The following is a 55,670-nucleotide window of genomic DNA, read 5'->3' as shown; positions in this document are numbered from 1 at the left end:
ACCCTGGCAGCGGGCACCTCGCCTCGCTGCTCGCCTTCACCAACGTGCAATCAACCAACGCCTACCTGTATCGTGTCACCATACCCGGCCATCCCGAGCTCAACACCATGCAGACGGCGCTGAACATGGGGGCACACGACATCGATAGTGCGAACAACGTCAACGCTACAACCGTCAACGCTACCAACGTCAATGCTCAAGGCGTCAACGTGCAAAACGGTAACGGCACGCCCACCGTCACCGTCGGCAATGCGTCGATCGTCAACCAGAGCGGGCTTCAGCAGATCTACCTGCAAAGCGACAACGGCACGGTCGTGACCAATGCCAATGCCAGTAACTACTCAATGCTTTATGCCTCATATCTTCAGCCCTATGGTCACGCTGTGGCCGGCACCACCTGTCCGTCAGACGGGCTGATCGGCAATTCAGGCAACGGTCCGTTGTTCTGCCAATCGGGCGTATGGCAATCTGCCGGCTCGGTGACCACTCTTACCGTCTCGTCGGGTGACTGGCAGCCGTCGGGCGTGGCCACGTGCCCGGCTTCGTACACATTGACTGGAGGAAGTTGCGACATGAGCCGCGGCGGGGACGGACGCGAGATCGGGCCACGCACCTGCGCCCCGACGAGCAACGGATACTTCTGCGACGAAGGTAACACCGGCACCTGCATTGCCCACGCCGTTTGTGCCAAGTGATGTGCGCCGCGGACAAGAACAAGATCGAATGCCCGCCTGGATGACGCATCGCTGGCGATGCTGACGAAGACACTTCCTGCTCAAACTCCTCCCTGCCTCGACGATCCTGCTTTGGTCGATGTCCTGAAGTAATCCTGATCGATGCCTCAATGCATCGTCCGCATCGATCAGGACAGTCACCCCTCCTTTCCCGAGCACGCCGCCGCGTGCACTCCCCGCTCTCCCCATAGGTCACGTGCGCGCAGGTGCACGGCATGACGGAACAATTCAGACACTTCCGTATATTTTCCGTATCAATGCAACGATACATTCAAATGAATCTGTGAATACGCGTCTCTTCAGGAGATGTCGTTGTCGCAGATTCCCCCTCAACCAAAGGAGAAAACAATGGATGCAATTCTTGGGTACATCGTGGCACTCACGCTATCGATGCTCGGCGTAGCAGGCTTCACCACCTGGGCCAGGCTTGGCGTAGCGAACGTGCAAACGGCGGCTACCGCCGGCCAGATGCTCACGTTCGATAAAGCCGCTCAGCAATACGTGCAGGACAACGGCTCGACCATCGCCGCGCTCGCGACAGCCACCGCTCCCGTCACCATCACTCCCGCCATGCTGATCGCTGCCGGGTATCTGCCCAATGGCTTCTCGCCCACCAACGTCTTCGGCCAGACTTGGCAACTGCAAGTGCTACAGCCTTCAGCAGGGCAATTGCAGTCGCTCGTCACCTCGCAAGGCGGCACGCCGATCTCGAACACCCGACAACTCGTGCAGATCGCCGCACAGGCTGGGGCCCAAGGCGGCTTCGTGCCTTACGCCAATCAAGCCGGCGATGCGTCGATGAGCCCCACCACCGCGAACGGCGCTTACGGCGGATGGAAACTGCCGCTCGCCAACTACACGAACCCTGGCAGCGGGCACTTGGCCTCGTTGCTCGCCTTCACGAACATGCAGTCGAGCAACGCCTATCTATACCGTGTCGCCGTACCGGGCCATCCCGAACTCAATACCATGCAAACCGCGTTGAACATGGGCACCCACGACGTTGATAACGCAGCCAACGTGAATGCCACAGGTGTCGACGTTCAAAACCCCAATGGCACGCCTACTGTCATGGTCGGCAACACCAAACTGACAAGCGTGGGCTCGCAAGCCATCCTGCAAGCGGACGGCGGCACCGTCCTGACTACCTCCGCGGGAAGCTCCGCGCCCCTCAGCGCGGGCGATATCAGCTCCGATGGCACGGTCGCCGGGAATTACATCCAGCCCAATGGCATTGTCGCCGCTGGCCAAGCATGCGCCCCGAACGGCACGATGGCCAAGTCGGGTACCGGTCCAATCTTTTGCAAATCCGGCGTGTGGCAACCAGCGCTATTCAACACCATTCCGGACACGCAGGTGCTTCAATGGCTCGAAACGTGGGGCGTTGAGACAACGCGATACTGCCCGCCCGGATACGCGGCGATGTCGGCAACGTCTATCGTGGTACCAAGTGGTACATATTCGTGCCTTAGTACGGTCTTCAACAACCCCGCGTCTCAGCAATCCGGTGACGTATTTGCCGGCTGCACGTCTCACATGTCCGGGGATACGGGATATATGAATCAATTGGTTTGTGCGCGATTCCAATGAGAAGAACCGGGTAGCGGCTTAGCACAGATCTGAAGTAATCCTGATCGATGCCTCAATGCATCGTCCGCATCGATCAGGACAGTCACCCCTCCTTTCTTGAGTACGCCGTCGCGCGCACTCCCCGCTCTCGCCGTAGGTCACGTGCGCAGGTGAACGGCATGACCGAGCGCACTATACAATTCTGTACATTTTTCGTATCAATATAACGATACATTCTAAAGAGTCGGTGAGTACGTGTCTCTTCAGGATATGCCGCCGTCGCAGATCCCCTCAATTAAAGGAAAAACAATGGATGCAATCCTTGGGTACATCGTGGCGCTCACGCTGTCGATGATCGGCGTAGCAGGCTTCACCACCTGGGCCAGGCTCGGCGTAGCGAACGTGCAAACGGCGGCTACCGCCGGCCAGATGCTGACGTTCGATAAAGCCGCTCAGCAGTACGTGCAGGACAACGGCTCGACCATCGCCGCGCTCGCGACGGCCACTGCTCCCGTCACCGTCACACCCGCGATGCTGATCGCTGCCGGGTATCTGCCCAACGGCTTCTCCCCCAGCAACGTCTTCGGCCAGATTTGGCAATTGCAGGTGCTACAGCCTTCGGCAGGACAACTGCAATCGCTCGTCACCTCACAAGGCGGCACACCGATCACCAACACTCGGCAGCTCGTGCAGATCGCCGCGCAAGCCGGTGCACAAGGCGGCTTCGTGCCTTACACCAATCAAGCCGGCGATGCGTCGATGAGCCCCACCAACGCGAACGGCGCTTACGGCGGATGGAAACTGCCGCTCGCCAACTACACGAACCCTGGCAGCGGGCACTTGGCCTCGTTGCTCGCCTTCACGAACGTGCAGTCGAGCAACGCCTATCTGTACCGTGTCGCCGTACCGGGCCACCCTGAACTCAATACCATGCAAACCGCGTTGAACATGGGCTCGCACGACATCAATAGTGCAAACAACGTCAACGCTGCGACCGTCAACGCCACCAACGTCAATGCCCAAGGCGTCAACGTTCAGAACCCCGGTGGCACGCCCACCGTCGTGGTCGGCAACGGCAAGCTCATCAGTGGTCCCGGCTCGCCAGGTGTGGGCCAACTGTTTCGACACGCCGGACGCGGGGACGTAAGCCGGCAGGCTTCGTTCTTTAATACGACTTGATTCACCGGCGTCGAGATCATCGCGCCGGCTCTCCGATTGGGAATGAATCGATAGCAGCCAATGTCTGAGCTGTTATGCGAACTCATGCGCCACTAGCCAGAGGTCCACCGCCTTTCCTTTTTGAATGACCGTGCAATCACCCGCACGCATGACAACGATCATGTCGTTCAACTACAAGGAAAGAAAACAATGGACGCAATTCTTGGATACATCGTGGCGCTCACGCTTTCGATGATCGGGGTAGCAGGCTTCACCACTTGGGCCAAGCTCGGTGTGACGAACGTGCAAACCGCCGCCACGGCCAGTCAGATGATGACGTTCGATAAGGCTGCCCAGCAGTACGTGCAGGACAACGGCACGACCATCGCCGCGCTCGCGACAGCCACCGCGCCCGTTACCATCACTCCCGCCATGCTGATCGCTGCCGGGTATCTGCCCAATGGCTTCTCCCCCAGCAACGTCTTCGGACAAACGTGGCAACTGCAAGTGCTGCAGCCTTTGGCAGGACAACTGCAGTCGCTCGTCACCTCGCAAGGTGGCACGTCGATCTCCAACACCCGACAACTCGTGCAGATCGCCGCACAAGCCGGCGCACAAGGGGGCTTCGTGCCTTACGCCAATCAAGCCGGCGATGCATCGATGAGCCCGGCCAACGCCAACGGTGCTTACGGTGGATGGAAACTGCCGCTCGCCAACTACACGAACCCCGGTAGCGGACACCTCGCCTCGTTGCTCGCCTTCACGAACGTGCAGTCGAACAATGCCTATCTGTATCGGGTCGCCGTCGCAGGCCACCCTGAGCTCAATACCATGCAGACCGCGCTGAACATGGGTTCACACGACATCGATAGCGCGAACAACGTCAACGCGACCACCGTCAACGCCACCAACGTGAATGCTCAAGGCGTCGACGTTCAGAACCCTGGCGGCACGCCTACGGTCACGGTTGGCAACAGCAGGCTCATCGGCGTCGGTTCGCAAGCCGTGCTGCAAGCAGACGGCGGCACTGTGCTGACCAACTCAGTAGGCTCTGCCTATGCTCCACTGACCGCCGGCAACGTCGCCGCGAACGGCGATGTTTCTTCATCCGGCAATGTCACGGCCTCAGGCAACGTCACAGCGTCCGGTAACGTCACCGCTTCTGGAAACGTCACAGCGCTCGGCAACGTCAACGCAAGCTACGTCGAACCGAACGGTAGCGCAACGGAGGGCCAGCCGTGCCAGCCATCTGGTGCGATCGGCAACTCAGGCACAGGCCCGCTGTTTTGCCAATCAGGTGTGTGGACGGCAGCGAACAGCTTCTCCTCACTCATAAACGGTTCGTTTAATCCGCCTGAGAATGGATGTCTCACCGAGCAGATCGCCGACTCCAGCTGGAAGACCTGCTCTATCAGCGGCATCAACGGGATGGGGCAGGACGAGTGGAACTACATTTACCGGTCGGGCGGAGGCTGGTTTATGACCGGTTGCCGGCTGACTTGGCCCGGTATCGCCTATTGGCATTGCCAGAAGTAGACGCGGCCTAGATTGCGAACCCTCTCCGTACTCGATACAGAGAGGGTTCGGGTACAGCCAGAAACGATCAAGCCCTCATCAAGCCATCTTCGGCGCCACGCGCGCCCGGGGCTCATAGCCGCGATCCTCGAGCCAGCGTTCGACATACGCCGAGTGCTGGGCATCGCCGCCCCCCGCCAAATCGGGACTCATGCTGCCGTTCCCATCAAAGCCGTACACATTGTGACCATCGTGCTGGTGCTGTTCGTGGTCCGCTTCATGATGATGTGCTTCGTGATCCGAATCACCGTGGCCATGCTCATGCGCTTGCTCCTGCGAATGCGCTTGTTCATGCTCGTGCTGATGTGCATGGCCGTGATGGTGGTGCTGCTGATGGTGATGATGCTCTTCATGCTCGGCAGCATGCGTGCGCGCACTTTCATGAGCACCTGCCGCCTTATGCTGCTCCGTAGCCGTATGCGACGCCTCGTGCTTCGTTGCCGCGGCTTCGTGAGCCGTCGCGTTCGTCACGACGCTGGCATGCGGTTGAGCCTGAGCTTGCGCAGCAGCAGGAGCCGCTGCCGCAGGCGCCACGCAGGCAGGCGCAACGGGCTCAGGCGCCTGCACACGCGGCTGCTTCATCATCGCCTGCACCTGATCCTTCGGTACACGCCCGAGATCGACCACGATCTGATCGGACAAGGCAGTCTTGTTGACGAAGTCCATCACCATCTTGCTCGAGTGCGCCTGCAACTCGTTTTGGACGCCCTTCTTGATGAGCCCCGCACCGGCCGATGCACCAGCGCCATCGGTCGCCACTGTTACCGCCACTCCGGCCCCCACCAGGCCCGCCGTCGAGGCCACGGTCGGGCCGACAGGCACGGTGAACTCTTGCGTGCCCTTCAGGTGACTTCCGCCGGCCAGATGCACGCCGTCGGCCTGAGCCGAAAGGTTGTAGCTCGAATAACGTGAACTGTCGCCCTTGTCAGCCAGCCGTGCAATACCGGGTGCATCGATCGACAGATTAACGAGCTTCACGTCGGCCGGTAAAAGCGGCTTCCCTGCTTCATCCTTGGCAGTACTCAGCATGACGGTTTGCCCTTGCGACTCGTAGCCACCGAGCGAATGCCCCGTCACATAGACGGCACTGGGCTTCACGCCTCTCGTGGCAAGCTTCTCCTCGGCCGCCTTCAAGCTCAGTCGAGCAAACTCGTCGGCCAATGGCTGTGCGTTCGTGGACAGGTGAAGCGCGAGCTGAGCATCGGTGTACAAATTTTTCGCATTGGCGGTACCGCGATCGGCAATGATGATCTCGCCGGTATTCATGTTGACGTTGACTTGTCCATGAAAACCGACTCGGTCGAATTTCTTCTCCAAAGAAGGGTTGTCTTTCAGAATCTTGTTAAGTGGAATCTGCTCCCACTGAGCGCCCATCACGGCGCGATCCTCAGGTTTCTCGTAGGATGCGACGGCTGCCGTGATCAAGTCTCTAGTCGTCGCCGAAGGCGCGGCCTGTGTCATGAAATGGCTCCAACGTTGTTATTGGTTATCGGAGGCGGTAGATGAGCACCGAGTGCTCGCTGCCGATTGCCAGCGTCTTGCCGTCGGGGCTCGCGTCGAGATCCGCGACCCCGTCCAGTGCTCCCGAAAACTGCACAAGCGGCTTGCCCGAAGCCGTATCGACTATGGTGTTGTCGATCGTCTTGCGCTTTTCGACGAAGGTCGAACCCTTCAGATAGATCCGCTTACCGTCCGGGCTGAACGCGTACCCGAACGATCCCGGCGCGTCGTCAGTCGGATCGAACGAGTGGTAGCGGCGAATCGCCAGCGTGGCCGCATCGACGATTTCGCCAGACTCCAGGACGACTTCGTTGGTGGCAAAGTTGGTCTTCGTCCGCGCACCAATGGGGAACGAGTGGGCCAAGTCCTGATCGCTCATCTTCGTCGGCGGGAACCACACCGCCTTGGTCGGCGACTTGCCGCTCGGATCGATCAAGCGGACCGCCGAGTCGTACCAGTCGATGACGCGACCATCGATCGTCTTGCCATGCGATGCCGGCACGACGCTCACGCTCACGAGAATCTTGTCGTCGGCTGTCCACGACGCGACCGACGATTCGAGGCCGTCGAGTTCGATCTTCTGCAATGCCCACGTCCTCGTGTCGTACACGTGGATCGTCGTGGGCTCGCCGATCGCGCCCACGATCGTCAGCATCTTCGTGCGATCCTTGTTCAAGCGCGCACTGCGGCCGATCGCGGGGTTATCGTGCAATGCTTCGCCCGTCATCGGATTCCATTGCTTCTTCGCGCCGAACGTGATCACCTTGCCGTCATGTATCCAGAGCAGATCGTCGTCGAGCGAATCGGCGTAATTGAAGGGGCAATGGATGTGCGCTTGCTCCTTGTGCTGCTCGAGGTCCCACACCGAAATATCGGTTTCGAGCCAGCTCGGACTCTCGACGATTGCCAGATAGCGACTGTCGGGACTAAAGCTGACCTTCTTGATCGTCGGCCCGGTGAGCCCCATCACACCGCGCCTGATCGTCCAATCGAGCTTTGGCGCGTCCGCATGCGCAGACACCTGGGAACTGCTCGCTTCGGCGCGAGGCGCCGCTACCGCACTAGCTGTCATGCTCATCACTCCCATAGCAAATAACGACAAGGCAATTGCACGTACTTTCATGAAGCCTCTTCAATCCCGTTGATTGAAATTTAGATAGGTATCCGAATAGTCAGAGCCGGTCATGGAAAGCACATCCGGCAAGACACAGATATCGAGCGGACTGGCCGTGACGGGCCAGGTATCGGAGAATGTCGGCAGGCCGCTCCACATTTGCGCGGCGCGCACCTCTTCGCTCCAGGCCGCGGCCGGCGAGCAGCCATCGAGATAGGCTTCGATCCACGAATCGCCGGGCCTGTTCGCACCCGACTTCGCCGTATAGTGCGGCTCGCCCCATTGCTCGCGGGCGAGCCGATCGACTTCGTCGAGCCACGCCCGGTATGGCTGGAGCCGCTCGATGCGTACCACGTGCGTGACCGCACAGCGCAGGACGAGGCCGTCCTCGCGATCGCCACCGAGCTCGACGATGTCGCCCACGGAAAATGTGGTTGTCGAAAGGCGGCGCTGTTCCCAAACGAGCCGCTGAATGAGCCCGCTATAGACGATCACGCCGTCGATCACGTAAAGCGTGGTGAGGCGCTGTCCTTGGTCTTCGAGTTCGAGCCGGAACACCACGTTCTTCTGACGCCGCTGTGCGACGTCCCCGTCATTGCGCTGACCGCTCATGACGTGTTCTCCCGAATGTCCGCGCGACGATGCGGCAGACGCAATTCGAAAAAAAGGCCGAATGCGCGAGCCGAGAACCCGGCCAGCACATTCGGCGCAACGAGGGCGAAAACCGCTGGCGGAAGGCGCCAATGGGGGCGGCGCCTAAATCGCCAACGCGATACGGAACCGCCCGGTTACGCGCTTTCGATTCCGTATGATATATACGATACATTATCGTTCGAACAGAGTCAAACGCAATGTCCACACGTCTCAATGTGCATTGGTGGCGTGCACGCGCTGCAGTTGAGCTTCGAGTGCGGGACGCTCTCCGGTACGCTCGAGCACGGCAAGGATCTGACTCATCAAGACCTCGATGTGCTGCGAACGCTGGAGGTTCTGATACGCCATGTCTGCCATGAACGCCGTCGTATAGAGCTGCTCACGCGCCAGCTTGGTCGGATCGGCGACAGCGCCCATCTCGATCTGCCAATACGGGTTACGCCAACGTCGGCCGGCTTCGAAGTCTTCGAGCTCCGCCAGACTCATCTTGCCGGAGCTCTTTGCCGCAGGCGACGCATTCGCATTGAAGTACTGCGCTGCCGAGTCGGACGACGAATTGATGTCGCGGATCAGCTGATCGCTGCCCGGGAATGGCGCACGTGACGCAATCATGTTGTTCAGCGTGCTCTGCGCCGACGAAATGTTGGCCTGATACGCTTTCTGCATCGCGATGTAGAGCTTTCCGACTTCCGTATTGGCCTCGGCCTTCGTGACATACTGCGGCGGTTCGGGGTCGATCGACATGCGTGCGTAGGCACGCGCGGCCTCGATTTCCTGCGTCGTGAACGTCAGGTCGACGTCCTTGCCCGGCTGACCCGCTCCGCTATACAGCGAATCGGCGTTGGCGTCGCCATCGGGCATCGACGAACTCGAGCATCCCGGGTAGCCGAGCAGGACTTCATTGGCATTGCAATAGTTGGCCTCATGGATCGTCGTCGATGCTCGCCGCGACGCCTCCGCCGAAGGCGCCACGTTATTGAGCGCAGTCGACAACGGCTTGCTCGACACCGGCGCGTTGCCGCCCGGCCGATAGTTCGATGCGGTGGTGTTCACGCTATGTACGGCCTGCAACGCGTAGTTGCTTCCCGAAGTCGCACACGGATCGAGCGGCAGCTCCGTGTCCTGCATCGTCGTGTCGATTTCGTGTTGCTGTTGCGTCTGGGCCGTCATTTCGCGCTGGGTGTTGGCCGCCATCACGCTACTGCCCGATTGCTTCGCGCCGATCGCGCCGATGTCGCTGTCGATCTCCATCAACGCCGTCTGCAGCGTGGTCCCGAGCGCGGTGATCGCCCCTGTGATTTCGAGCGCGGCGGCTTGCACGGCGGCCACCACGCAACCGTCACATAGCGCGTACGCACTCGTACTGGCCGACATCCCCAATGCCATGACGAGCATGGCCAACCATGAAACGGTCTTCTTCATTGGAACAACCCCGTCCACTTGTTCACGATCTTCGACCACGCACCGTCACCGCTGCCGCCCGTGCTCTGCGCGACATTCCCGGACAGCATGCCCGTGCTCCCCGTCGACTTGGTGATGCCCTGCACGATGCCGTCGATCTGCTGCTGAACCTGGGCTTGCGCGGCCGTGAGCGCCGATTGCGCCGTGTTGCGCGCCTGGTTCGCCAGGGACTGGCACGCGGCCTCCTCGATCTTGTTCAGCGCAGCCATCGCAATCGTGCTGTTGCCGATGTACTGCGTCGGGATCGCTTGAAAGCCCTGCAGGCAGGTAGTCTCGAGCTGGTTCAGCATCGACAGTGTCTGCATGCGCAGGTTGATGTTGTTGAGCCGACGCGACTGCTCCGCCTGCTGAGCGTTCTGCATCTGCGCCTCCATCGTGCAGGCTGCCATCACAGGTTGTGCAACCGTCGCGGCAAGCGCGGATACACACAGCCACCACTTAACGTTGTGCATCGTCATCGAATGCTCTCTCCGTAGAAACGGGCAGGACGCGTGAAGCGCCGTCATCCCTTGAAACTGGGCCGCGAGGGCTGCGACACCCTGTTGGCTTCCGCTTCCTTCAAGATCGGCTCGAGCCTGTCGGATGCCGACACGAGCCATTGCTGCGCGTTTGCCATGTTTTCGCGGCTCGGCACTACGCCGATGCTCATATAACCGAGCAAGCGAGCCACGTGGTTGCCTGAGTTCTGCAAGTCGCGGACTGCCTCGATGTTCTCGTCCAATGCCATGTCTAAGCCTCTGTGTGTAATGCGCGTCAATCCGCCCGCTTGCGCGTCGTCGCCTCGCGTGCGCTTCGCCACGACACGACGGCCAGCGCAGACAGGCCACCGATCGCTCCGACGATCCATACGAAGCGACGCTCGATGAGCAAGCGGTGCCACGTGCGTTGCTGCGCTTGCTCGTCGACACGCTTGCGCGGCGCTTCGAGCGCCGCGACCTGCTCGCGCAACTGCCTCAGCTCGCCTTTGTTCACCGATCCGGCCGAGAGACTCGCGGCAACGGCGAGCCTCGCTGCGTCGTTCGATGACGCCAACGTCTGCACCGTCTCGATCTCCTCGGACGAGGCGGGCAGCCGGTCATGCACGCGCATCGCGATCGTCAAGACGATCAGGACGACGAAAAAGATCTCGACGCCACTCATCGCCGAGATCTTCATGTTTCTCCCATTCATGCGAACTGACTCCGACATTCCTCGCTCATTGCCACCCTGCTCGACCTCATTGCCTATGACTGTTCGCACGCTTGCTCACTTTCCCGGCCAACAAGCCACCCAGCACCAGCAACCCCACGCCAGCCGCCCAAATCAGCACGACAAACGTTTGCATCACGTGGTAGACGATCGCGTCGTCGGCCAGGCCCTGGTACATCGCCTCGACGTGCTCGCAAAAGAACAGAAAGTGCGGAAACGGCACCTGTAACGCCACGATGCAAAGCACGCTCCATCCGACCAGTACACCGACCATCGCACGGCTCGGCCTGCCGCGCGGCTTCGTCATGCAACCCGCTCCTGCCCCGCACCGGCCACGGCGCGCAAGCCAGGTTGCTCGACGAAGCGCACGCGCTCGGCCGCCGCGCCTTCCGCGGCGGCGACCACATTGGGCACGATGCGCGTCAACATACCGTTGACCGTCGCCCCCTCCTTGATCGCCAGCGTCGTGTATTCGATGTTGCCGTTGACGATGCCCGTCTCGAGCACGACGACGCGATCGGCGAACACGTCACCTTCCACCGTGCCGCCGATCACAGCCGTGTGGGCGCGCAGCGTGCCGTGGATGCCGCCCGTCGACGACAGGACGACCTGGTGATCGCCGACTTGCGTGACGTTGCCGCGCACGACGCATTGCAAGACGATGCTCTCTTCGATGTCGAGGTCGCCATTCAGCTGCGCGGCCGCAGGCATCACGGTGCCGATGTCGGTTTCGGTGCCGCGCAACGGGCCGCCGTCGGACACCTGCGGGGCGCTTTTGAGCGGCACATGGTGTGCCGGCGCGCCAGAGCGCGTCGCGGCTGCTTGTGCATGCGGCGCGGCATGCGCGTTCGACTCCGCGCGTGACGGCATCGCGGCAGGCTGCGGGCGGCTTGCCGCGTGCGCGGCTTGGCCTGCTTGCGCCGCTTGCGGTGCCTGAGCCGATGCGCTCGGCTGCGTGCGTCGCAGTGGCGATGCGCTCTCTTGAGCCGGCACCTGCGGCGCTTCATTGATGGTCTGCGCACGCAGCGCCGGCGCGGTTCTGCGCGCCAGACCCACGCCGAGCGCGATGCGTACGAGGAAGCTCGGTTCGCTCATGACAATCTCAGTTCGTGACGTTGAGGATGCGCCGGTTCGTGACGATCGAACGGCTGACCGGATCGATCGCGACGATCGTCTCGCCGGCCTGGAACAGCTGACCGGCGGTCAACTTCTGCCCGCCGATTTCGACGACGCCGTTGCCGAAGCTACCGACGCCCAACGCTTGCGCGGACACGGACTCCACCGGCAGCGAGCCCACGTCGACATCGGTCGCGGCTTTGGCGGTGTCCGCCGCCTTGCTCAGGTTCTTTGCGCTCGCGGCCGCTTCGGCCACTGCTTCGCGTGGCACGCGGGCGGCCGGCGTAGCTTGCGCAGCCCGCTGCAACGCTCCGACCTTTGCCTCGAGCGATTGCAAGCTGGCCGCCAAATTCGCCAGCTGCTGACGATTGGCATCGTTGACGGTGCGCCATGCGGCCGTCTGCACGTTGTGATCGGCGCGCTCTTTCAGCAGCATCTGCGTCATCTGCGCGAGCGACGGCGCATTCGCGCTGGCCAGCGAGCTCGTGTTCGCACTTGGGCCGGCGTGCTCAGGCTCACTAGCTACGACTGCCGTATTCGTCGGCGCGGCGGCACGCTGCTCATGAGCGAGCACCGCATGCCGCGCTGACACCGCAGCCGGCTCGGCAGCGCCGTAGCGCTGATAAACCGACCACCCGACGAACGCCGCGCCGGCGATGACTGCCATGACCACGACCTTCCCGGACGCGGTCAGCTCTATGCGGCGCCCGTCGAATTGGGCCCCACCGTCCGCTCGCGCGGCCTGCAAAGTGTTTTCCATACGGTGCCTCGCTTCTTGCCTCAGCCGTTCGCGGCCAGTTCGAATGTGCCCTGTGTATTTCGTATCGCATGTATCATACGTATTGAAAACGACGAACGCAAGTACCGACCGTTTTGACCGTTTTCCGCTTGTATGCGGTGGACGAATGAAAAAAGCCCCGCGCATCGGATCGATGCGCGGGGCGTTCGGTGGAGCCTATCGCGGGACTTACCCGCCAATGCCGATACCGGGCTTTAAACGAGCACTTCGATGTCGGGATGGAAGCGTGCCGAGGCGCGCTCGATCAGCGGATGGTCGATTCGGAACGACGTCGCCGTGAGCGGCTTGTCGTGATAGGCGGTGATGACCGGGTGCGTGACCACGTGGATGTGATCGAACTCCTCGAGCTCGAACAGACGCGGCAGAAGATCGGGCCGTCTGGCCACGAAGTCGGCAGGCTTGGTCCACTCGTAGCGATCCTTCGCACGCTGCCCCTCGTCCTCGACGACCCACTGCTGCCAGTAGTCGGCAATGCAGGCGATCAATTCTTTCGAAGCCCGGAACAAGTTCAGCACGTCGTGCTCCTTGACGAGCTCGGGTGGCAGCACCTTCGGATAGAGCGGCAACTCGAAGCCGACGAGCAGATCGATGACGATCATCTCGAGCCGCTTGGCATCCGCATGCTGCCGCGCGTACATCATGCTTTCCATGCGCTGATGCCCCGACAGGCCCGTTATGTAGCCCGGCATGCGCCGCGCCAACGGAAGCGTGACGTCCCGCACATTCAGTTGCGGGGGAATGCTGCCCGACTTGTAAAACAGCACGACGCTCACGTCGATCCCAGGGCGCTTGGCCTTTATCATCGCCTCTCCCGCTCAGTCGTCCTTGCGCCACGAGCCGCGCGAAAGCGGATCGCGGATGCCTTGTCGCGCTGCGACCTCGCGCGCGATGCTCTCGAGAATCTGCCGCTTCTTCCTGCCCGATTCGGTCGGCAGACGATCGGTTGCTTCGATCAGCCGCTCGACCGGCTTGCTGATCCCGCCCTGCCCGCCATCCCACCGGTACGAGGCGGCCTTTTCACGGCCATGCGTGGTGGCGAACAGCGCTTTGTCGGTCGGGTTGTCGGGATCGTAGCCGAGGTCGACCATGTGCTGCCGGATGTTGATGATGCGGCGAATCGGAATCGTCCCCGGGTTCCGCTCATAGAAATCGAGCAGGATGCAGACGGTGTTGTCGGTCAGGACGGCGGACGGCGTTTTCTGTAACGCAGTCCATTTGGCTCGCTGCAAGCCGAAAATTTCGCACGCTGAACTAATGGAAAGACCGTACTTCACTCGAAATTTCTCGAGGTCGAGCGCCAGAATGGGCCCTTTACCGCTCGGTTTTTGAGTCATGGTGTCAGCGCCGCCCGATTGGCCGTGTGTGCTTGCCTCGCACGACACGAACGACTGCCGTGGACGCCCGCCCCGAACGCAGACCTTGCGCCCGACGCAAACGTTTCTCCTGCTCCACGCCAATCCATGCGGTTCTCCCTTGTGGATTATGTATCGACTGGATTATACGCATCAACCGACGGACTTGAACACTCCCTGGTCCAGCAACACGCATGCAATCGTCTGAGAAATGGAAGGATAACCGAAGATAGATGCGTCACATCGCGATTTGCCGTCGCTTTACTCGGCCCGGCCGAGCCGATAACCGATACGGACCTCTACCGTGACCGCCATGCCACCACGCGCCCCCTGACGTCCGTATGGATGAAATCACGCGCATAGAAGCCGACGCCGCCCTGGCGCGAAAGATAGGCGAGCCGCCCCATATACTCGCTTGGAATCGACGGCGTGCTGAAGTCGCCGGCGCGAAACACCATGCGTTCGTCGGGCAGGTGATACGACGCCAGTGCGCCTTCGTAATAGGTGTTCGTGGATTTGGTACGCAGCCCTGAATGAATGTCGAACCGCACATGGTGCCCATAGCCCGCGAGCCAGGCCTGCATCCACGACCATTGCTGCAGCAGCCGCCAGTCCGGCGTACCGACGATGCCAGCCCGCACATCGCGCAACATCCAGACGATCGCGCGATAGCCCTCTTCGGTCGAGTAATCGAGCTGCGCTTCGTCGGTGCCGCGACGCACCCATAGCAGCGTCGGCACCTCCGCGGCGCCAAGTTCTTCGCTGGCCCGCGCAGGCGTGAGCGTCGGCGCCAGCGCTGCGGCCGCCGCAAACGCCTTGCAAAAGGCCCGGCGTCCGATCATCGCGCCGCCTCGCTCGACAGGCGGCCCATCGTCGCCTCGATGCGGCCGAACAGGTGTGCCCACTCATCGTCGGTCAGCGGCACGCCCGGCTGGGTCCAGGTCAGATGTGAGGCGATCTGCGCCTCCATGGCCTTGACCGAGGCCAGCGGATCGTCGCGGCCCAACGCCTCTTCCACCTCCGCCAGCGCTTCGATCGTCTTGTCGGTGAAGCCGATCACCGTCCGCTGAGGATCCGACACGTCGGGCTTTTCGCACAACGGAGGCTGGTAATAGACCGGGTTGCGCTCGATCGTCGGGCGCACATCCTCTTCCTCGACCTCGGGCACCGGCACGGATGGCGGCTCTGAAACGTCAACGGTGTCGGCCACGCCAGACTCCTCCAGCGCGTGCGGCACGTCCGCTATCGACAGCGTGTCGGCTGTCTCGAGCGGCGCCGCGACGTAGGGCGGCGTTGACGGTGGTGGCGACAGTGGCGCCTCGATCTCCTTGTTCTCCTGCTGCGGTGACGACGCATCCGGTGCCGTGCTTTCGTCCGCGCGCTCGAACCCCTGTTCGTTCACTGCTTGCGCAACCTGGGCTGGCCGCCAATAACGACCCGAGTCGTCGGCACGATGCGCGCGCATCGCTTCGACCGCGGCCACATAGTAGGCGATGCCACGATTGACGGCGTTTTCAGTGGGGTTGTGTGTCTCGATGTCGCGATAGGTCGCGCGCATCGCATCGAGGATCGGATCGCGCGTAGGGGGATAGGCCGGCGCCTGCCCGAGCCGAATCGACTTGGCAATGCGATCGCCCGCGCCCGTGCGCTTGCCGGTGCCTTCGATCTTCCGAAGCTTGTCCCCCAGCGTCACGCGCGCGGGACGGTCCACCTGCAGGAAGCGGTTCAAGCGAAACGGCAGCTTCGTCTTCTGCACCGAATGAAACCACGTGAAGCTGCGTGCGCGCGTCACCTGATCCTTGAAGATCAGTACCCCTTCCATTTCCTTCAGCGCCTTCAGTTCCTGCAGGTCGATGCGGTCGCGGCGCTGGATCGAGCCCGTCATATTGCGACGATAGTGCGCCGACGTGAAGTGATTGACCGAGCCTTCGAACGAGCCGACCTCCACCGAGATCGACTCGCCCGCCACCTTGCGAAACACCTCGAGCGTCTTGTCGGGATCTTCGAGCGCCAACGAATACTTGATCTTCGTGTTGGCGATCATCGAATCGACTTCTTCCTTGTTGTCGCCCTTGGCCATCGCGGCGATGTCCTGCCCCGCCGCGATCATCATGAAGCCGAGACTGCGTGCCTGCGCGAACATCAAGGCAATGCCCTCGGCGAAGTAGTAGCCGAGTTCGTCCATCGTGATGATGTACGGCGCCGGCGACTTCGTCGCTTTGGTATCGATGATGTCCGCGTAGGTCCCTTCGAGCTTGTGGCCCAGATTCATCGCCATCATCAGGCGGATGCTCGAGACGATCAGCTTGCCGAGGTTGGCCGCCTCCTGCGAGGACTTCTCGAGCGTCGGAATCATGACGACGAGCACGCGCCGGTTCAGCAGCACGTCCATCATGTCGACTTCGGAGTACTTGTCCTTGAAGATGGCTCCGTATGTGTCCATCAGCATCGACAGCGTCCGCGCATACTGGCCCGTCAGATAGCCATGCTGGTCCCATACCGTTTGATCCCACTTCTCCGGTTTCTCGGCATACTCGGGCCGGAAGCCCGGCAAGCCTGTTTCGAGATAGGCCTTGATCGGCAGGAAAGCGAATTCGGGGATCTCGCCACGCTTGCCCTTCAGGTACAGCTTCACGAGGTTGGGCAGCGATAGATACTCGCGAATCACGCCGATCGACAGCGTGATGTTGCCGACGGCACGCTCATAGCACAGCGTACGGATCAGCGCATCCATCATGTTGACGGCCTTTTGCTGCCACTGTGCGCCGTCGCCGCTTGCCTTGGGCAGCAGTGCCGACGACAGCTGCGACAGGAAGTCGGGCCCGCCCTCGTACCAGGGATTCGTGCCGTTCGACGACTTCTCCGTCGACTTGCGTTGCTTGTACGGATCCGCCCCGCCCGTCATGAAGTTCAGCACGAGGTAGTCGTCCTCGCGCCCCACGCGGCGGCACAATGCCCAGACGGCGGCATGCAGGCTCGAGTCGGCCTTGCCGTCGGAATAGAAGAAGCCCGAGCCCCAGCTCAGCGCATTGAAGCACAACGACAGCAGCGTGACGGTCTTGCCCGAGCCCGTCGTGCCCATCAGCAGCATGTGCGTCCGTGCATCGTCGTTGGTGGCCCACAGCTCTTGCAGATGATCGGTGCGATCGGGCGAGCGCTGATTGCCCAGATACAGGATGCCGTCGGCGGGCCGGCGTTCGACGATTTCGCCCTTGCCGTTGGGGTTGGGCTTCTCGACGTCGAGTGATGGATCGATGCCGCCGAGGTCCTTCGGATAGCGCATCGGCAACGTATGGCGCTGCAGCTTGAACCACAGATGCGCCATGACCATGGCAAACGTGATCGGCAACCACGCGAACGCCAGCACGCAGGCGGCCACCGCCATCGAGATCTGAAACTTCGCATAGTTGCGCGGCCCCTTGAGCCACGCGCTGAAACGCTCGGTCAGCGTACGCGGATCGAGCGTGATGCGCTGCTGATCGATCTCCTGCCAGCGCGAAGTGCCGTACTTTTGCGCCATACGCGGTTATTGCGCAGCCGTCTGAATGCGGATCGCGTTCGCCGTGGCGCCCGGCGCGAACACGTAGCCCGTCCCGCTGACGATGCGCGGCGTCGACGTGAAACCGAGCGCATCGAACGACTCCATGTTGGCCTTGATGCCGCTATAGGCCTGCACGCAGTCGTTGCCTGCCGCGACGTCACCGGATTTCGCGTGCGTCATCGTGTCGATCCACTTCTGCTTGCGGTCCTGCGCACACAGGATTTGTGCCGCGACCTTAGCCGAGCCGTCCTGATACGCTACCGGAAACACATAGACCGAGAAATCCTTCGACAGATCGTCGATGTGCGACTCGAAGCGCCTGCAGGCGGGGCAATTCGGATCCGAATAGACATACAGCGTCTTCCCGGGCGGCTGATTCTCGAGGCCGAAATGAATCGACGTCATGGCGCGCGTGACGGCCGGTGCATGCGCGAACGCCGATGCTTCCGGCGACGAAGCATCCGATCCCGATGCCGACGCGAATGCAGGCGCGAACGCTGGCGTCGGCGCGGGTTGCGCGGAGAGCGCAGGCACGTCGGCGCGCGCGGGCGGCAACACGGCCGGTGCGCTGCCGGGAGGCGGCTGGATACCAGGCAGCAGGCCGGCTTGCGGATTGGCCTGAGCAGTGTGCAGCAACGTGTTGAGCGCTTCGATCGAGCCGTTGTGCGAATCGAGGTAGCGCACGAGCGCCATCGTGACCAGCAGCGTGACAAAAGGCACGCCCACACCGCGCAGCAACACGCGCCAGACGCGGCCATAGCGGCGGCTCAGCACATACCGCCGCAACGCGGACTGCACGAGCATCAAGGCATGGCGCGCATCCTGCTCGGTCGCAAAGCGCTCGATCAACGCAACCTTCTCCTGGCCGTCTACTTCGCTGACGAACACGAGGCCGTGATTGGCCGTGCCACGCTCGACCGGCTCGCCATCAGGCGGCGCTTCGCCCGACGAGATGGAGAACGCCCCGGTGGCGGCCGCCTGTCCACTCGCGAAGCGCGTGCGCGTGGCCGCGTTCAGATAACCGCTCTTGCCAAACGACGTGTAGACGGTGCCATCCGGCTCGACGAGCACGATGTCCCGGGCTTGCGGCCGGTTGCTTTCAAACTTGAGCTTCATAGATGTCTTCCTCATCGAACGCTACGAGACGGATTCGCCTTCGAGAATCCCTGTTTCCTCGAGATACTTTTTGAGCCCCACGATGGCGTCTTCGACATGCGGCGCCATCAGCTGGCAGTCGTTGTCCCACGCCACTTCCTCGGCTTGCATCTGGTTGAACACCCCGGCCGACTCGATGAACGGCACCTTGCGTCCTGCCGTGTTGAGCGGATACCAGAGCGCACGATCGAGCGGCTTGAGCCAGATGAAATTCGACGATGGCAGCACGCCCATTTGCCGCGCCTCGATCAAGAGCGCCATCAACAGCGTGCGCGGATACGGATGCTTGCGCAGCCAGCGGCGTGCGGCATCGGAACTCGCGCAACGCTCGAACGCAGCTTTCGCGAGCGTGAGGTCGGGCCGCGACTGAGCATTGATCGCGCTGTAGTTCAAGGTGTCGACGAGCGTTTTCGACGCATCGGTGTCCTTGAAGAACACGCGCAAGCCGAAGACTGCGAACAGCGCGCGTTCCGCGTCGCTCATCTCGGCAAACGACGCAATCGGCTTGCCCAGCTGCTGCACGAGCAACTCGCGCGTGCGTTCGACGTCGAGCCTGCCGCTCACGATCAACCCTTGCTGCGCCACCCACTCTTCGGGATGCACCGACGACGCCCACTCGCGCGAGCGGTCGTTCGACAAATCGCGCCGCAGCACGGGGGCGACGGCCGAGAAGCTGCGGCTTTGCGCTTCGAGCAGCGACTGGATCGTATGCACACGCATCGCACGCACCATCGGATGACGCCAGGCGCCATAGGCGACCCACGCCGCGAAGCCTACGGGAATGAACAAATAGAACGCGCCGATTTGCCAGCCGACGACGACGAGCTCCCAAAGCGTGAGCACGCGTGCGTAGCGGTAATAGATGCCGAGCCGCGCGCGCAGCGCATCGGCCGTGCTCGACAGATGCGCAGCCGGCCACACTTCGTAGGCCTTCCAGATCAGCAGGCTTCGAGAGATGGCCTCATGCTTCAGATGCCACAGCGCCACAAGGGCGGCCACGAACGCGAGTATGCCCAGCAGGAACATCGGCGAGCCACCGCGCTCGTTCACTTGATCTGGCATCCGTACCTCCCGACGGCGCGTGCCACGCGCCACACATAGCGATCGTGCTCGCCCGGCGTCCGGCTGTGATAGTTGCCGACGCCGGCCCAGAGGCTGCCGGTCGCATTGATTTCATAACGAATGATGTAGGCCGAGCCGTTCACGGCAAGGCACGCGTTATCGGCCAGCGCCGTGGCCGGGATGCCGAATTTGCGTTGGAAGTAGTTGGCCCACACGGTATTGATCTGCGTGACACCGTAGTCCTTCGTACCGTTGCTGTTCGGATGCACGAGGCCGGGCCGCAGATCGCCGCCCGATTCGATCTCGTGCACGGCGCGCAGGATGCATGCAGGCACCTGATACTTCTCTTCAGCCAGCGCGACGCAGTAATCGAACGTCTGCTCGGGCACGGGGGGCAGCGGCAGATAGAGCATGCTAGCGCCGCTCCATGCGCGAGACGCGTTCGAAGATGCTCGCGATCTTCTCCTCGCTCAGCAACGTCGCGTATTGCCCCGCCTTGCGGACGAGGTTCAGCCGCCGGCTCGCCTCGGGCAGCGTGTCGATGTGATGCGGCCATTTGAATTCGATCTCGATCGCCACGGCGATCGCGTCGCCGAACGGCATCGCAGCAAAGAAACGGTCCAGCTCCGGGTCGCACGCCTCGAGCTGGTCGCGATTCATCTCGCGCACGAGCGCCACCATCCGCGCGGCCCTGCGCTGAAGCCGACGCCGCTCCTCCGGTGAAGGCGTCACGCCATACGCTTCGTCGATGCGACGGGCGACCATCTGCCCGACCCGCGACTTCAGCAGGTCGATCAGATCACTCCTCGGTTTGCCAAGGCTACGCGTCATATATGTTACGATGGGCATCGATTTGATTTCGTATGATAGTGTCGATACGCAACACAGTCAATTTCAGTTCGCTTGTCGGAGACGCCTTGATGGAAGAGAACCGCAAACCGAAACCCCACCCAGGCCGAGGCCATGCGCATCGCACGGCCTCGGTCCTCGAGCCCGTCGCCGAGCTGGCAGTCGAAGGATTGAAGATGGCGCACGAGCCGGGCGTCCCGCACGTAGCGGGGCCCGACGGCATGCAATTGCTGCTCGAGATCGCGAAGCTCGCCGACCATCTGCTGGCTGCGCAGCCGGCCCCCAAGCATCATCACGCGCCGGAACCCGTCGACCCGCGCCGCTGTGTCGATCCACGCAAGCGCGTTCTGCCGCGTTGAGCGCCGCGCGGCGCCGTCTTTTCCGACGTGCGGCGCCGCGGACTACGGACTACACCCTCACGCGCGTCGTCGGACACGCCCACGGCGCGCGTCGTCCGCTCAGCCTCAGAACGCGTAGCGCATGCCTGCGAATACGCTGCGTCCCTCACCGGGATAGAAGATGGCCGTGTTGCTGACCGTGCGTGCGTTGGCGACGGTACTGATGTCGCTGACGTAGCGCTTGTTCGTCAGATTGCGCGCATCGACGAACAGCGACAGGCCGTTGCGCAGATCGATGCCGGCCTGCAAGCCGAGCAACGTGTAGCCGGGCACGCGCAATGTATTGGCGTCGTCGGCCCACGCGCCAGCCGGCACCCAATCGACACTGGCGCTGACATGAAAGCCGTTCGGCTGCGAATAGCCAAGCGCGGCACGCAACACGTTCACGGGCACGCCTGCAATACGGTTGTTGCCGTATTGCGGATCGTCCTTGAAGCGAAAATCGCTGTAGTTCCACAGTGCCGAGAAGGTGAGCTTGTCGCCGGCGCCGGCACGCGCAATGTCGCGCATCAGATCGACCGATGCCGATGCCTCGATGCCTTGCAGCACGGTCTTGTTCGCGTTGAACGTCGAGGCCGGAACGTCGGGGTTCGTCGTGTACTGCAACAGCTGATCGCGCACGAGCGAGCGATAGGCCGTCACGTCCCAGCTCATACGGTCGCGGCTGCCGCGCGTGCCGATTTCGAGCGTCCATGCATGCTGCGAACGCAACGGCACGAAGCGCATCGTGTTCGAAAACGTTTGGTTCAGGTCGCCGAAGTCGGGCACGTCCTGGCTGCGCGTGATGTCGACGAACGCCTGGATGTCGCGGCTCGGCTGCCACATCAGCCCCGCCTTCGGATCGAGGCCGCTGTAGGTCGCGCTCGTCGACTTGTACTGCGGATCGGCCACCAGCCCGCCGTGATCGACATACTCGCGCACGTCGCGCAATGCCTTGAGGCCCGTCATCAACGCGACCGTCGGCAGGAAGAACAGGCGACTCTCGACATACGCCTCGTAGTTGTAGGCGCTTTGCGTCGAATCGAGCGTTTGCGCGCCACGATTGCCGGCCACGTTCACGTATTGGCGATTCGCCGTGTTACCGCCGAAAAAACGCGCGCCCGCGATCACGTCGTCGCGCATGCCACCAAGCGACAGCGTGGCCGTATAGCGCGGCGCGAAGCCGTACGTCCAGCCATCCTGATCGATGACTTGAAAGATCGGGTGATACAAGCTCTTGTGAATCGCCCACGTGCTGAAGTCGAGCTGGCCGACGTCGAGCTTGACCGTCGTGCGATTCGCGATGCGTTCGGTGCGCGTATTGCGCGCCTGATCGCCCGCGAGCGCGCTTGCGGCGGCCTTGGTCGGATTGTGCAAGGCGTCGTAGAGCGACAGCGTGCCCGGCAATTGCTGATCGACGATATAGGCGCCGAGGTAGAAGCGCGTCTCCACGCGCGGGCTGAACCGATAGCCGACGTTCGCGTTGAATTGCTCGTATTGCCCGCGCTCATGTTGGCGGAAACCATCGTTATGGTCGACGGTGAACGTACCGATGAAATCGAGCGGCCCCACCACACGCGAGAACTGGGCACTGGTACGCACCGTTCCATAGCTGCCGCCTTCGAGACGCACGACGTTCGGCGCGATTGCCGTATAGGCCGTCGGCGTGATGAAGTCGATCGCGCCGCCGAGCGTTGCCGAGCCATACGCAAGACCGTTGCCGCCCTTGTAGACTTCGGCCGCATTGAGCGCGAGCGGATCGATCTGGTAGTAGTCGCCGCTGCCATCGGCCAGATTCGTCGGGATGCCGTCTTGCAGGATCTCGAGCCCGCGCGTGTGATACGAACGCGCTATCCCCGAGCCGCGAATCGACAAACGCATCTCCTGCCCGTAGCGGCTCTGCGCGAACACACCGGGCACATTCTTCAACACGTCGCGCAGCGTAAAGGCATACGTGTTTGCGTAGCTCTCGCTGTCGACGAAGCCGACCGAGCCGACCGTCTCGTCGAGCACCCGCTTGCGCGTCGTCGCCGGCTGCGACGTCAGCGAGTTCGCACTCGCGCCGTTGACGATCACGGGCGGCAGCGTGGTTTCGCGTAACGCCAGCGTCGATGTCGATGTGGATGCCGATACAGCGGCTGTTGCCGGCGCGCTCTCGGCGGCCTGCGCGAATGTATGCGTCGCCAGCAATGCCGCGACACCCGACAGCGCACGCCGGCGCGTAGTCAGTTCAAACATGGTCTTCAAATCCTCTTGCTTTTGTTCTTGTTCGGGCGGTTGCACTTCTGTGATGCTTGACCGCCCTGTAGCGAATGCAGGTCAGTGCGCGTGCGCCGCGCCAGACGCGACGCGGACGAACGGCGCGGGGCTGTGCACGGCGTGCCAGCTCTGCCCTTCGGCCGGAATGTCGGTCCATTCGCGACGGCCACTCTCGCAGGTCTGCACGACAGGGAAATAGAGCGTCTTGCCCGCTTCGTCGGGCAGCTTCATCACGATGCCGAACGTGTCGTACTGGCTGTCGGGCAGCGAATTGCCGCTCCATTGCACGGCCGTCACGACTTCGGCGATCGTCGTGCCATGCTCGCCTTTGAGCGGCGGATCGAGCGGACGCCGTTCGATGTCCACGTGCCAGCCCGGCTTCATTTGCGGCTTGACGGACGTCACGCCGTCGGGCATCGCGACGCGCAGCGCGACGGTCGGTGAACCATCGCAGCCGTGCGGCACCTTGAGCGCCGTTTCGAAGTAGCTGCCCGCTGCACCTTCGTTCGGTTGAGCGGTGATATGCGCATGAGCGCACAACGAGGTGGCAACGCCGGCGATCAGCGTGATGGCTGCGATAAGCGTGAGACGGCCGCAGCCGTGCCCGCGCCCGAGAAAGGGAGTGTGCATGTCGGTTTCCAGGTTGGAGAGTCAGTCAGGCGCTGCCCACAACGGCAGCGCGAAGCAACGATCAGGAAACCATGTGCGGTGGCCCGCGCGGGCAAGCCAGCGCGAATCGCACCGATACGCGCACGGTAGAGGCAGCCCGGTGCGCTCTTGGCACGTCTGCATGCAAAACCGCCCAGTCCGCCCATATCGCGTGTGTGAGCGGCGGATGATGCGCGAGCAGATTGCAGTAGCCACAAGATTTCGCGTGATGCGAAGGTGGCGATGACGTGGCGCGGTCGGGGCTATTGCGAGCGTCGAGCGGGCGCGCCGAGCACAGCGTGGCAGTGAAGGTCGCGCCCGCCTCTTCTTGTGAGGCCAGCCATTGGGTGACGATGGGTGCGACGATGGCGAGCCAGATCGCGATCAGGCCCGTCCATGCGGCACACGTAGCGTGACGACGACGCATCATGCCCCTCGTCGCTCACGCCATGCCGTAACCGTCGCGCGCACCCTTGTCACGTCGATGCGCCCTTACTTCACCGTGAAGCTGTAATGCCCTTGCGTGCGGTGGCCATCGCTGGCGACGGCTGTCCACGTCACCGTGTAAGTCCCCGGCGCGAGCTTCGACAGCGCCGCGTGCATCTTCTTGGCATCGCCGCCATCGACGGCCGATTGCCCCTCGAGCACGGACTTGCCGTTGGCATCGGCCACGGCGATCGAGCTGAATGCGGGCTCGAGCGCCTCGCCGAACTCGATCGACACCTCGTGTGGCGCTTCGGCCACCGTAGCCCCCGAAGCAGGTTGTTGCACTTTCGGCAACGCATGCGACAACGCGAGCGGAGCCACTGCGACCAACAACGCGGCCAGCGCGCCGCGAACGAACAGAGCGTTTTTCATAGACGTAGTCATAGCAAACAAACGAATCGTTGAAAGAATGGAGGGTGCCGATCGAATCGGCGATGGATCGTCGACCGCACCTGCGCGCACGAACACGCACACAGATCGTGCCTGCGCGCGAGCAAGCACCACCGCGACGCGTTGAAGGCGTCGCTAGCAGTCGAAGTGCGTCAAGCGAGGAAAGGGGGAGCGCGAGGTCGCGCGGCAGTGAGCGGCGCGACACGTCGCAGGCTTTCGTAGCGCGCCGTCACGCGCGCTTGAATGACCCAGACGACGGCATCGAAGGACAGCTCAGGGGTAGGAAGTACTGGCGCGTGCGCGAACAGATGGCAGTAGCCGCACGCCTGCAGATGGGCGAGCGCACCGTCGGTCGACGACCGGTTGCCCGTGCCATCGGCGGTGCCGCTCTGCTGGGCCGAGCAATAGGTAGCGGCCAGCGCATCGACACGCGTTCGCGCCGCCATGGCCTGCGAAATCGTCGGCGCGAGCGTCGCCATCAGGATTGCAAGCAATCCGAGCAGACAGCCGATTCTCTCGAGGCGAAGACGCACCATGCCGATGCCGACGTAAAACGGTCTGATGTAAACGAGGCGCGATTATGCCACGCAAACGTCGCCCTCTTGTGCTTCGATACGCCGCAGTTCCGGACACACGAACCGCAGCCATGCAGCCGCATAAGGGATTCTTAAGCTTGATGCGGGCACACTGGCGGCTTTGTATCTCTCCTTGCTTCCCGATAAGCAGGCTTCGGTTTCAGTTTCAGTTACGGAGGACTCACGATGACGACCCGCACGGACATCGCTTTCCAGCACGACACATTACTCAGTAAGGTACCCGCCGTCACAGCAACGTTCTGGCTCGCCAAGATCCTCGCGACGACGGTCGGCGAAACCGGCGGCGACGCGCTATCGATGACGTTCAACCTCGGCTATGCCGTCGCCACGCTGATCTTCCTGGCGTTCTTCGCCGTCACGTTGACGCTGCAGGTGCGCGCCGATCGCTATCGTGCACCCGTGTATTGGTGCGTCGTGATCGCGACGACGACGGTCGGCACGACGCTGTCCGACTTCCTCGACCGCACCGTCGGCCTTGGCTACGTGGCGTCGTCGGCCGCGCTGCTGCTCGCCGTGCTGGCGATCCTGTTCGCGTGGCGGCGTGTGTGTGGCCGCATCGAATACGCGCATATCGCGCGGCCCAAAGACGAGGTGTTCTACTGGGTCGCCATTCTGGTATCGAACACGCTCGGCACGGCGCTCGGCGATTTTGCGGCCGACTCGGCGGGCCTCGGCTTCGAGGGTGGCGCGCTGGTGTTCGCCGGCCTGCTGGCGATCGTCGCCGTTACGTGGCGCTGGAGCAAGCGCGTCCCGATGAGCGTGCTGTTCTGGTCCGCCTATGTCATCACGCGTCCGCTTGGCGCCACGCTCGGCGATACGCTGACCAAGGCCCACGCGCAAGGCGGCCTCGCACTCGATCGCGTCTCGGCCTCGCTGACGATCCTTGCCGCGATGGCCATCGTCCTCGTGCTTCAACGTCTGGGCGCGGGCTCGGCACCCCAAGCCGCCTCATCCGCCGCCGATTGAGTCCTGACTGCATAACTGCATGCGTGGGCCGCCGCTCGCTCAGCGCCGCCCACGCCACGCCACGAACGCCACACCGGCGACCACCATGAGCCCGCCCGTCACCGTCTCCGCATGGACACGCTCGCCCGTCAGCAGCATCGACAGCACGGTGGCCATGGCCGGCGTCAGATACAGAAAGTTGGCCGCGCGCGCCGCACCGAAGTAGCCGAGCGCGTAAGTCCACGTTGCATAACCGAGCGCTGCCGGGAATACGCCGAGCATCAGCACGGCCTTCGCGGTAGCCGGCGGTGCGGCGGGCAGTGCTGCGAGCGCACCCGGCAGCCACGGCGAAAGCAGCAACGCGCCGGCCAGCAAGGTATAGGCCGTGCAAGGAAGCGGGCCGTACACCGCGATCAACGGCCTTTGCAGCACGAAGTACGTGGCCGAGCTGATCGCGGCCAGCAGGATCAAGCTCGCCCCTGCTCCCGGCATCAAGCCGCCCGGCTGCGCATAGGCGATCACACCGATCCCCGCGAAACTGAACAGCGATCCGAGCCAGCCCCAGCGATTGAATTTCTCGCGCAGAAACACCGTCGCGAACAACGCCGTGAAGATCGGCAGCGTATTGACGATGAAGCTTGCGGCGCCGGCGGCAACCGTCTTCTCGCCTGTGTTGAGCAGCGCGTTGTAGATGGCGATGCCGAACAGACCGCACAGCCCGAAGCGGACCGCATCGCGTAGCGAAGGCGGCTTGGGCCGCGCATAGACGATCCACGCCAGGACAAGCAACGCGGCGGTCGCAAAGCGGGCGGCGCCCAATTGCAGCGGCGCAAGGCCTTGCAATCCGATGCGGATGAAGGGAAACGCGCTGGCCCACGAAAGTACGGTAAAAGCGACGGCCCCTGCGGCAAGCAACGGGAACGTCGAGGAACGAGATGTCAGGGAGGTATTCATATCCGCTATCGTGCGGATTTTGCGGCTGTTAAGCTAGCGCACAAATCGATAGCGAGATGTGATCATGGCGCACACCCCATTGACGGCCCGCCCGCCGCTGGCCAGCCTCGAGACGGTCTGCACCGTCGCCCGCGAAGGCTCGTTCAGTGCAGCGGCCGAAGCGACCGGCGTCACGCACGGCGCCATCAGCCGCCGCGTCCAGGCCGTCGAGAACTGGCTCGGCTACGCACTGTTCGAGCGGCATGGGCGTGGCGTGCGGCTGACGCCCGATGGCCAGATCTTGCTCGGGCGCATCGAGCAGGCGTTCTCGATCATCGACGGCGCCACCGACCAATGGCGTACCCGCGCGGCACCGCGGCTCGTCAAGATCAGCGTGTCACCGGCCTTCGCTAACCTATGGCTGCTCGATCGCCTGCCTGCGCTCGAAGCAGGGCCACCGGCCTTGAGGATCGAGCTCGCCGTCGAGCATCGCAATGCCGATGTGGCCGCCGGCGCAGTCGACATCGCCGTGCGCTATGGCAGCGGCCCCTGGCGCGGTGTCGACGTCGAGCCATTGATGCCGGAGACGCTCTATCCTGTCGCCGCCCCCGCCCTCGCCTCGCAGCTACGCGCCAAAGACCCCCGGCATCTGCTCGACTGGCCACTGCTGCACGACTCTGAGCTGACGGGCTGGCGCGCGTGGTTCGCGCCGCATGGCATCGCATTGAAACCGCGTCCACAGGATCGCCGATTCGAGGACTACAACGTCGTGCTCGCAGCTGCGCAAGCGGGTCTCGGCATCGCACTGGCCCGCGTGCCTGTCGCCGATGCATGGCTGAGCAAGCACGATCTCGTGCGAGTGAGCCGCTTCGAGGTCGCATCGCCGCGTTCCTATCATCTGCTGACGGCCAAGCGTGAGACCCGCCCCGAAGTCATCGAATTGATGGCGCGCATGCGTCGCGCCGCGCAAGAGAGGGGGACGAGCCGGCATGCGCCGTTATCGCATCGGCGAGCGCGTTGATCGTCACCGCCGAACGATGGACGTCGACGCCTGATTGCGCAGTTGTCCCTTGATCCACTTGTAGAACTGCAGAATCGCGGCTTCACGCGGATGCCCTGCCCGCCATGTAAAGAAATAGTCGAGCGACGCGGGGATCCTCACGTGACCAAGCTGGACCAGCGCACCACGCTCGAGGTAGTCGCGCGCCATCTGGAGCCGTGCCGTGGCGACACCGTGCCCTGAAAGGGTTGCCTGCAACATCAAGCCGGCGTCGTCGAAGATCGGTCCGCGATCGGGCTCGTCCGCTTGCAAACCGGCGGCCTCGAAGAAGTCGCGCCAGGACCGCCGCGTGAAACGCAGCAGCGGCATCGTCGGTAGATCCTCGATGGTGAAATCCGGATAGCGAGCCAGCAATGCCGGGCTGCACACCGCGATCACCTGGTCATCCAGCAGCTTGCGAATCTGGAAGCCCGATTCGTCGACCCGACGATGCCAGATCCCGACGTCGACCGAGTACGGGTCCGGTGGAACGACGTCGGCGTGCATGTGCAGGGTGAGGTCGATCAGCGGATGCTGGTCATAGAAATCGCCGAGCCGCGGCATCAGCCAAAGCGACAGCAAATCCGACATCGCGCTGACCTCGAGCCTTGCCGCGCCGCCGGCGCCCGTGGCGCGGCGAGCCACGTCCAGCGCATCGCGCAGGTCGTCGAGGCTATGCCGCACGCGCTCAGCCAGTTGCGCACCCGCGGCCGTGGGGATCATGTGCGCACCGACCCGGCGAAACAGTTCGACGCCGAGCTGCGCTTCGAGCCCTCGAAGATGATGGCTGACGGCACTATGTGTCAAATGTAATTCTTCGGCAGCGCGGCTGAAGCTGCGCCTGCGCGCAGCCGCTTCTAGCGCGCGTAGAGCCTGTAAAGGGGGAAGTGACGTAGCCATACCGTCAAATTTTACTCACAATCCCCGCCAAAATCTCTCGCTGGCTTGGGCTGGCTTTGTCGCAGATACTCGAACGTTCAAATTCAATAGAAAAATCTGCCGCATCATGAAAGCCGCCAGACTACGTGTTTTCGTCTTCTTCTCACTCGGCTATTTCGTTTCGTATCTGTTCCGGGGCGTGAATCTCGGGTTCGCCCCCTTTCTAACCCATGACTTGGGTTTGTCGGCCACCGACCTGGGCACGCTGACGAGTCTCTACTTTCTCGGCTTCGCCGGCGCTCAAATTCCAGCCGGGGTCTTGCTCGACCGCTTTGGGCCGGCTCGCGTGACCGCATGCACGATGCTCATCGCAGCGCTCGGCGTGTTCATGTTCGGCGCCGCGCACAGCCTCGGCACCATGATGCTCGGGCGTCTGCTGATCGGCATCGGGATGTCGGTCTGTCTCGGTGGCGCATTCAAGGCCACCGCGCAGTATTTTCCGGGCAGCCAGCTGACGTTGATCAACGGCCTCGTCATGGCAGCCGGTGGGCTCGGCGGCGTCGTGGTCGGCACGCCCCTGACATGGCTGCTATCGGTCACCGGCTGGCGCACGATCTGTTTCGATCTCACGATCGTCACGGTGGTCGTCGCGGCGTCCATTTGGGTATTCACGCCGTCCTCGCCGGCCCCGCATAGGCACACAAGCACGCTCGAGCAGATCAAGGGGACTTGGAGCGTGTTGAGCAGCCACGCGTTCTGGAAAACCGCGACGTTCTCCGCACTCTCGCAAAGCGTCTTCTATGCGATGCAGTCGCTTTGGGTGGGAGCGTTTCTGCGCGACGTCGTGCTGCAAAACACCGACCACGCGGCCGCCCGTGCCGCGTCACTCGTATCGGTGCTCGGCACCGCCTTCATCGTGGGCAATATCGCCTTCGGCGCGCTTGCGCGCATGCTCGAGCGCAACGGTGTGTCGGTACACCGATTCTCCGGCGTGACGATGATGCTCTTCGTTGTCGTTCAAGCGATCATCGCCGCCCGCGTGCCGCTGCCCGAACCGGTCCTGTGGGCGGCGTATGGGGCGCTGGGCGGGACGGGCATTCTCACCTACTCGGTCCTCGCCAAATACTTTCCGGTACAACTGATCGGCCGCGTGAACACGACGCTCACGCTCGTGATCTTCGTCGGCATCTTCGCCCTCCAAGTGGCCATCGGTGCGGCACTCGGACACTGGCCGACACAGGGCGGCTCGCATCCGGCACTCGCGCATCAGACCGTCTGGGCCGTATTGATCGTCATGCAAACGGCGGCGGCCCTCTGGTATTTCGCGCCGTCGCGCGTCGCGCAACCGGTGGCGCAGTCGGTGACTTCGCAGTGAACTAACCGCGCTTGAATGGTCCGTTTGCAAGGGGTGTTGCCGCGCTTCGCGCGATAATCGGCATAACCACAACAACAGGAACACGTCATGCCGTTTGTCGACAAGATCCGCGTCGAATTGGCCGCTGAAGTGGGCGGCATCTGCTCGGCGCCGCATTGCGGCATACCCACGGGGATGCCGGGCCAGCGGGTAGGCAACAAGCAGAATATCGGCGACGGCGCACACATTTGCGGCAGCCGCCCCGATGCACCGCGTTACGACGAGAACCAGAGCGACGAAGAACGCGAGTCGGCATCGAACGGCATCTGGCTGTGCCCGAGCTGCCATCGTCGAATCGATCGCTTTATCGACCTTCACAAAGCCGATGTCCTGCATAGGTGGAAACAAACCGCCATCGAAGCGTACAAGGGACGGATTGGGCGTCCGCCCTTGCCGACGGGCTCGTCACCACTCGACAGCGAATACGCCAAGGCACGCGCCTTTATCGCGGAGCAGCAAGATGCCTGCAAGGCGCTATTCAATCTGCGCTGGGACGCCCGTGGAGGACGAATTGCATTGCCATCCGACACAGCACGCGAAGTGAGGCATTTCTTCCTTTCGAACCATCCTCGCTTCATGCAAAGCGACTACGCAAATTGGTGTTATGCCCCGGAATTGAAGGCCCGGCAAACGGAGATCGTTCGAATCCTCTACACGCTATCCGAACGCCCGCAGTTCCGAATCCTCCCAAAGGAGACGGTGATCGACTTTCGGTGGGAAGAGCGCGACGGCATCGACCGCTACGTCGACCCAACCGCATCGGCCATCACGTGCTATCTGAATGACATCGACGCATTCGGCAAATACCTGCACGACTGCATCGTGCCCGATTTCGGCCAGAAATCGCCGCCGCAGCGCAACTAACGGCGGCCGGCGTAACGAAGTGCTTCATCAGGCCCGTAGGCCCGAGCATCAGCCTTCATCCTTCCGCAAGGCGCCTCGTCAACAACGGCCGCCGCGGGTCATCCCGCGGCAACAGCGCGAGCAACCGTTCGAGCGCACTTGAATCGTCGACGCGCGAGGCATAGCGCCATAGCGTCTCCGCGTCGACACAATTCCACACGGCCTTGACAATGCCCGCTTCGATGAAATGGCGGCGCTCGCTGATGGCCGGCGCTTGCGAACACGGCAGCAGCAGCGCCGGATAAGTGCTCAGCGCATCGTCGAACGAGCCGCGCCCGAGCGCATCTTCGACCGCGAGAAAATCCGCTTTCACAGGCACCGTCAGCCGATAGGGCCGCGAATCGATTGCGCCTGCGAGTTCACGCCGCAGATGCGAAATCTCGGCCTTCAACGTACCCAGCGATACCGAAGCATCGCCATAAAGCTGTGCATGCAGCGCGTCGAGGCTCAGCCCTTCCGGGGCCATGGCGAGCAGACACAGAATCTCGACATGCCGACGCGTCAGCTTGAGCCGCCGCCCCCTAAAACGCACGACGGGCTCGCCGAGTACGCACAGCTCGAGCTCGGCTTGCGCCGCCAGTTGCGGCAATAGTGCGGCGATGCGCTGCGCGAACGAAGCGGCTGCGGCGAGGCCCAGCGGATTGTGTTTGTCCCATGTCGTGGACAGGTCGACGACACCGGCGATGCACCCGCTCGTCGGGTCGGCGATCGGAGCGGCATAGCAGACCCAATCGTGCACCGTTTCGACGTAATGCTCCGCCGAGAATACGGTAACGGGCCGCTGCTGCCCCAGCGCCATCGACAGCGCATTGGTACCGATCGACGCTTCATCCCACCGCCCGCCTGGCACGAAATGCACCTGAGCCGCACGGCGCAGCATCGGCCGAGCCGCCGACGTCCACAGCAGCCGCCCGGTTTCATCGCCGATCGCGGCCACGAGCCCGCCCTCCTCGGCGAGTTGCGACAGCTCGTCGAGCAAAGGCGAAGCCGCCCGCCGTAAAGGCGACGCCAGCCAGGACGACTCGGCCGCCTCGTCGACGGGCGCGGCGCGGCGCGAATCGGGCACCTGTGCGAACGAACGGCGCCAGGAATGCAACACATCGCTGCCCACCGCGGCAGGCAAGGATGCCTGCACCGGTGCGCGGCCGTAACTCGCCCAGTCCCGTTCGAGCACTGCACGGCGACTGCGCAAGGCTTGGCGGGAATACGGCATCGTCCGGCCTCCCGATCGAGCTGTCTCCAATGTAGATCTGCGATGGTAAAGCAACGCTCGCCCAGCCGCATCATGCGTTTCCCCAACCTACCTTCCGCCAACCCCGGTGGCGCTACGGTGCACGAACAACCACACCGCCTTGGAGGAAACGATGCGTTACGTCCAGCCCAACCAGCCTGGCAGCCTGGTCACATTCCGTGCCCGCTACGGCAATTTCATCGACGGCAAGTGGGTCGAGCCCGTCAAAGGCGAGTATTTCGACAACATTTCGCCGGTCACGGGCAAACCGTTCTGTCAGATTCCACGCTCCACCGCTGAGGATATCGAGCTTGCGCTCGACGCCTCGCACGCCGCGCGCGAGAAATGGGGCCGCACGAGCGTGGCCGAGCGCGCCAAGGTACTGCTGACGATCGCCGATCGACTCGAGCAGAACCTTGAAATGCTGGCTGTGGCCGAGTGCTGGGAAAACGGCAAGCCTGTGCGTGAAACGTTGGCGGCCGACCTGCCCCTCGCCGTCGACCACTTCCGCTACTTCGCCGGCGTCATCCGCGCGCAGGAAGGTTCGATCAGCGAGGTCGATCACGATACGGTCGCCTACCACTTCCACGAGCCGCTCGGCGTCGTCGGACAGATCATTCCGTGGAACTTCCCGATTCTGATGGCGGCATGGAAGCTCGCGCCGGCGCTGGCGGCCGGCAATTGCGTCGTCATCAAGCCGGCCGAGCAGACGCCCAGCACGATCCTGCTCGTGATGGAGCTGATCGCCGACGTGCTGCCGCCCGGCGTCGTCAACGTCGTCAACGGCTTCGGCATCGAAGCCGGCAAACCGCTCGCCAGCAACCCGCGCATCGCGAAGATTGCGTTCACAGGCGAAACGACGACCGGGCGGCTCATCATGCAGTACGCGTCGCAGAACATCATTCCGGTGACGCTCGAGCTCGGTGGCAAAAGCCCGAACCTGTTCTTCTCCGACGTGGCTGCACACGACGACGAGTTCCTCGACAAAGCGATCGAAGGCTTCGTCATGTTCGCGCTGAATCAAGGTGAAGTGTGTACGTGCCCGTCGCGGGCGCTGATTCACGAGTCGATCTACGATCGCTTCATGGACAAGGCGCTCACGCGCGTGCAGGCCATCAAGAGTGGCGACCCGCTCGACACCGACACGATGATCGGCGCGCAAGCAAGCAGCGATCAACTCGAGAAGATCCTGTCGTACATCGACATCGGCCGCCAGGAAGGCGCGCAGGTGCTCGCCGGGGGAAATCAGAGGCATCTATCCGGCGATCTCGCTGGCGGCTACTACGTCGAGCCGACGGTATTCCTCGGCCATAACCGCATGCGCATCTTTCAGGAGGAGATCTTCGGACCGGTGGTGTCGGTAACGACGTTCAAGGATGATGAAGAAGCGCTAAGGATTGCCAACGATAGTCTGTATGGTCTCGGTGCCGGCTTGTGGACGCGCGACGGCAGCCGCGCCTATCGGCTCGGCCGCGAGATTCAGGCGGGCCGCGTCTGGACGAATTGCTATCACGCCTATCCGGCACATGCGGCGTTCGGTGGTTACAAGCAATCGGGCATCGGCCGCGAGAACCATCGCATGATGCTCAATCACTATCAGCAAACGAAGAACTTGCTCGTGAGTTATAGCCCGAAGGCGTTGGGTTTCTTCTAACCTCTTACGACAGCCAAGGAGCGGCCGGGCGGCAAGCCCGGCCGGTTGACATGACCGAACGCGTATCGTGTACAGAGGCGGCGCGCGCGTTGATCGCGAAGCTCAGGCAACGTCACGGGCCACTGTTGTTTCATCAATCGGGCGGCTGCTGTGATGGCAGCGCGCCGATGTGCTATCCGCGTAATGAGTTTCAGGTGGGCGACGTCGATGTGTTTCTTGGCATGCTGGAGAACGAGCCGTTTTATATCGGCGCAGCGCAATTCGAGTATTGGCGTCATACGCATCTGATCATCGATGCCGTACCGGGACGCGGAGCCGGGTTTTCGTTGGAAGCACCGGAAGGGCTGAGGTTTTTGACTCGGTCGCGACTTTATACGGACGAGGAAGCGAAGGCACTGGAGGCGCGAGGGGAGCCTCCGCGGGGGTGTCGGCATGGGCCTTCTTCCGAAGGCTAGAACGCCGTGGCAGACCGCACGGCTTGGCGAAAGGCGGTATGGTAAGCTGACTTTACCCGCCTCACTGCAGCAGGCACACGCCCACTGTGCAGGGCATGAGCACATGTCCCCAATATTTCATGCAAGCCTCCGATCGCCCCTCCGGCTACCTTAGCGACGTTACGTTTCCGGACAGGTTTCACCGCGAACTCTCCCCCGCCTGGCTGAATTACGTTGGCGTGTTGGGTGGCATCCCACCCCGAGATTTCGACCGGCCATTCACCTATCTGGATCTGGGGTGTGGCTTCGCGCACTCGACCATCATCAACGCGGGGGCATTTCCCCAAGCCGAGTTCCATGCGTGCGACTTCAATCCTGCGCACATCGAGGCCGCTGCACGCCGTGCGGCTGAATTGGGGATAGAAAACGTCGTCTTTCACGAGTCCAGCTTCGAAGAACTGCTCGACAAGGACCTGCCCTCTTTCGATTTCATCGTGCTGCACGGCATCTACAGCTGGGTCGATGCCAATGTGCGAAACACGCTGCAACAGATCATCTCGCGCAAGCTCGAGGACGGCGGCCTCGTCTATCTGAGCTACAACTGTTTCCCGGGATGGTCCGCCGAGACACCGCTACGCAAGCTCATGCTGGAATTGTCGCAAGCCGCGGAAGGCAGCGTGGAACGACGCACGGGAGCCGCCCTGGACACGATGCAGCAACTGGGCAACCCGAGCTTCAAGTATTTCCGGGAGAATCCCGCGGCAGTCGAAGCGGTGACGGCGTTCTCAAACGATCCCGTCAATTACCTGGCGCATGAGTTTCTGAACGGCACCTGGGAAGTGCATTACTCGGTCGACGTCGCCGACGACATGGCCCGAACAGGCCTGACCTACGTGGGCAGCGCAACGCTGGCGGACAACCATGCGCCGCTCACGATGGACAAGCAAGCGGCCGAGTCGATTGCAGCGCTTCCCAATGCACGCCTGCGGCACCTGGCGGCGGATTTTGCCGTCAATCGACGCTTCCGGCGCGACGTGTTCGTTCGCGGAACGCCGACGGGCAACGCGCCACGCCATTCGATCGGATCGCTGGATGACGCTATCGTAGGCTGCGTGCCCGATGTCGAGCAGATCGATATACGCGTGAACATTCCGCGAGGAGTACTGAGCTTCCAGGCTGATTTCATCGGCGATTTGCGCTCGGTGCTGGCGCAGGGCGCGATGCGCATCGGGGACATCGTTGCGCGCTTGAGCGGACCGCAACGCAACGCGATGGAAATACGGCAGAACCTGCTTTTTCTGGTCGCGGCCGGCGCGTTGACGCCTTTTGCGAAAGCGGGAGGTTATCCGAACGCGGCTTCCCGGCAGGCAGAAAACGCGGTCATCGGCAATGCGATCAAGCGAATCGTCGAGCGCTCTGAACCGGCATTCGTTCCGTGCGAGCTGCTCGGCAATGGTGTCCTCGTCAACGTCGAAGAGGCCATCGCCATGGAGCGATGGCTGACCGATGAAGGCGCGGCGCGCCCGGAGCGGCTCGCGCGGCTTGGGCTGGTGTGAACCCCAAAGCAGACGCGCAGCCGGCGAGCGAGCCGGCCGCGCCGGGTATAGCTACCTCATTTTCCGCTGTCGAAGACGAAGCCTTTGAAACTGTTCTGCGACAGATCCGACCAAGCCTGACGATAACCGTTTAGTCCACCGAAATAAAACAGCGTCTGGCTCTTGGCACCAGGGACGTTGGCCCCGAAGATCCACGATTTGACTTTCGGCAACAGCGTGTACGCCGCGTACGTATCGCAAAGTTGCGTCCAGTCGCGCTCGGCGTCGGGTGTGACGAGAATGGCGGTCGCCGCTTCGGACCGGGCCTTCCGGATCAACTCACCGATCCAATCGAGCTGCGCTTCGATGCCGGGCGGGATGTTGCAGAACACGCTCTTCGGGCCGGGCACCATGAAGAAATTCGGGAAATTCGCCGTCGCGACACCCATGTAGCTCGTCGCCTCGTCCTTCCAATGCTGCTGCAGTTCGACACCGTCCAGTCCGCGAATCTCGACGTCCTTGAAGCTGCCGACGATCGTCTCGAAGCCGGTCGCGAATGCCAGGACATCGAGTTGATGCTCTTGCCCGTCCGCGGTTCGCACGCCGTCCTCGGTGAATTCGACGATGTCGGTCTCCTTCAACGAGACGAGCGAGACGTTCGCTTGATTGTAGATCTCGTAGTAACCGTTGATCGAAATCGGGCGCTTGGCGTAGAGCTGATCCGGAATCAGCTTTCTCGCCGTTTCGGGATCCGTCACGATCTCATGGATTTTCTTCTCGATGAAATTCGTGGCCTCTTTGTTCGCGTCCTCGTTACTCGCGATGTCGCCGAACGTGCCGAACATGAATCGGAAGCCCGTGCCGATCTTCCAGTTGTCCTCGAACACCTTTTCGCGTTCCTCGGCCGACACGCTGAACGTCGGCACGATGCTCTCCGGGAAGCCGCACGCCACGCGCGTGTCCCTGATGCCGTCCCAGACCTTGTCGAAGTTTTCCCGGTAGTCGGCGATCTCCTGTTCACCCACGAGATCGTCGCCGGCCGGCACGCAATACTGCGCGGAACGTTGGAAGACGGTTACGTGATGTGCCGCCTTCGCGGCGGCGGAAATCAGCTGGACACCGGTGGAGCCGGTGCCGATCACGCCCACACGCTTGTCGTCGAGCGTCAGCGCCTCCGGCCACGTGCCCGTGTGAACGACGGCCCCGCGAAACTTGTCCCGATGCGGGATATCGGGAATATGCAGCTTCGACAGCACGCCAATGGCCGAAACCAGGTAGGTACAGGCATAAACGTCGCCGTTCGACGTCGTCACGATCCACTCTCTCGCGCCTTCGTCATAGACGGCGGATTTGATGAACGTGTTGAGCGTGATGTGCTCGTCGAGCTCATAGTGCTTCGTGATCGAGCGAAGATAGGCGAGCACCTCGGGCTGATTGGCGAAGCGGCTGCGCCAGTCCCAGCCGTCGTAGATCTCCTTGTCGAAGGAGTACCGATACACGCGCGTCTCGGTGTCGGTGCGCGCGCCGGGATAGCGATTCCAAAACCAGGTTCCCCCTACGCCGCCGCCCTTCTCGAAGCACCGAACGCTGAGTCCAAGCTCGCGATGCAGCTTGTATAACGCGTAGATGCCCGCGAAACCGGCGCCGATGACGATCGCATCGAAGCGCTGTTGGATCGTGCTCATGAAGACTGTCCCTCCGTAGATGGTTGATGCTTGTATTGGCTTTCGACGTTTTGCTTGTAGCGATTGACGATGCCGTCGATGGCGGCGGTTTTTTGACCGTCGTTCTTGCCGGAGATACGCCGCTCCCCCCGGTCACGCATCCGGTTTTCGAGCACGATCTTGCTCGTCGCAGGCCGCCTTGCGTTCTCGTAGTGTTCGAACGCGGACGGAATGTCCTTGCGACTCGAAATCTCGAACGCGAGCGTCGACGCATCGAGAATCGCCTGCGAGGCGCCGTTCGCGCCGACGGGGTACATGAGGTGAGCCGCATCGCCGAGCAGCGTGACGCGGCCGCTACCCCAGCGTTCCAGGGGATCGCGATCGACCATCGGGTATTTCAGAATGACGCGGCTCCTGCGGACCAGGTCCTCGATGTTGAGCCAATCCAGGCGCCATTCCGAGAAGAACGGCAGGATGTCTTCGAGCGTGCCCTGCTCGCTCCAGTCCGGGCGATCAAAACGAGCGCGCGTGTCCGCCGATACCATGCAGACCCAGTTGACGAGATCGGTGCCTCGCTGGCCATGTTCACTGGAGATCGGATACGCGATGACCCTTGACGAGTAGACATCGTTGGCGATGATCATCGTTCGCCCATCGAGGAAACGATCGCGCTCGGTCACACCCCGCCACATCGTGATAGGAGTGGGCACCAGCTTGTTGCCGTCCCCGGATAATTGCGCTCGAATCGCCGAGTGGATGCCGTCGGCGCCGATCAGGCCTTTGGCCCTCAGCCGAATCTCGTTGCCCGTCGACTGATCGACTGCCAGGGCGGACACGGATCCATCGCTGTCTTCAGTGAACGAAACGAGGCGTATGCCGGTCCGCACGGTGCGCTGCCCGAGTCGGCCTTTGACGGCGCGCAGCAGGAACATTTCGAGCGCGCCACGGTGAATCGAAATCTGCGGATAGGGGTTGCCGGCCGCCAGACCACGGGGTTCGCTAAATAGCAGCGTGCCCTTTTCGTCCCAATGCTCCACCCGCTCGGTTTTGATCCCGGACTGCTCCATCGAGCGCTTGAGACCAAGGGCGTATAGCTCGGCGACGGCTGCCGGCTGAATGTTGATGCCTACCCCGAGGGGGCGAATTTGTTTCGCTGCTTCGATGATCAACAGGTCGCTCACGCCGTGGGCATGTAGCGCCAACGCCGTAGTGAGCCCACCGATGCCTGCCCCTGCGATCAAAATTCCGGTGTCTATAGTGACTGTCATGATCGGGCGCCGATAGTAGCGGATCGTTGACGGCCGCCGAGCGCGGGAACGTAGGCGCGCGGCGGCCGCATCGCGTCAGGGTGCGTCAGGCGTGCACGGACACGACCGAATAAAGGTTCGGCACCGCCTTCGCGATCGCCGCCGTACGCTTCGCATACTCTTGCGCAGCCGGGTCCTCGCGAACCGCCTTCACGTTCTCGGGGCTTTCCCATTGCGCGATGTTGATCACGCTCGTGCCGTCCTTGCTCGCGAGGATGCTCGCGGAAATGAACCCGTCCTTATGGCGGATCACTTTCTCGACGCCTTCATTGAGCACCTCGATCACCTTGGCCTGATTTTCGGGCGTCACTTCGATGATATTCACGAACGTGACGCCTTTTCCCGCACTGATAACCGCTTCGTTCTTTGCCATGGTTAGCTCCAAATGGAAATCGTGTCGCTTCCGTCAAGCGCTATCGCACCGACGCCAATCGGTGTTACGTCCTGCTATCGGGAATCGCACTATTTACGGAAAAGAAAAGGTAAGAGAGTTGCGTAATCCGAAGCGAGTGTCGGACCATCACCGATGCTCGGCGGTACGCAAACCTCTTGAAATGATGGTAGCCTGCACGTCTACGCAGCGCTTCCGTACTTTCTACCCATTTCGATTCGAGCCAGCCGTATCGAAAGAGCATCGCGCATCGCTGGCTGAAATCGCACCCTGTCAGCGCGATGCGACTAGTCCACTCAGGAGAAATGCGCGATGAGCGATTTGATCAGCTCGGCATTTTCAAGCCTCATCGATCAGATGCCGGGCGCTTGTGCGTGCAAGGCTGTCGGATCGACATTCCTTTACGGAAATGCAGAATTCAAGCGGTCGATGGGATTGGGCGAGGAGCTCTCGTTGCTGGGTCTACGGCACTCGGATTTACCGGCCGCATTCGGTTCTTTTGACGATTCCTATGTCGCCCAGGACAGATTCGTTATGGAACAAGGCAGCACCGTGAGAAGCATCAACGTCTACCATGCGTCGGAGACAGGCGTGAAAGCCTATCTCGTCGTGAAAAAACCCTTTGTCGATTGTGAAACGAACGCGCGCGGCGTGCTCATCCACGGTACTGACATCACGAATATCAATAGCAGCATGCTGCAGTTGGCGCGCCTGGAGCCGCGCTTGCCGAAGTCGCTGCCGCGTGGAAGCTTCGTCATCAGAGGAGAAACGCAGGGAGTCGATCTCACGCCGCGCGAGACCGAGATTTTGTTTTTCCTGCTGCGCGGCGGCGTGGCACGTCGAATCGCCGATCTGCTTTCGATCTCGGTCAGAACCGTCGAACATCACATCGATGCCCTGAAGGACAAGTTCGCGGTGTCGTCTAAGCCCGAGCTGATCGAGAAAGCCATCGAAATGGGCTATTTCTACATCACGCCGGCCACGCTGTTCGGCGTGGACTGACCGGCAACGCAAGCGGCACTGCGTGTCTTCGTCGTGCCGCTTGCGCAGGTGCTACCAACCTCCACCGAGCGCATTGAACAGGTCGACGCGTGCGGCATTGAGCGACACGGCCGAATCTGCCAACGCGGCCTGAGCGGCCACCCGATCGCGGCTGGCATCGAGCAATTCGAGTTGCGAAATATTGCCGGCTCGGTAACGGTCGTTTGCAAGCCGATAGGCGTTGCTGGTTCGCTCATCCGCTTGCGCGAGTGAGACATAACGCCGCTCTTGCGCGCCGAGACTCGTCAACGCCTGCTCGACGTCGCGCAACGCGTTCAGCACCGTGCCGTCGAAAGTCGCGAGCGATGCCTGTGTCTGCGCCTTTGCCTGTTTCACACGCGCACGCGCTACGCCGATGTTGGGAAAGCTCCAGGTCAGCGCGGGCCCGACGCCGAAGGTCCAGGCCGGCGTACCGGGGCCACCGCTGGCACTGCTCGACCCGTCGCGCAGATAGTTGATGGCACCGTTCACATAGATGCGCGGATAGAGATCGCCCATCGCGACGCCGATGCGCGCCGTGTCGGCCGCGAGCTTGCGCTCCGCCTCGCGCACATCAGGGCGACGTTTCAGCAGCGCGGCGCCGTCATCCACCGGGATCGGCCCAGCCAGTTTCGGCGCATGCGTACACGCCGCGGCTGCCTCGGGGACATCGGAGGGCGCAGACCCGGCGAGTGCGGCGAGCGCGAACAACGCGTTTTGACGCTGGGCCTCGAGTGGCGGCAAGCTCGCTTCCGTGGCCGCCAGCGTGGCGGCAGCGCGCTCGGCATCGAACGGCGAAGCAGCCCCCGCATGCACCTGCTGTTGCGTCAGCCCGAGCGTCTGCCGCGCGATGTCGATCGATGCATGCGCCGTGGTGACCGATTCAGCGAGCGCGCAGGCCTCGACATAATTGCGCGTGGTGTCGGCGGCCACCTTGACGCGCACCGCGTCGCGCGCGGCTTGCACCGCTTCGACGTTGTCGCGTTCGGCCTCGACGCTGCGCCGAACGCGGCCCAACAGATCGATTTCCCATGATGCGACGACGGCCCCGGTCGAGGTCCATTGCTTATTGGGTGTCGGCAGGCCCTGGCCCGACGGCGACGTGTTGTTGCCGTAGAACTTCGAAGCCGACAGCTCGGTGGACGGAAAGCGGGCGTTGCCGACTTCCGACAAGACGGCCCGCTCGTGCTCGAGGTTCGCCTCGGCTACGCGTAAGTCTGTATTGGCCGCGAACGCGCGTTGCACAAGCGCATCGAGATTCGGATCGTCGTAGAGCCGCCACCATGCGTCGGGCAGCGGTGCAACAGCGGCTACGTTGCCCGTGCTGAGAAAGTGTGCGGCTGCGTGCTCAGGCGGCTGCGGCGACGCATAGTCGGGACCGATGGCACAGCCGCTCGCGAGCAACGCTGACAGGCATGCAGCAGGCAACAGGATGACACGCTGGTTAAGCATTCGACACCTCCTGCGTGAGTTCCTGCGCCCGTGCGGACATCGCATGCGCGCGGTGATCTTTGGCGATCAGACTGTAAATCGTCGGCAGTACGAAGAGCGTGAACAGCGTGCCGACCATCATGCCCGTGACGACGACGATACCGATGGCGAAACGGCTCGCCGCACCGGCGCCCCCGGCGAAGAGCAGCGGGATGAGGCCCGTCACCATCGCGGCCGTGGTCATCAGCACCGGTCGCATACGGATGACGGCCGCCCTGGAGATGGCCTCGGCCGGCCCTATCCCCTCGCGGGCCTGTATGTCGTTCGCGAACGACACCATCAGGATGCCGTGCTTCGAAATCAATCCGATCAGTGTGACGAGCCCTATCTGCGTATAGATGTTCAACGTCGCATAGCCGAGCCAGAGCGGCACGAGCGCACCGCAAACGGCGAGCGGCACCGTGACGAGAATGACGAGCGGATCGCGCAAGCTCTCGAATTGCGCCGCGAGCACGAGGAAGATCACCACGAGCGCGAAGCCGAACGAAACGGTGAGGCGATTGCCCTCCTTGACGAACTGACGACTATCGGACAGCCAATCGATCTTCGCGCCTGGCGGCAGCGGTTGACGTTTCAGGAAGTCGACGGCTTGCCCCATCGTCACGCCGGGCAGCAGCACACCCGACAACGTGACCGAGTTCATCTGGTTGAATTGCGGCAGCCGGTTCGCGGCCGGGCCGACCTGCACGTCGACGACGGTCGCGAGCGGCACGAGCTTGCCGGATTGCGCGCGGACGTAGTAGCCGCTCAGATCGCCAGGCGCACGACGATCGTGCTGCGGCACCTGAGCGATGACGTCATAGGAGCGGTCGAACCAGTTGAAGCGATTGACGTAGTTTTCGCCGACGAGCGTGGCCAGCGTCGACGCGACCTCGGACATCGTGATGCCCATCTCGCCGGCTTTCGTTGCGTTGATGCTCAGGTGGGCTTGCGGACTGTCGAAGGCGAGATCGCTGTCGACGAACGCGAAGAGGCCACTGCCCCAGGCCGCCCCCTTGATGCCTTCCATGGTCCGATAGAGCGTGGTGAAGTCGCTCGGCGCACGCAACACCATCTGCACCGGCAACCCGGCGCTGCCGGCCGGCAGCGCGGGCGGCTGGAACGCGGTCATGAAGGCACCGGTCACGCCGCCGCTCTGCTGATTGAGGCTGGCCTGAACCTGGCCGGCGGGTTGTCTGCGCCCCGCCCAGGGCTTCAGCAGGATGCCGCCAAAACCGGTGTTTTGTCCGTCGCTGCCGTTGTCGACGAAGCTGCTCTGGTAGTCGGGGAACTGGCGGAACAAGCCCTCCACACGCGTCCAGACCTGCTCGGTATAGCGCACGTTCGCGTATTGCGGCGCCTTCGTCTGGACGAAGACATAGCCCTGATCCTCGGTCGGCGCGAGTTCGCGTTGGACACCGGCGAACATGACGACGATGCCGACCAGCACGGCGATGCAGACGACCAGCACCGCGGTGCGCGCATGCAGTGTCCGCCCGAGCAGGCGGCCGTATTGGTTCGAGAGCGCCTGCACCAACGATTCGATGCGCCGGGCGAGATACCCCTCGCTCAAGCGCGGCGTGAGCAGGTAGCTACTCATCATCGGCGAGAGCGTCAGCGCGATGACACCGGAGACGATCACGGCGCAGGCCAGCGTGAACGCGAATTCCTTGAACAGCGCGCCCGTGAGGCCCCCCATGAGACCGATCGGCGCATAGACCGCCGCGAGCGTGATCGTCATCCCGATCACGGGCCAGATGATTTCGCGCGCCCCGAGCAGGGCTGCGCGCGCGGGCGACAGACCGTCTTCGATGTGCCGATGAATGTTTTCGACCACGACGATGGCATCGTCCACGACGAGCCCGATCGCCAACACCATCGCAAGCAGCGTGAGCAGGTTCAGCGAGAATCCGCAGGCGAGCATCAACGCGGCGGTGCCGACGAGCGACAGCGGGATCGTGACGATCGGAATGACCACGGCACGCAGTGTGCCCAAAAACATAAAGATGACGAGCACGACGATGACGATCGCTTCGATGAGCGTGTGGATCACTTCGTCGATCGAGGCGTTGACGAAGGTTGCCGTGTCGAACGCATTGAAGATCTTGATGCCTGGCGGCGCCGCGCGTTGGAGGTCGGGCAGCAGCGCATCGACGCCGGCGACGATCGTGAGCGGATTGCCGTCCGGGGTCGGCGAGATCGCCAGCGCCACGGCGGGCGCACCGCCATACCGGAAACTGCTGTCGTAGTTCTCGCCGCCGACCTCCACGGTGGCGACATCCGACACGCGCACGACGCTGTTCTCAGCGCGCTTGATCACCATGTCGCGAAAGTTCTCGACGCTGCGCATGTCGGTGGCGGCGGTGATCGGAATCATCGTCCGCGCGCCTTTCAGCGCGCCCGGTGCCGCCTGGACGTTGTTCGCCCGCAGCGCATCGGCGAGATCGCCGGCCGTCAGTCCGTGCGCGGCGAGCTTGACGGGGTCGACCCACAAGCGCATGGCGATCGTTTGCCCGCCGAGGATATCGGCCGACGCGACACCGGGTACCGATGTGATCAACGGCTGCGCGACGCGCGTGATGAAATCGGTGATCTCGGGAATCTTGTCTTTGTCGCCGACGAATGCGACGTACTGCACGGCCGACACGCCGTCGGTCACCTTGGCGATGACCGGGTCGTAAGCGTCGCGCGGCAGCTTGTATTTCACCTGCTGGATCTTCGCGAGAATCTCGGTCATCGCGCGGTCCGCATTGGCGTTCAGCACGAGCTTGGCCTTGATTTCGCTTCGTCCCTGCGTCGATGTCGATGCGAGGTATTCGATTCCGTTCGCCGACGCAATGGCCTGGGCGATCGGCGTCGTGACGAAGCCCTGCATCACCTCCTGGCTCGCGCCGGGGTAGAGCGTCGTCACGGTGATCGTCGCGCTTTCCATCTTCGGGTACTCGCGCGTCGGCAGCGAGAACAGCGAAGCGATACCCGCCAGCAAGATGAGCAGGCTCAGCGTCACCGACAGGATCGGGCGCTGGATGAACATGTCAGTGAACTTCATCGGTCAGCTCCCCGTAGCCTGCGTCGCTCCTGGCAAAGCGCTCACGCCGGCCACTGCGTGGTTGACGACGTGTACGGCGGCCCCAGGTTGAATGCGCAACTGACCTTCGGTCACGACGACGTCGCCGGCTTTGAGCCCATCCACGATGACTACTTGATCGCCGATGTGGCGCCCCGTCGTGATCGGAACGATGTCGGCCTTGCCGGTCCGTTGCGCAGACAGGCCGCGCACTACGGCAGCCGTGTTGCCTGACGCGGACGTCATGACCGCCGTCGTCGGCACGAGCAGTGCGTCGCGCTCGGCGGGCAGCGCAACCGAAACGGAGACGAACATGCCCGGGCGAAGGGCCTCTTTCGGGTTGTTCAGCACCGCTTGAACCGTTGCGTTGCGCGTGTCTTTTCCGACTTGCGGCTCGATTGCATTGATGCGTGCCTCGAGCGGCGATGCGCCGGGCGAGTCCGTCGTGATCGCCACGTGTTGACCGACTTGCAGACGATCGAGCTGTTGCTGGGGGACGTCGAAGTTCACATACAACGCGCCTAGATCGGTGAGCGTCACCACCTTCTCGCCGGCATCGAGATACTGCCCGAGATCGACTTGTCGCAGACCGAGCTCGCCCGCGAACGGCGCGCGAATGTGCATCTTTCTGATCCGCGTCTCGAGTTGTTGCACCTGCGCGGCAGCCTGATCGCGCTCGGCACGCCGCTGCTGCAGCAGCTCTTTCGACGTCGCCCCCACTGCCACGAGCTCGTTGGCGCGCTCCAACTGCTGCTGCGCGAACAGGGCGCTCGCTTTGGCCGCAGCGAGGTTCGCTTGCTCGGTCGAATCGTCGAGTTGAATCAACACCGTGCCCGCTTTCGTATGTTGCCCCGCCTCGAATCCGATGTCGTTGACGCGTCCCGGGATCTCGTTCGCCACGACCACTTGGCGCACCGCGCGCAGTTCGCCTACGGCCTCGATGCTCACGGGTGCGGGGCCGGCTTTCACCGTGGCGGCCACGACGTCGATCGGGCCACCCGGCGCCCAACCTTGCGAAGCCGCACGGCTCGCGCGCCAAAACCAGAGCGCGGCGGCGACGACAAACACAATGACGACAGCACTGGCGGCGGCCTTCCACGGCGCCCCACTCTTCTGAGGCGTCGCCGCCCCAATCGGCGAATGTTCATTCATTGCGGACTCCAGGCGTGTTCAAAACCCGACTGACAGTCGGTATTGCGCTATTATTCGACTAACGGTCGGTTTCGTCAAATGCGCGGAATGTGTCGGTTCGACGCAGGAGCGTTGCTGACCCAGCGAGGCAATCGCGGCGGCCTCGGATGACGGAGGTACATGCGAGGTAAACTAAGCACATCGAAACTAGGCACAGCACAGCGGCGAGCGCGCCCGGGCGCCCCACCGGAACACCACCCGATATCGATGCGAGATCCCCTTTTGACGTCCACTCCGAAAGAATCGACCGTGTTGGAAGTTGCCGCACAACGGCGATCGCAAGCGCGTGGCCAGCGCAGTGCCAAAAAACTGCTCGATGCCGCGGCATCGTTGTTCGTGGAAAAGGGCGTCGACGAGACGACCGTCGATGAAATCGTCGTTTTGGCGGGCACGGCGAAGGGCACGTTCTATCACCACTACGAATCGAAAGCGGCGCTTCTCATCGCATTGCGCGAAAGCGTGATTGGGGACTTCGAGTCGCACATCGAGAATGCGATGGCGAAGTGCCCCGCCGACGATCTCGCGCGCCAGCTCGACACATGGGTGAAGGCGGCGTCTGAAGCGTATGTGAACATGGGGCCGCTGCACGAAGTCGTGTTCGGCACCGAGTCGCCGCGCTGGACCGCATCCGACCGGGCGTTCATGCGCGACCTGACGGCGCTGATTCGACAAGGACACTCGAAAGGGTTATGGGCGGCGCCGAATGCGCACGTTACCGCCACATTCCTTTTCAGAGGCGTGCTTGGGGTGATCGACGATTTGATTTTGGCGGGAAAGGACCCCTTGTCGATGCAAAGGGCGAGCGTCGGCTTAGCGCGCCACCTGGTGGCGATGAAGCGTGCTTAGCGGCGTACGGCCCCGAGTAATCGGCAGCAACCGTCGCAAAATGATCTCTGTATCAATCCAACTCCCCCACATGATCGATACAGCAAGAGAAATCGAAAGGCGTTTGTCGGCACTTGACGGACTCGCCCTGAGCGGCGTGCACCACGCTGCAGGTACGCTCACCCTGCAGTTTGGCCCCCTCCGTTCCATCGTGTCCCGCAACGACACCGAAAAGAAGGTGGGAACATGGGCGCTGCATGTTCAATGTCCATGGACTATTGGACGAGATGGTCAAACTATCGCTCAGCAGTCCGATCTGTGCACATCTGACGCCGCTGCGAAGGATGCAATAAAGCGAATGCGCGAAGCGGCTGGCGGTGCTCACCCGGTATCTGTCATTGCGTGTTATGCCTCGTCGCAAAACCCAGGCGGAGCATCGATCGTTTTCTCGGGTGGTCTGATGCTCAAGATGTCGCCGACTGGTGAAGAAGGAGAAGACTGGAGGCTGTTCTCGCCAGGCTCTGATGCTCCGCACTTTGTCATCGATGGCGGGACAGTTGATCCGGATCCGATCTAGGCCGCGGCCTCTGATGCGGGCGACGAATGAGTAGCGGCGTATCCGTCCGAGCCAAGCCGCAGGCCGGGCCGGCGGCCTCGCGGCGTACGGATGGTTGCCTACCGAACGCTTGCCGCCAGCATGGGATAAGAAAACAAGAAGAAATGCACGGCATCGAGGCCGAAGTGCGCCAGTATCGAGGCCGGCAGACCGCCGAAACGATAGGCAAGCCCGTACACGACTCCGGCGACGCCAGCGAGCACGATCCAGTGCCCGCCACCTGAGACATGCTCCAACCCGAATAACGCCGCTGAGATCAGCAAGGCGAGCAAGTCCGCGCTTCCACGATGCGCGAGCAAACGGCGCAAGCCACCTTGAACATAGCCACGGAAAAACACTTCCTCCGTCACAGCGACCAACAATAGATTGTTGATCAGCCAAAGCGCGCTCTGTTGCGGCCACTTCGGCTCCCACGCGACCATGCCGAGCCATCGAGCGATCAACAGCGCCGACAGCGTAGCCACCACCCATCCGACGACGCCCGATATCAACGAAGCACGCCAGCCCCGCGCCGCGTGAATCCATGGAATGACGAGCAGTAGCCAGAACCCCACGAGCGGCTTGTCGAGGTTCAGGTACATCGTGAACGGAACAGCGTCGGGCGTCAGTCTTTCCGCAGCGATCACCCGGAGATTGTGGAAGCCGGGCAGCCAGTGCCGGTCGAGGGCGATGGCAAGCGCGATGAACATCGCGTGGCCAAGGTATCGGACGTAGCGCCGGCGTTGGGGCTGGACGGCAACGGCGGCGAGCACCAGCAGCCCGATGCCGACCATGGACAGCGGACCCAGCAGCCCGATCGCCAATGCGATCGCATATCCGACCACGAGCAACCCCAGGCCGAGCCACCGCGATACGCTCGACCCACAAGCCCGCCACGCAGCCGGAACGGCACCAAAAACCATGATGTACGAGATTGCCAGCATTGATGTCCTATCGATTCGTCCGCGTCACATGCAACGAGTGCCCGATATATCGATGGGCAAACGCTCGAGCCCGCTAAATTGCGGACGGCAGAGCATAAACTATCGGAGACTCACATCAGTTTCAGGAAACTGGATTCAGGACAGTTCGAGTACGTGCAGGCTACTTTCCGGGTGGGACACGAACATGAACATGAAATTGAGCGCATTACCAATCGGCATCGCCGCCGCTTTCATCCTCGTATTCAGCTGCATGCATATCGTTCCGGCCGGCCATCGTGGAGTCGTGAAGATCTTCGGTGACGTGCAAGACCAGCCGCTGCCCGAAGGGCTGCACTTCCTGAATCCGTTCGCACGCGTGGTCGATTTCAATGTGCGCTTCCAGAGCGCGACCGCGACAAGGGCGGAGGGAGGCACCTCCGATCTGCAGGAGGTGTTCGAGGACATCACCGCCAACTACGCGTACGACCCGGCGCACGCGCCCTACGTCTACAACAACTTCGGTGACGACGCCGACATCGAAACGAAGTTCATCGTCCCTGCGCTTTACGAATCCTTCAAGGCCGTGACGTCGCAATATACGGCCGAGCAGCTCGTGACGCAGCGCGCGAAGGTGTCGCAGGACATCGTCCAGAAGCTCCAGTCGAAGCTCTCGAAGTACCACATCATCGTCTCCGACATCAACGTGCAGAACTTCCATTTCGACACGCAATTCGCGGCTGCCGTGCGTCAAAAAGTGGTGGCGGGCCAAAACCGCTTGACCGCCGAGCAGCAACTCGAGACGGCGAAGATCACGGCACAACAGAAGATCGTCGAGGCGGAGGGTCAGGCCAAGGCGATCGCGATCCAGGCTGAAGCGATTCAGCAACAAGGCGGCCACGAATACGTCGCGCTCGAAGCAGTCAAGAAGTGGGACGGCCACTTGCCGCAGCAATGGTCCGGCGCGGCGATTCCGTTCGTCAACTTCACTACACAGAAGTGAGGCTCGCGGCAACGCATGCTAGCGCAAAAAACACAAAAGCCCGCTAAATAGCGGTGTGCCGTTAGCCTTAACCTGCCCGCGGAATAAAGCATAAGCTGTCCGCGGATGGCGGCCCTATCGTCAGTCGCCCTCCTCGCAGTAAACCATAAGCCGGCCCACCGGTAGAAAATAAAGCATAAGGCGTCCGCCAAAATCACCGATAAAACAGTCTACGTTTTCCGCTTTTACGCAACAAAGTTGCGACTAGCATGGAAGAACCGCTCAAGGGAGCGGCGCCGGAGGGGAAGCTCGAACCGACGGTGACAGCCCGCCAGGGACAAGGAGATTCCCATGCCAATCTGGACACGCGAAACAAACCGATGAAAAGCGACGCGAACGCTGGCTCGTCTGCGAAGGCCTCGCGAAACAGCTGGTGTCCATAGCTTGAAAAGATGCGAAATCCCATCTGTGACACGCGCCACTTGTGACGCTCGACGCGGGCATGTCGATTCAGCAACTGGCCAAAGCGACCGGATGGAAATGGGAGACTGCGATGCCCATATGGAAACCACGCCCCGCTTCCGAAATGCCGAAGATTCCGTTGTCTCGATGGCGCATATTCGAGACCGAGGATGGGGACCGGCATTTTGTTGGCGTGGATATGTTTGATTCGTCCGGGCGCGTCAGCTCCCCGATAGTGACGTTCGACCCCGTCGCCTTACAGGGTACGACGCAAACGGGACGTATTTATGAGCTGGTCGGCAGGAAAGGCACGTCATTGAATGTTGAGTACGTCTGGATGCGGTGGTGCGAACTGTACGAGGTGACGTCGTACACCGACGTCACCGAACGTCTTCTTGACGGAGCTCGTGGTGACGACCCCACATGAGCGCACGAAAGCCGTTACGGATACCCGAGAGCTGTTGCAGATGCTCGCGTCGGCCGATGAGATAACCATTGGCGGCCTTGTACAGACAGTGGCGCTTGGCTAGCTCAGGGACTCCCCCCTCGACGTCGAACTCGATGTGTCGGCCACAGCATTACCTAGAATCTGGGCCGCACCGAAATACCCGCGGTCTGGCTTAACAGCAGGGGTGCCAAAGAAGCCCCCGGCCGGAGCGATGCTGATGACATTCGCAGTTAGTGGGAAGGTGATGAGCAGACGACACGTGGTTCCTGAGGATTTCCCGAGAGAGCTGGCACCTGGAGTTGTGCCCGGTGCGCAGCCCAAGGTTCTCGTCCGAGAGAAGGACGGGCGGTATTACACGGGTCTCGCAGACGACGAGTTGCTGACGCGCTACGAGGTCTGCGAAGACTTCGCGCGCCAGCTATCGGCGTACGCGTCACGAAAGATGTGTCAGTTCGGTTGGTCGTTTTCCGATGCGTTCTCAAAAGTCGAAAGGAGCGTGAACCGCAAGGTGACGGCCGGCGAGTGGAATTTTTCTCCCGCTGAGATAGCGTGGGTGATGAAGCGCACACGTGCATTGCTGCTGGTAGCGGAAAACGGCGCAGGAGGTAGGAATGCGAATTGTTGATACCCGCAGATACAGAACGTGTCCGCGCCGGCGGGCAGGCTGGCGCTCGTCACTACACAGGAAAGACCATATGCGCCCGCAAAGTAATTTGGACCTTGAGATTGCGCTTCAGAAGATTCACGAACTCGCTATGGCGGATGGCGATTTGGGAAATGCCTACTGGCACGAAGTCGGCCAGCTCCTGCGGCGAGCGGCTGGCATGCAAGCCGAAATAGACTTGCTCAAGAGGGAGTTGGAACGATATCGCGCGGTGCTTCGCCACAAACCTGGTTGAAACTCGCGTCACGGTTCACTCGCGTACCTATAGTCGCATGCGGGAACTGCCTGCCTGTCTGTCGTTCGAACGAACTCGTCAGGGAGCATGACCGACAACCAGTGTGCGTTCTCACCGAAGGCAAGGTGAGCGGCCAAAGGCGGCGGCTTTCAGCGCCGCCTTCGCGAGCTAGGCCGCAATGCGGCATCGCGCGGTCACGCGACGTATTTTTAGAACGGCCTGCGTTGACGCCGCTCAGTCGGTCTTGGCGGTCGGCGTGACTGGCTCACTTGCTGACACGGGCGCACTTGCCGGTGCTGCCATGCCAGCGTCAGCCGCGGTAGCGCTAGATGCTGCTACCGCAACCTGCGCCATCGCCGAGCGGTCATGCTCGAGTGCGGTGATTGTCTCGAGCAGGTCCTTGGCGTTCTCGTCGTGCTCAGCTATGCGCTCAATGCGTTGCATGACTTGCGGCAACCACTTCGGCTTGTACTCTGGCTTGATGGTGTCCGGGTCGTCGAAGTGGAAGTCCGTGCCGCCGCCAAGGGCGCCGAAATTGCGCTCGACTGCGTCCACCAGGAAAACTTTCTCGTCTTCCTTGCCCGGGCAGGTCTTCCTGTCCAAGATGACAGCATGTCCGGCCGTATGCTCGAGGTCGGGCGGAAGGACCTCTTCCTCCTGGCCGTGGCGCACTGTTTCGGGCCAGTCGCGCACGTACGGGACGATGAGGCCCGTGTAATGGCACTTTGAGTCCGCCTTGTACCACTGCGGATGAAAGCCGGCGACTTCCACCATTTCGCGTTCCTCGGGGGCTTTGTGAAGTGGGTAAGTCTGGTCCGGCCACAGGATGACGCTTCCGACCAGTGCGCCCGCGATGTAGATGGCGTGCGCCGCTCCAAAAATAATGTCGAACATGGTTTAGCTTTCGCAACGAGCGGATAGGGCCGCCTCAATCATTGACCGCACTGCGACGGAGGCACGTTCTGCTGCGCGCACCAGCGCGCCCGGTAAATATCGCTCATAGACGGTTGCTGCTGCACTTGAGGTTGTGCTTCGACCTCACTTGGGAAGCCCGCGGTGTCTAGCCAGGAATCAATGTTTGTCTGCTGGCAGTTCTTGTAATTTGCACCGCATCCCTCGTACGCCGCATCCACGGCTGCTTGCGCGGATTCGTAGCCGAGTCTCCACGTACATCCCCCATCACCGCAAACGAGGGCGCCATACCCAGGCCCCCGGCTGCGGCTCAACACCGCGCATTTTTTAGCGGTTTTGCCGTGACCGCCACTCCGCGCTGCCGTCCGGCAACCCGTTAAGGCTGCCTTATCCGCTGCTGCCTGCGTATCGAAATTGCTCGCTCGATACAACGTGGAATTGTCGCCAGGAACTGCCGACATCGATGTGAATGCAAAGGTCGGCTCCGAAAAGGCAAGCAAAACGGAAACCCAAACCAACGATTTGAACGTCTTTGACATTTTATGTAGGCCTCAAACTAACCCCGTAGACCCAACCTCCGAAAGCGAATCCCACGTTACAACAGACAGCAACTGAACGCGTGCGTGGACGCCGGAGGCGTGAATCCGAGCCATCTTACGAATTTCGTAGAGAAATTTCAACGCAATCTTACGATATTCGTAGGATGGTGAAAAAGGAGCCCACTACCGTCTTGGGACGTCGCTTGCGAGCAGCGCGTCTGCGCGCGGACATTCCTCAAGACAGGCTTGGTGTGAAAATTGGGCTCGATGAAGCAACGGCAAGCGTCCGGATGAGTCGCTATGAGACAGGGGTTCACGAACCGCCGTTTCTCATTGTCGTGAAGCTTGCTCAAACGCTACGCGTGCCCACGGCTTACTTTTACTGCGACGACGACGACCTTGCGGATGTGGTGCTGGCATGGGGGCGCCTGTCGAAGGCTGAGCGCAAGCGTGTAAAGCCGTCGATTATGGCGAACCTTGGCGCGAAAGACGCTGACGAGCGATAGCGTATGAGTGCCTGCCTATGTGGCTGGCTTTGTACGGCGTAGCTTTGTTCGACAGCGGCGTCTCTGCAACAGAGTCTTCGACGAGTGCGCTAGCTCAATGAAGTGGTCGACTGACCGCAGCGTGAGCCTCACATGCCGACACCCACATCTGCTGCCGCGTACTGAACACCGCCCATAGTCCCGGTTTATGCGATGGCTCCTGACAGACATTCAAGCGGCCTATGGCCGTTTGCACCGGCTCGGTGATGCTCAATGCGTCGAGTTCATCTGTGGCCTCCAGTTCCCTGTCGAACTCTGGCAAGCCGAGCCTGGCCCACTCTCCGCGCATGAAATCGAAGACCCACTGACCGAACGCGAACGTGATGCCGTGCGCGCCGTCCGGCACGTCGAACGGAAGAGGCACATAACGGAGACGAGGAGCGTTGATGCAGATTACGCTGTCTGCGTCTTCCATGGAGAACCCAAAGGCCATCATGCAGTAAAGCGGTCCGTCGACGCCCCGAGCATGGTCCAGTAAGTCAAAGTCTTGCAATGCGACGACTTTCCAAGTGTCGCTATCGTCTGGTCCGTGGTACTTGTTTCGGAGATAGGCATACGATTCCGCGAGAACGCGCGAGACAAAGACCACTGGCCCGCACTTCTCCCCCGAACCAACCCACGCGGGCTCGATGAAGAGGCCCGTGCCTAGGAACCGTTTGCGCACCACGAGCCAAAGCGACATCGGTGCGATGTATTGCGTCTTCATAGCGACGACCTTCATCTAGTGGCGTACCAACAGGTAAGCAATGAAGGTTCCGATGAGCACCGCTCCGGCACCGTAGAACACCGGCTTATTTCTCAGGACGTCGAGCTTGGATAAAGGAGGCTTGTTCTCCCCGTCGAGGTCCCAGTAGTCGATGCCCGGGTCGCCGGTGAGATTGATGATAATCACGGCGGCGGCACCGACGAAGAGCACGAAAAGAACTACGAATATTGGCGTCGACATTTTTCGGCGCTCCGTTTAGTCGTTCATCCAGTGCATGAAAACAGGCAGTTCTTCCTGGTACATGTCGTTTCCCGCTTCGGCCGCCATTCCTCCCAGGTTACTCCCGATGAAGACCAGCGCGATAGCGCACGCGGGCTCAGCGGGGCCGCAAATGAATGAAACAGCGAGCCCTGCAAGGCTTCCGCCAATCATGCCGCCCGCGATGATGCTTCCCTGTCGGGCGGCCTCTTTCACTTTGTCCTTGGCGCCAACAATCTCGCCGGTCGCGATGATAGCCGTGAATAGGATGGCGACTCGGGCGCTGACCTGTAACCGGCGGACCTTGGCCGAGACATTGGCATTAGCGCCGCCCGCTTTCTTCAGCACCGTGTAGTAGACGGCGTTGCGCTCTTCCATCGTCAGCACGTCGAAGTCCTTGCCGAACTGGGCCTGGGCGTACTTGTTCAGGTAGTAGTCGAATCCTCTGGATTTGAGCTTCAGTGCCTCTGCCTGCGCGACTCCGACGGCGGACGTATACTTTCGATACTCGACGAAAAGCTTGTCGCGCAGTTGGCTGCAATATTCGGCACCCTCTTTTACGGTCATGTTGCCGTTGGCAACCTCCTGCCTCACCTGGTCGGAGATTTCCTTGATGTGCTTGCTATATTGCTGGCGGACCTTGTCATCGCTGATTGCGTTGACAGCGAAGGTCGTGGCGATTGCTTCGTAGTCCGCGATGGCTGCTTCCAGCAGGCCACTCTTGATGTCATGAACCTGCTGGGTATTGAACGAGCCGCTGGCGACCGTGTTCTTGCTTGCTGTCGTGTCCGCCATCTTTACCCCACCATCGCAATTAGAATGTTGCCCATCACCGACTGGCCGCTCGTCTGACCGCCATCTAGTACCACGTCGACCTTCTGACATGCTGAGGCGTTGGGGCGGTCGAAATGGACTTTGT

Annotated in this window: 59 protein-coding genes (2 of these 59 only partly in view); 20 read left to right on the top strand and 39 right to left on the bottom strand. The window is 62.0% G+C overall.

The features are described 5' to 3' along the window. The 4 genes from pilV (D7S89_RS15100) to pilV (D7S89_RS15085) all read left to right on the top strand — a co-directional run. A protein-coding gene (gene pilV / locus D7S89_RS15100) for a shufflon system plasmid conjugative transfer pilus tip adhesin PilV (protein ID WP_121278504.1) crosses the window boundary here: on the top strand, positions 1–695 show its 3' portion. The gene continues 514 nt to the left of window position 1, outside the view; only the last 695 of its 1,209 coding nucleotides appear in the window; the start codon falls outside the window, past its left edge; the stop codon is at positions 693–695. 351 nt (positions 696–1,046) lie between these two features. Continuing rightward, positions 1,047–2,324 carry a shufflon system plasmid conjugative transfer pilus tip adhesin PilV gene (pilV, locus tag D7S89_RS15095; protein ID WP_245982930.1) on the top strand — a complete coding sequence of 426 codons (1,278 nt, stop codon included), beginning with the start codon at positions 1,047–1,049 and terminating at the stop codon, positions 2,322–2,324. A gap of 288 nt (positions 2,325–2,612) precedes the next feature. Further along, on the top strand, positions 2,613–3,482 hold the full coding sequence (gene pilV / locus D7S89_RS15090) for a shufflon system plasmid conjugative transfer pilus tip adhesin PilV (RefSeq protein ID WP_121278502.1): 870 nt from the start codon (positions 2,613–2,615) through the stop codon (positions 3,480–3,482). 189 nt (positions 3,483–3,671) lie between these two features. Beyond that, positions 3,672–4,997 carry a shufflon system plasmid conjugative transfer pilus tip adhesin PilV gene (pilV, locus tag D7S89_RS15085; protein ID WP_121278501.1) on the top strand — a complete coding sequence of 442 codons (1,326 nt, stop codon included), beginning with the start codon at positions 3,672–3,674 and terminating at the stop codon, positions 4,995–4,997. Positions 4,998–5,075: 78 nt separating this feature from the next. Here the strand turns inward: pilV (D7S89_RS15085) and D7S89_RS15080 are convergent, their stop codons facing one another. The 18 genes from D7S89_RS15080 to D7S89_RS15000 all read right to left on the bottom strand — a co-directional run bounded on the left by D7S89_RS15080 (position 5,076) and on the right by D7S89_RS15000 (position 20,809). Next, a complete protein-coding gene (locus D7S89_RS15080; protein WP_147426664.1) occupies positions 5,076–6,497 on the bottom strand; it encodes a hypothetical protein in 1,422 nt (473 codons plus the stop codon). Between the two features lie 25 nt (positions 6,498–6,522). Next, complete coding sequence (locus D7S89_RS15075; protein ID WP_183085207.1) at positions 6,523–7,608, bottom strand: WD40 repeat domain-containing protein; 1,086 nt, start codon at positions 7,606–7,608, stop codon at positions 6,523–6,525. Positions 7,609–7,668: 60 nt separating this feature from the next. Next, entirely contained in the window at positions 7,669–8,262 is a 594-nt protein-coding gene (locus tag D7S89_RS15070) for a hypothetical protein (protein WP_121278498.1), read from the bottom strand. Between the two features lie 252 nt (positions 8,263–8,514). Then, on the bottom strand, positions 8,515–9,726 hold the full coding sequence (traW, locus tag D7S89_RS15065; protein ID WP_121278497.1) for a conjugal transfer protein TraW: 1,212 nt from the start codon (positions 9,724–9,726) through the stop codon (positions 8,515–8,517). After that, positions 9,723–10,223 (bottom strand): hypothetical protein, encoded by a 501-nt coding sequence (locus D7S89_RS15060; RefSeq protein WP_121278496.1) that lies wholly within the window; start codon positions 10,221–10,223, stop codon positions 9,723–9,725. The genes traW and D7S89_RS15060 overlap by 4 nt, the downstream gene beginning before the upstream one ends. Before the next feature lie 44 nt (positions 10,224–10,267). Next, positions 10,268–10,492, bottom strand: a complete 225-nt coding sequence (locus tag D7S89_RS15055; RefSeq protein WP_121278495.1) for a hypothetical protein — start codon at positions 10,490–10,492, stop codon at positions 10,268–10,270. A gap of 26 nt (positions 10,493–10,518) precedes the next feature. Further along, positions 10,519–10,935, bottom strand: coding sequence for a hypothetical protein (locus tag D7S89_RS15050; RefSeq protein WP_147426663.1), 417 nt, complete (start codon positions 10,933–10,935; stop codon positions 10,519–10,521). Positions 10,936–10,981: 46 nt separating this feature from the next. Continuing rightward, complete coding sequence (locus D7S89_RS27470) at positions 10,982–11,260, bottom strand: hypothetical protein (RefSeq protein WP_183085206.1); 279 nt, start codon at positions 11,258–11,260, stop codon at positions 10,982–10,984. Next, a complete protein-coding gene (locus tag D7S89_RS15045) occupies positions 11,257–12,048 on the bottom strand; it encodes a bactofilin family protein (protein WP_183085205.1) in 792 nt (263 codons plus the stop codon). The genes D7S89_RS27470 and D7S89_RS15045 overlap by 4 nt, the downstream gene beginning before the upstream one ends. Before the next feature lie 7 nt (positions 12,049–12,055). Further along, positions 12,056–12,829, bottom strand: coding sequence for a hypothetical protein (locus D7S89_RS15040; RefSeq protein ID WP_121278493.1), 774 nt, complete (start codon positions 12,827–12,829; stop codon positions 12,056–12,058). Positions 12,830–13,062: 233 nt separating this feature from the next. Beyond that, positions 13,063–13,671 carry a hypothetical protein gene (locus tag D7S89_RS15035; RefSeq protein ID WP_147426662.1) on the bottom strand — a complete coding sequence of 203 codons (609 nt, stop codon included), beginning with the start codon at positions 13,669–13,671 and terminating at the stop codon, positions 13,063–13,065. A 12-nt stretch (positions 13,672–13,683) separates the two neighbouring features. Then, a complete protein-coding gene (locus D7S89_RS15030; RefSeq protein WP_121278491.1) occupies positions 13,684–14,202 on the bottom strand; it encodes a hypothetical protein in 519 nt (172 codons plus the stop codon). A 317-nt stretch (positions 14,203–14,519) separates the two neighbouring features. Beyond that, positions 14,520–15,062 carry a D-Ala-D-Ala carboxypeptidase family metallohydrolase gene (locus D7S89_RS15025; protein WP_121278490.1) on the bottom strand — a complete coding sequence of 181 codons (543 nt, stop codon included), beginning with the start codon at positions 15,060–15,062 and terminating at the stop codon, positions 14,520–14,522. Next, complete coding sequence (locus tag D7S89_RS15020) at positions 15,059–17,740, bottom strand: type IV secretory system conjugative DNA transfer family protein (RefSeq protein ID WP_121278489.1); 2,682 nt, start codon at positions 17,738–17,740, stop codon at positions 15,059–15,061. The genes D7S89_RS15025 and D7S89_RS15020 overlap by 4 nt, the downstream gene beginning before the upstream one ends. 6 nt (positions 17,741–17,746) lie before the next feature. After that, on the bottom strand, positions 17,747–18,877 hold the full coding sequence (locus D7S89_RS15015; RefSeq protein WP_183085204.1) for a thioredoxin fold domain-containing protein: 1,131 nt from the start codon (positions 18,875–18,877) through the stop codon (positions 17,747–17,749). A 21-nt stretch (positions 18,878–18,898) separates the two neighbouring features. After that, the gene (locus D7S89_RS15010; protein ID WP_147426661.1) at positions 18,899–19,978 is read right to left on the bottom strand and encodes a secretion/conjugation apparatus DotM-related subunit; all 1,080 of its coding nucleotides are present in this window, start codon (positions 19,976–19,978) and stop codon (positions 18,899–18,901) included. Continuing rightward, positions 19,963–20,391 carry a lytic transglycosylase domain-containing protein gene (locus D7S89_RS15005; RefSeq protein ID WP_121278486.1) on the bottom strand — a complete coding sequence of 143 codons (429 nt, stop codon included), beginning with the start codon at positions 20,389–20,391 and terminating at the stop codon, positions 19,963–19,965. Before D7S89_RS15005 ends, D7S89_RS15010 begins: the two co-directional genes overlap by 16 nt. A 1-nt stretch (position 20,392) precedes the next feature. Further along, a complete protein-coding gene (locus D7S89_RS15000) occupies positions 20,393–20,809 on the bottom strand; it encodes a hypothetical protein (protein WP_121278485.1) in 417 nt (138 codons plus the stop codon). A gap of 89 nt (positions 20,810–20,898) precedes the next feature. Here D7S89_RS15000 and D7S89_RS14995 point away from each other — a divergent pair, with 89 nt between their 5' ends. Then, positions 20,899–21,186 (top strand): hypothetical protein, encoded by a 288-nt coding sequence (locus tag D7S89_RS14995; RefSeq protein WP_121278484.1) that lies wholly within the window; start codon positions 20,899–20,901, stop codon positions 21,184–21,186. Between the two features lie 105 nt (positions 21,187–21,291). On the opposite strand, the gene D7S89_RS14990 is transcribed toward D7S89_RS14995, so the two are convergent. From D7S89_RS14990 to D7S89_RS14970, 5 genes are all read right to left on the bottom strand, one after another. Further along, on the bottom strand, positions 21,292–23,442 hold the full coding sequence (locus tag D7S89_RS14990; protein WP_121278609.1) for a TonB-dependent receptor family protein: 2,151 nt from the start codon (positions 23,440–23,442) through the stop codon (positions 21,292–21,294). Positions 23,443–23,523: 81 nt separating this feature from the next. Beyond that, complete coding sequence (locus tag D7S89_RS14985) at positions 23,524–24,093, bottom strand: YcnI family protein (protein ID WP_121278483.1); 570 nt, start codon at positions 24,091–24,093, stop codon at positions 23,524–23,526. Positions 24,094–24,154: 61 nt separating this feature from the next. Further along, positions 24,155–24,538, bottom strand: coding sequence for a DUF2946 domain-containing protein (locus tag D7S89_RS14980; RefSeq protein WP_245982928.1), 384 nt, complete (start codon positions 24,536–24,538; stop codon positions 24,155–24,157). Positions 24,539–24,603: 65 nt separating this feature from the next. Beyond that, positions 24,604–24,969 carry a copper resistance CopC family protein gene (locus tag D7S89_RS14975; RefSeq protein ID WP_121278481.1) on the bottom strand — a complete coding sequence of 122 codons (366 nt, stop codon included), beginning with the start codon at positions 24,967–24,969 and terminating at the stop codon, positions 24,604–24,606. Between the two features lie 170 nt (positions 24,970–25,139). After that, a complete protein-coding gene (locus D7S89_RS14970; RefSeq protein WP_121278480.1) occupies positions 25,140–25,523 on the bottom strand; it encodes a DUF2946 domain-containing protein in 384 nt (127 codons plus the stop codon). Between the two features lie 225 nt (positions 25,524–25,748). Between D7S89_RS14970 and D7S89_RS14965 the strand changes: the two genes are divergently transcribed. Next, complete coding sequence (locus tag D7S89_RS14965; protein WP_121278479.1) at positions 25,749–26,549, top strand: COG4705 family protein; 801 nt, start codon at positions 25,749–25,751, stop codon at positions 26,547–26,549. A gap of 39 nt (positions 26,550–26,588) precedes the next feature. On the opposite strand, the gene D7S89_RS14960 is transcribed toward D7S89_RS14965, so the two are convergent. Continuing rightward, positions 26,589–27,482 (bottom strand): DMT family transporter, encoded by an 894-nt coding sequence (locus D7S89_RS14960; RefSeq protein WP_121278478.1) that lies wholly within the window; start codon positions 27,480–27,482, stop codon positions 26,589–26,591. A gap of 64 nt (positions 27,483–27,546) precedes the next feature. Here D7S89_RS14960 and D7S89_RS14955 point away from each other — a divergent pair, with 64 nt between their 5' ends. Next, a complete protein-coding gene (locus D7S89_RS14955; RefSeq protein ID WP_121278477.1) occupies positions 27,547–28,482 on the top strand; it encodes a LysR substrate-binding domain-containing protein in 936 nt (311 codons plus the stop codon). Positions 28,483–28,485: 3 nt separating this feature from the next. Here the strand turns inward: D7S89_RS14955 and D7S89_RS14950 are convergent, their stop codons facing one another. Then, the gene (locus tag D7S89_RS14950) at positions 28,486–29,400 is read right to left on the bottom strand and encodes a LysR substrate-binding domain-containing protein (RefSeq protein WP_121278476.1); all 915 of its coding nucleotides are present in this window, start codon (positions 29,398–29,400) and stop codon (positions 28,486–28,488) included. 106 nt (positions 29,401–29,506) lie between these two features. On the opposite strand from D7S89_RS14950, the gene D7S89_RS14945 reads away from it, so the two are divergent. Both D7S89_RS14945 and D7S89_RS14940 read left to right on the top strand, forming a co-directional pair. Beyond that, complete coding sequence (locus D7S89_RS14945) at positions 29,507–30,754, top strand: MFS transporter (protein ID WP_121278475.1); 1,248 nt, start codon at positions 29,507–29,509, stop codon at positions 30,752–30,754. 87 nt (positions 30,755–30,841) lie between these two features. Continuing rightward, the gene (locus D7S89_RS14940) at positions 30,842–31,657 is read left to right on the top strand and encodes an HNH endonuclease (protein WP_121278474.1); all 816 of its coding nucleotides are present in this window, start codon (positions 30,842–30,844) and stop codon (positions 31,655–31,657) included. A gap of 55 nt (positions 31,658–31,712) precedes the next feature. On the opposite strand, the gene D7S89_RS14935 is transcribed toward D7S89_RS14940, so the two are convergent. Continuing rightward, complete coding sequence (locus D7S89_RS14935; RefSeq protein ID WP_121278473.1) at positions 31,713–32,909, bottom strand: sigma-54-dependent transcriptional regulator family protein; 1,197 nt, start codon at positions 32,907–32,909, stop codon at positions 31,713–31,715. Positions 32,910–33,060: 151 nt separating this feature from the next. Here D7S89_RS14935 and adh point away from each other — a divergent pair, with 151 nt between their 5' ends. From adh to D7S89_RS14920, 3 genes are all read left to right on the top strand, one after another. Then, on the top strand, positions 33,061–34,581 hold the full coding sequence (adh, locus tag D7S89_RS14930) for an aldehyde dehydrogenase (RefSeq protein ID WP_121278608.1): 1,521 nt from the start codon (positions 33,061–33,063) through the stop codon (positions 34,579–34,581). 50 nt (positions 34,582–34,631) lie between these two features. Further along, positions 34,632–35,036 carry a DUF779 domain-containing protein gene (locus D7S89_RS14925; protein WP_121278472.1) on the top strand — a complete coding sequence of 135 codons (405 nt, stop codon included), beginning with the start codon at positions 34,632–34,634 and terminating at the stop codon, positions 35,034–35,036. Between the two features lie 119 nt (positions 35,037–35,155). Continuing rightward, the gene (locus tag D7S89_RS14920; RefSeq protein WP_121278471.1) at positions 35,156–36,571 is read left to right on the top strand and encodes a class I SAM-dependent methyltransferase; all 1,416 of its coding nucleotides are present in this window, start codon (positions 35,156–35,158) and stop codon (positions 36,569–36,571) included. 56 nt (positions 36,572–36,627) lie between these two features. On the opposite strand, the gene D7S89_RS14915 is transcribed toward D7S89_RS14920, so the two are convergent. The 3 genes from D7S89_RS14915 to D7S89_RS14905 form a co-directional block, all read right to left on the bottom strand. After that, positions 36,628–38,235, bottom strand: a complete 1,608-nt coding sequence (locus tag D7S89_RS14915; protein ID WP_121278470.1) for a flavin-containing monooxygenase — start codon at positions 38,233–38,235, stop codon at positions 36,628–36,630. Continuing rightward, positions 38,232–39,482, bottom strand: a complete 1,251-nt coding sequence (locus D7S89_RS14910; protein ID WP_121278469.1) for an FAD-dependent monooxygenase — start codon at positions 39,480–39,482, stop codon at positions 38,232–38,234. Before D7S89_RS14910 ends, D7S89_RS14915 begins: the two co-directional genes overlap by 4 nt. A gap of 85 nt (positions 39,483–39,567) precedes the next feature. Beyond that, entirely contained in the window at positions 39,568–39,894 is a 327-nt protein-coding gene (locus tag D7S89_RS14905) for an antibiotic biosynthesis monooxygenase (protein WP_121278468.1), read from the bottom strand. A 330-nt stretch (positions 39,895–40,224) separates the two neighbouring features. Here D7S89_RS14905 and D7S89_RS14900 point away from each other — a divergent pair, with 330 nt between their 5' ends. Further along, entirely contained in the window at positions 40,225–40,914 is a 690-nt protein-coding gene (locus D7S89_RS14900; protein ID WP_121278467.1) for a helix-turn-helix transcriptional regulator, read from the top strand. A gap of 51 nt (positions 40,915–40,965) precedes the next feature. Here the strand turns inward: D7S89_RS14900 and D7S89_RS14895 are convergent, their stop codons facing one another. The 3 genes from D7S89_RS14895 to D7S89_RS14885 are packed head-to-tail and all read right to left on the bottom strand — an operon-like array spanning position 40,966 to position 46,621. Further along, positions 40,966–42,384, bottom strand: coding sequence for an efflux transporter outer membrane subunit (locus D7S89_RS14895; RefSeq protein WP_121278466.1), 1,419 nt, complete (start codon positions 42,382–42,384; stop codon positions 40,966–40,968). Then, positions 42,377–45,451, bottom strand: a complete 3,075-nt coding sequence (locus tag D7S89_RS14890; protein ID WP_121278465.1) for an efflux RND transporter permease subunit — start codon at positions 45,449–45,451, stop codon at positions 42,377–42,379. The genes D7S89_RS14895 and D7S89_RS14890 overlap by 8 nt, the downstream gene beginning before the upstream one ends. A 3-nt stretch (positions 45,452–45,454) precedes the next feature. Beyond that, positions 45,455–46,621 carry an efflux RND transporter periplasmic adaptor subunit gene (locus tag D7S89_RS14885; protein WP_121278464.1) on the bottom strand — a complete coding sequence of 389 codons (1,167 nt, stop codon included), beginning with the start codon at positions 46,619–46,621 and terminating at the stop codon, positions 45,455–45,457. Between the two features lie 288 nt (positions 46,622–46,909). On the opposite strand from D7S89_RS14885, the gene D7S89_RS14880 reads away from it, so the two are divergent. Both D7S89_RS14880 and D7S89_RS27190 read left to right on the top strand, forming a co-directional pair. Then, positions 46,910–47,506 (top strand): TetR/AcrR family transcriptional regulator, encoded by a 597-nt coding sequence (locus D7S89_RS14880; RefSeq protein WP_183085203.1) that lies wholly within the window; start codon positions 46,910–46,912, stop codon positions 47,504–47,506. Positions 47,507–47,576: 70 nt separating this feature from the next. Further along, complete coding sequence (locus D7S89_RS27190) at positions 47,577–48,062, top strand: hypothetical protein (protein ID WP_147426660.1); 486 nt, start codon at positions 47,577–47,579, stop codon at positions 48,060–48,062. Between the two features lie 98 nt (positions 48,063–48,160). Here the strand turns inward: D7S89_RS27190 and D7S89_RS14875 are convergent, their stop codons facing one another. Further along, positions 48,161–49,024, bottom strand: a complete 864-nt coding sequence (locus tag D7S89_RS14875; protein WP_121278607.1) for a CPBP family glutamic-type intramembrane protease — start codon at positions 49,022–49,024, stop codon at positions 48,161–48,163. Positions 49,025–49,208: 184 nt separating this feature from the next. On the opposite strand from D7S89_RS14875, the gene D7S89_RS14870 reads away from it, so the two are divergent. From D7S89_RS14870 to D7S89_RS14855, 4 genes are all read left to right on the top strand, one after another. Further along, entirely contained in the window at positions 49,209–50,003 is a 795-nt protein-coding gene (locus tag D7S89_RS14870; protein ID WP_183085202.1) for a prohibitin family protein, read from the top strand. Positions 50,004–50,466: 463 nt separating this feature from the next. After that, positions 50,467–50,871: a hypothetical protein gene (locus tag D7S89_RS14865; protein WP_245982927.1), complete on the top strand. Its 405-nt coding sequence runs from the start codon at positions 50,467–50,469 to the stop codon at positions 50,869–50,871. Beyond that, positions 50,852–50,974 carry a BPSL0761 family protein gene (locus D7S89_RS28225; protein ID WP_342766900.1) on the top strand — a complete coding sequence of 41 codons (123 nt, stop codon included), beginning with the start codon at positions 50,852–50,854 and terminating at the stop codon, positions 50,972–50,974. Before D7S89_RS14865 ends, D7S89_RS28225 begins: the two co-directional genes overlap by 20 nt. 135 nt (positions 50,975–51,109) lie before the next feature. Then, on the top strand, positions 51,110–51,517 hold the full coding sequence (locus D7S89_RS14855) for a hypothetical protein (RefSeq protein WP_245982926.1): 408 nt from the start codon (positions 51,110–51,112) through the stop codon (positions 51,515–51,517). A 52-nt stretch (positions 51,518–51,569) separates the two neighbouring features. Here the strand turns inward: D7S89_RS14855 and D7S89_RS27465 are convergent, their stop codons facing one another. After that, the gene (locus D7S89_RS27465; protein WP_183085201.1) at positions 51,570–51,803 is read right to left on the bottom strand and encodes a hypothetical protein; all 234 of its coding nucleotides are present in this window, start codon (positions 51,801–51,803) and stop codon (positions 51,570–51,572) included. 222 nt (positions 51,804–52,025) lie between these two features. After that, positions 52,026–52,685, bottom strand: a complete 660-nt coding sequence (locus D7S89_RS14845) for a hypothetical protein (RefSeq protein WP_121278460.1) — start codon at positions 52,683–52,685, stop codon at positions 52,026–52,028. A 721-nt stretch (positions 52,686–53,406) separates the two neighbouring features. Between D7S89_RS14845 and D7S89_RS14840 the strand changes: the two genes are divergently transcribed. Continuing rightward, positions 53,407–53,748: a helix-turn-helix domain-containing protein gene (locus tag D7S89_RS14840; protein WP_121278459.1), complete on the top strand. Its 342-nt coding sequence runs from the start codon at positions 53,407–53,409 to the stop codon at positions 53,746–53,748. A 94-nt stretch (positions 53,749–53,842) separates the two neighbouring features. On the opposite strand, the gene D7S89_RS14835 is transcribed toward D7S89_RS14840, so the two are convergent. The 4 genes in view from D7S89_RS14835 to D7S89_RS27870 are tightly spaced (at most 15 nt apart) and all read right to left on the bottom strand, a layout consistent with a single transcriptional unit that may run on beyond the window. After that, positions 53,843–54,493: a hypothetical protein gene (locus tag D7S89_RS14835; RefSeq protein WP_147426658.1), complete on the bottom strand. Its 651-nt coding sequence runs from the start codon at positions 54,491–54,493 to the stop codon at positions 53,843–53,845. A gap of 15 nt (positions 54,494–54,508) precedes the next feature. Continuing rightward, complete coding sequence (locus tag D7S89_RS14830) at positions 54,509–54,733, bottom strand: hypothetical protein (RefSeq protein ID WP_245982924.1); 225 nt, start codon at positions 54,731–54,733, stop codon at positions 54,509–54,511. Between the two features lie 15 nt (positions 54,734–54,748). Continuing rightward, positions 54,749–55,546, bottom strand: a complete 798-nt coding sequence (locus D7S89_RS14825; protein ID WP_121278457.1) for a hypothetical protein — start codon at positions 55,544–55,546, stop codon at positions 54,749–54,751. A 2-nt stretch (positions 55,547–55,548) separates the two neighbouring features. After that, positions 55,549–55,670, bottom strand: partial view of a hypothetical protein gene (locus tag D7S89_RS27870; protein WP_245982922.1) — the 3' end only. It continues 214 nt past the right edge of the window; 122 of the gene's 336 nt are visible here — the last part of the coding sequence; its start codon lies beyond the right edge, outside the window — the gene reads right to left on this strand; the stop codon is at positions 55,549–55,551.

The sequence above is a fragment of the Trinickia fusca genome, from assembly GCF_003628145.1.
GTDB classification, from domain to species: domain Bacteria; phylum Pseudomonadota; class Gammaproteobacteria; order Burkholderiales; family Burkholderiaceae; genus Trinickia; species Trinickia fusca.
The sequence above is the reverse complement of the archived record's forward strand: the minus strand, read 5'-3'. Positions and strand labels throughout refer to the sequence as shown.

Excerpts from the sequence above, each read along its gene's own strand:
- pilV (WP_121278502.1), top strand. The coding sequence starts at position 2,613 with ATGGATGCAATCCTTGGGTACATCGTGGCGCTCACGCTGTCGATGATC.
- pilV (WP_121278501.1), top strand. The coding sequence starts at position 3,672 with ATGGACGCAATTCTTGGATACATCGTGGCGCTCACGCTTTCGATGATC.
- D7S89_RS15080 (WP_147426664.1), bottom strand. The coding sequence starts at position 6,497 with ATGACACAGGCCGCGCCTTCGGCGACGACTAGAGACTTGATCACGGCA.
- D7S89_RS15075 (WP_183085207.1), bottom strand. The coding sequence starts at position 7,608 with ATGACAGCTAGTGCGGTAGCGGCGCCTCGCGCCGAAGCGAGCAGTTCC.
- D7S89_RS15070 (WP_121278498.1), bottom strand. The coding sequence starts at position 8,262 with ATGAGCGGTCAGCGCAATGACGGGGACGTCGCACAGCGGCGTCAGAAG.
- traW (WP_121278497.1), bottom strand. The coding sequence starts at position 9,726 with ATGAAGAAGACCGTTTCATGGTTGGCCATGCTCGTCATGGCATTGGGG.
- D7S89_RS15060 (WP_121278496.1), bottom strand. The coding sequence starts at position 10,223 with ATGACGATGCACAACGTTAAGTGGTGGCTGTGTGTATCCGCGCTTGCC.
- D7S89_RS15055 (WP_121278495.1), bottom strand. The coding sequence starts at position 10,492 with ATGGCATTGGACGAGAACATCGAGGCAGTCCGCGACTTGCAGAACTCA.
- D7S89_RS15050 (WP_147426663.1), bottom strand. The coding sequence starts at position 10,935 with ATGAATGGGAGAAACATGAAGATCTCGGCGATGAGTGGCGTCGAGATC.
- D7S89_RS27470 (WP_183085206.1), bottom strand. The coding sequence starts at position 11,260 with ATGACGAAGCCGCGCGGCAGGCCGAGCCGTGCGATGGTCGGTGTACTG.
- D7S89_RS15045 (WP_183085205.1), bottom strand. The coding sequence starts at position 12,048 with ATGAGCGAACCGAGCTTCCTCGTACGCATCGCGCTCGGCGTGGGTCTG.
- D7S89_RS15040 (WP_121278493.1), bottom strand. The coding sequence starts at position 12,829 with ATGGAAAACACTTTGCAGGCCGCGCGAGCGGACGGTGGGGCCCAATTC.
- D7S89_RS15035 (WP_147426662.1), bottom strand. The coding sequence starts at position 13,671 with ATGATAAAGGCCAAGCGCCCTGGGATCGACGTGAGCGTCGTGCTGTTT.
- D7S89_RS15030 (WP_121278491.1), bottom strand. The coding sequence starts at position 14,202 with ATGACTCAAAAACCGAGCGGTAAAGGGCCCATTCTGGCGCTCGACCTC.
- D7S89_RS15025 (WP_121278490.1), bottom strand. The coding sequence starts at position 15,062 with ATGATCGGACGCCGGGCCTTTTGCAAGGCGTTTGCGGCGGCCGCAGCG.
- D7S89_RS15020 (WP_121278489.1), bottom strand. The coding sequence starts at position 17,740 with ATGGCGCAAAAGTACGGCACTTCGCGCTGGCAGGAGATCGATCAGCAG.
- D7S89_RS15015 (WP_183085204.1), bottom strand. The coding sequence starts at position 18,877 with ATGAAGCTCAAGTTTGAAAGCAACCGGCCGCAAGCCCGGGACATCGTG.
- D7S89_RS15010 (WP_147426661.1), bottom strand. The coding sequence starts at position 19,978 with ATGCCAGATCAAGTGAACGAGCGCGGTGGCTCGCCGATGTTCCTGCTG.
- D7S89_RS15005 (WP_121278486.1), bottom strand. The coding sequence starts at position 20,391 with ATGCTCTATCTGCCGCTGCCCCCCGTGCCCGAGCAGACGTTCGATTAC.
- D7S89_RS15000 (WP_121278485.1), bottom strand. The coding sequence starts at position 20,809 with ATGACGCGTAGCCTTGGCAAACCGAGGAGTGATCTGATCGACCTGCTG.
- D7S89_RS14995 (WP_121278484.1), top strand. The coding sequence starts at position 20,899 with ATGGAAGAGAACCGCAAACCGAAACCCCACCCAGGCCGAGGCCATGCG.
- D7S89_RS14990 (WP_121278609.1), bottom strand. The coding sequence starts at position 23,442 with ATGTTTGAACTGACTACGCGCCGGCGTGCGCTGTCGGGTGTCGCGGCA.
- D7S89_RS14985 (WP_121278483.1), bottom strand. The coding sequence starts at position 24,093 with ATGCACACTCCCTTTCTCGGGCGCGGGCACGGCTGCGGCCGTCTCACG.
- D7S89_RS14980 (WP_245982928.1), bottom strand. The coding sequence starts at position 24,538 with ATGCGTCGTCGTCACGCTACGTGTGCCGCATGGACGGGCCTGATCGCG.
- D7S89_RS14975 (WP_121278481.1), bottom strand. The coding sequence starts at position 24,969 with ATGAAAAACGCTCTGTTCGTTCGCGGCGCGCTGGCCGCGTTGTTGGTC.
- D7S89_RS14970 (WP_121278480.1), bottom strand. The coding sequence starts at position 25,523 with ATGGTGCGTCTTCGCCTCGAGAGAATCGGCTGTCTGCTCGGATTGCTT.
- D7S89_RS14965 (WP_121278479.1), top strand. The coding sequence starts at position 25,749 with ATGACGACCCGCACGGACATCGCTTTCCAGCACGACACATTACTCAGT.
- D7S89_RS14960 (WP_121278478.1), bottom strand. The coding sequence starts at position 27,482 with ATGAATACCTCCCTGACATCTCGTTCCTCGACGTTCCCGTTGCTTGCC.
- D7S89_RS14955 (WP_121278477.1), top strand. The coding sequence starts at position 27,547 with ATGGCGCACACCCCATTGACGGCCCGCCCGCCGCTGGCCAGCCTCGAG.
- D7S89_RS14950 (WP_121278476.1), bottom strand. The coding sequence starts at position 29,400 with ATGGCTACGTCACTTCCCCCTTTACAGGCTCTACGCGCGCTAGAAGCG.
- D7S89_RS14945 (WP_121278475.1), top strand. The coding sequence starts at position 29,507 with ATGAAAGCCGCCAGACTACGTGTTTTCGTCTTCTTCTCACTCGGCTAT.
- D7S89_RS14940 (WP_121278474.1), top strand. The coding sequence starts at position 30,842 with ATGCCGTTTGTCGACAAGATCCGCGTCGAATTGGCCGCTGAAGTGGGC.
- D7S89_RS14935 (WP_121278473.1), bottom strand. The coding sequence starts at position 32,909 with ATGCCGTATTCCCGCCAAGCCTTGCGCAGTCGCCGTGCAGTGCTCGAA.
- adh (WP_121278608.1), top strand. The coding sequence starts at position 33,061 with ATGCGTTACGTCCAGCCCAACCAGCCTGGCAGCCTGGTCACATTCCGT.
- D7S89_RS14925 (WP_121278472.1), top strand. The coding sequence starts at position 34,632 with ATGACCGAACGCGTATCGTGTACAGAGGCGGCGCGCGCGTTGATCGCG.
- D7S89_RS14920 (WP_121278471.1), top strand. The coding sequence starts at position 35,156 with ATGCAAGCCTCCGATCGCCCCTCCGGCTACCTTAGCGACGTTACGTTT.
- D7S89_RS14915 (WP_121278470.1), bottom strand. The coding sequence starts at position 38,235 with ATGAGCACGATCCAACAGCGCTTCGATGCGATCGTCATCGGCGCCGGT.
- D7S89_RS14910 (WP_121278469.1), bottom strand. The coding sequence starts at position 39,482 with ATGACAGTCACTATAGACACCGGAATTTTGATCGCAGGGGCAGGCATC.
- D7S89_RS14905 (WP_121278468.1), bottom strand. The coding sequence starts at position 39,894 with ATGGCAAAGAACGAAGCGGTTATCAGTGCGGGAAAAGGCGTCACGTTC.
- D7S89_RS14900 (WP_121278467.1), top strand. The coding sequence starts at position 40,225 with ATGAGCGATTTGATCAGCTCGGCATTTTCAAGCCTCATCGATCAGATG.
- D7S89_RS14895 (WP_121278466.1), bottom strand. The coding sequence starts at position 42,384 with ATGCTTAACCAGCGTGTCATCCTGTTGCCTGCTGCATGCCTGTCAGCG.
- D7S89_RS14890 (WP_121278465.1), bottom strand. The coding sequence starts at position 45,451 with ATGAAGTTCACTGACATGTTCATCCAGCGCCCGATCCTGTCGGTGACG.
- D7S89_RS14885 (WP_121278464.1), bottom strand. The coding sequence starts at position 46,621 with ATGAATGAACATTCGCCGATTGGGGCGGCGACGCCTCAGAAGAGTGGG.
- D7S89_RS27190 (WP_147426660.1), top strand. The coding sequence starts at position 47,577 with ATGATCGATACAGCAAGAGAAATCGAAAGGCGTTTGTCGGCACTTGAC.
- D7S89_RS14875 (WP_121278607.1), bottom strand. The coding sequence starts at position 49,024 with ATGCTGGCAATCTCGTACATCATGGTTTTTGGTGCCGTTCCGGCTGCG.
- D7S89_RS14870 (WP_183085202.1), top strand. The coding sequence starts at position 49,209 with ATGAACATGAAATTGAGCGCATTACCAATCGGCATCGCCGCCGCTTTC.
- D7S89_RS14855 (WP_245982926.1), top strand. The coding sequence starts at position 51,110 with ATGACATTCGCAGTTAGTGGGAAGGTGATGAGCAGACGACACGTGGTT.
- D7S89_RS14845 (WP_121278460.1), bottom strand. The coding sequence starts at position 52,685 with ATGTTCGACATTATTTTTGGAGCGGCGCACGCCATCTACATCGCGGGC.
- D7S89_RS14840 (WP_121278459.1), top strand. The coding sequence starts at position 53,407 with ATGGTGAAAAAGGAGCCCACTACCGTCTTGGGACGTCGCTTGCGAGCA.
- D7S89_RS14835 (WP_147426658.1), bottom strand. The coding sequence starts at position 54,493 with ATGAAGACGCAATACATCGCACCGATGTCGCTTTGGCTCGTGGTGCGC.
- D7S89_RS14830 (WP_245982924.1), bottom strand. The coding sequence starts at position 54,733 with ATGTCGACGCCAATATTCGTAGTTCTTTTCGTGCTCTTCGTCGGTGCC.
- D7S89_RS14825 (WP_121278457.1), bottom strand. The coding sequence starts at position 55,546 with ATGGCGGACACGACAGCAAGCAAGAACACGGTCGCCAGCGGCTCGTTC.